The sequence below is a fragment of the Sphingobium cyanobacteriorum genome (assembly GCF_030580935.1).
GTDB classification, from domain to species: Bacteria; Pseudomonadota; Alphaproteobacteria; order Sphingomonadales; family Sphingomonadaceae; genus Sphingobium; species Sphingobium cyanobacteriorum.
This window is the reverse complement of record NZ_JAUQOM010000001.1, coordinates 57,672-114,576: the sequence shown is the minus strand read 5'-3', so window position 1 is coordinate 114,576 and position 56,905 is coordinate 57,672. Positions and strand designations below refer to the sequence as shown.

Here is a 56,905-nt window from a genome sequence, read left to right as displayed (position 1 = left end):
GCATGGCGCTGGAGGAGGAGATGCTGGACGCGCGGCAGATATTCGAACGCGACCGGCTGCGATCGGCCTTGCTGTCATCGGTGGGGCATGACCTGCGCACGCCGCTGACCACCATCCTGTCAGCGACGCATGAACTGAAACGGCAATGTCCCTCCGACCTGCTCGACACGGTGGACGCCGAAGCGCGACGGCTCAACCGCTTCGTCGCCAACCTGCTCGACATGGCGCGGGTGGAGGCAGGCGCGCTGCCGCTCAAGGTCGAGCCGACCGACCTGTTCGACGCTGTCGCCGGCGCAGTGCAGGACACGCGCCAGTCGCTGCTGGGGCACAAGGTCGACGTGGATATCTCGCCCGACATTCCGCTGGTCCGGGTCGATCCGACGCTGCTGCACCATTGCCTCATCAACCTGCTCGACAATGCCGGGCGCTATGCCGATCCGGGGACGCCGGTGCTGATCCGCGGCCGCCGCCTGCCCGATGCGATCGCGCTGTCGGTGCTGGACGAAGGGCCGGGCATCCCGCCCGGCGCGGAAGCCCGGATTTTCGACACCTTCACCCGGCTGGAGGGGTCCGACCGGGTCAAGCATGGCACGGGCCTTGGCCTGGCTATCGTCAAGGGCTTTGCCGAAGCGATGGGGCTGCGCGTGGCCGCCGCCAGCAGGACCGATCCGGTCGGCGCCTGCTTCACCATCACCATCCCCCAATCGTGCATCCTGTCAGACCTGCCCCGTGAGGACTTGTTATGAAAACCCGCCACAAGGTGCTGATCGTCGATGACGAACCGCATATCCGCAAGCTGATCCACGCCGCCCTGACCCGCGCCGACTATGCCACGGTGGAAGCGGGCACCGCGCGTGAGGCGCTGGCGCTGCTGAAATCGGAACGGCCCGACATCAGCCTGCTCGACCTTGGCCTGCCGGACCGCGACGGGCTGGAACTGGTGCCCTTGTTCAAGCGGGATTCGGACACGACGCTCATCATCGTGTCGGCGCGCGACGCCACCGATCAGAAAGTGGCGGCGCTGGACCTGGGGGCCGACGATTATCTGACCAAGCCGTTCGACACCGACGAATTGCTGGCGCGGGTGCGCGTGGCGCTGCGCAACCGCATGGCCAAGGATGGCGGCGCGGCCACGGTGCGCGCGGGAGATGTGGAGATCGACCTGCTGGCCCGCACCGTGACGAAGGTCGGGCACGAAGTCCATCTGACGCCCAAGGAATATGCCGTGCTCGCCCAACTGGCGAAATTCCCCGGCCGGGTCATCACCCATGCCCAGATCATGGCCCATGTCTGGCCCAATGAGCATGAACATCATGTCGAATATCTGCGGGTATTGGTGCGGACCTTGCGCCAGAAGCTGGAGGATGATCCGCAGCGGCCGCAGATTATCGGCAATGAACTGGGCATCGGCTATCGATTGCGCTGCATCACCGACGCAGACGGGGAAGGGCGCGCCTGATATCGATTGCCTGGCATCGCCTCCCGGAAAAGGACTGCCGGGATTATACTGCCGGAAAGGGGTGGTGCGGGCGGGGGGACTCGAACCCCCACGGGCAGGGCCCGACGGATTTTCTTACCAGCTACGGCTTTCGCCGCCGCCCGCAAGGGCGTTTGTGGTCTGGACTATCCCTTCACCATGTCCCGGCTGGCCGGGGTTTAGGTGCTGCCCGTCTAGTCTCTACACCTTCCCGAAAGCATGCTTTCGGGCTTGGCTCGGGATTGCCAGATGAAGGTTTCCCCGAATTTGAGCAGTTCTACGTCACAGGTTTCCCCGCGCGCACTCAATGGCCTAAGTCCGTTGCGTCTACCGATTTCGCCACGCCCGCATTACCATGGGCCGCTATAGTCAGCCAAAGCGGAGGAGCCAAGCAGGATATGCGCATCCTCCCCAAAATCATGGCGTCCGTTCGTTTGGCGCACCTGTCCCGGCCGGGTGGGGATTGGGCGCAGGCTTCCCGTTCGCATCCATTGCTGGATAGCGATGGACAGGGTTCAGGCGCCACCCTTCATGTTCAGCCGCTCACGCATTTCCTTGCCCGGCTTGAAATAGGGCACGCGCTTGGCATCGACCGGCACCTGCTCCCCCGTGCGCGGATTGCGACCGGTGCGCGCGTCGCGCGCACGGGTGGTGAAGGCGCCGAATCCGCGCAGTTCGACTCGCCCCCCCGATGACAGTCGATCGACAATCTCCTTGAAGAAAAGATCGACGATCTTCTCCACTTCCTGGAGATTCAGGCCAGGATTTTCCTCGGCCAGTTTCTGGATTAGTTCCGAACGGATCATTGGTTCTCCAGCGCCCCTCTGCTGTGCCCCGCCGCCATGATAGAGAGTCGGCAAGCCGTTGACAATCGGGCAACAAGAAGATCGTTTCACTTTCAGAAGGATATATGTCCGAAAACAGGAAAAAGCCCGCCGGACACTGGTCCGGCGGGCTTTTCTGTCATCTGGAAAGCGGAAGGGTTTAGCCTTCGCTCTTGGCCTTGAGCGCTTCGCCCAGGATGTCGCCCAGCGACGCGCCGCTGTCGGACGATCCATATTGCGCCACGGCCTGCTTCTCTTCGGCGATCTGCATCGCCTTGACCGAGAAGGTCGGCTTCTTGGCGCGGTCGAAGCCCGTCACCATCGCGTCGAACTTCTGGCCGAGCTGGAAGCGTTCCGGGCGCTGTTCGTCGCGGTCGCGGCCCAGGTCGCTGCGCTTGATGAAGCCGGTGGCGCCATCTTCGCCAGCCTGGACTTCCAGGCCGCCGTCGCGGACTTCCAGAACGGTCACGGTGACGATCGCGTTCTTGTTGAGGCCAGCGGCTGCGGCGGTGGTGCCGCCAGCGGCGGGGCCGCCACGCTCAAGCTGCTTCATGCCCAGGCTGATGCGTTCCTTCTCGACATCGATGTCGAGCACGACGGCCTGAACCGTCTCGCCCTTGCGATGCAGCGCCAGCGCGTCCTCGCCCGAAATGCCCCAGGCAATGTCGGACATGTGGACCATGCCGTCCACATCGCCGTCCAGGCCGATGAACAGGCCGAATTCGGTCGCATTCTTGACTTCGCCCTCGACGGTCGAACCGATCGGGTGACGTTCGGCGAAGCTGTCCCACGGGTTCGACTGGGCCTGCTTGAGGCCGAGCGAGATGCGGCGCTTTTCGGGATCGACTTCCAGAACCAGGACTTCGACTTCCTGGCTGGTCGACACGATCTTGCCGGGGTGGACGTTCTTCTTGGTCCAGGACATTTCCGACACATGGACCAGACCTTCGATGCCCGCTTCCAGCTCGACGAACGCACCATATTCGGTGATGTTCGTGACGCGGCCGGACAGCTTGGCGCCGATCGGGTACTTGGCGGATGCGCCTTCCCACGGATCGCTTTCCAACTGCTTCATGCCAAGCGAAATGCGCTGGGTGTCGCGGTTGATGCGGATGATCTGCACGCGCACGGTGTCGCCGATGTTGATCATCTCATTGGGGTGGTTGATGCGCTTGTAGCTCAGGTCGGTGACGTGCAGCAGGCCATCGATACCGCCCAGGTCAACGAACGCACCATAATCGGTGATGTTCTTGACCACGCCTTCGATGATCTGGCCTTCGGCCAGCGTCTGGATGAGGCCGCTGCGCTGTTCGGCGCGGGTTTCTTCCAGAATGGCGCGACGCGACACAACGATGTTGCCGCGGCGGCGATCCATCTTCAGGATCTGGAAGGGCTGCGGAATGTCCATCAGCGGGGTGACATCGCGCACGGGGCGGATATCGACCTGGCTGCCGGGCAGGAAGGCCACGGCGCCGTCCAGGTCGACGGTGAAGCCGCCCTTGACGCGACCGAAGATGACGCCTTCGACGCGCGCGCTCTCGGTGAATTCGGCTTCCAGCTTGTCCCAGGCGGCTTCGCGGCGGGCGCGGTCGCGCGACAGCATGGCTTCGCCATGGGCGTTTTCGACGCGGTCGACATAGACTTCGACTTCGTCGCCGACCTTCAGGTCAGCCTTCTGGCCTGGCGCTGCGAATTCGCGCAGCGGCACGCGGCCTTCGGACTTCAGGCCTACGTCGATGACGGCCAGGTCGTTTTCGATGGCGGTAACGGTGCCCTTGACGACGCGGCCTTCGAAACCGCCGTCCTCACCACCGAGAGAATCATTGAGAAGCGCGGCGAAATCGTCGCGCGAGGGGAATGCCGTAGAGGCCATGGTTGGTCCTTCACTCATCATTGCTGGCCAATCGGTTGTATCCGATGGTCTTTGGCCAAAGCACGCACAGGGCCGAATACCCTGAACGTATCCAAGGGGTTACGGACTGGAACGCGCAGGCTGGATAAGCGAAAAGGGCGCCCGGAATATCCGCGCGCCTTGACGGGTCACGTTTTGCGGCGACCTTCAAGCTGGGCGTCCACAAGCGCGATCGCCCGCTGGACGGCCGCGTCTATAGTCAAATCGCTGGTATCTAGCAAGTCCGCACCTTCGGCGACTTTGAGCGGCGCATGATCGCGGCTCATGTCGCGCGTGTCGCGCGCCTGGATGTCGGCGATCAGGCTGTCCATGTCGGGGTGCAGGCCGTGGCCCAGCGCGTCCTTGTACCGCCGCTCGGCGCGGATATGGACGCTGGCGGTGACGAATATCTTGGCGTCGGCGTCGGGCGCGATCACCGTGCCGATGTCGCGCCCGTCCAGGATCGCGCCGCCCGGTTGCGTCGCGAATGCCCGCTGCCGCTGGACCAGCGCGTCGCGCACGCTCTGATGCACCGACACGCGCGACGCCAGGCTGCCCACCGCTTCGCTGCGCAGCGCCGGATCGGCGAGGATCGCGTCGTCAAAACCGGATGCCGCCAGCGCATCGGCTTCCAGGTCGGGGTCGCCACCGGCCTTCAGCACCGACAGGCCGACCGCGCGATAGAGCAGGCCGGTGTCCAGCACCGGCAGGCCATAATGGCGGCCCAGCGCCTTGGCGATGGTGCCCTTGCCCGATGCAGCGGGGCCGTCGACGGCGATGATCATGGCTTTTTCCTTCTCAGCCCGTTGCCCAGCCCCAGCAGGGCGATCGCGGCCCAGACCACTTCCAGCGCCATCGACGCCAGGTTGAAATGCACCGTCAGCGACCAGATCAGCAGCAGCGATCCCACCAGGTTCAGCAGGTTGAAAATGGTGAAGTTCATCACCTTGGCCATATTGCTGTAGGCATAGGCGACGACCATGATCGCGCTGCCCAGCAGGCCGACGATATTGGCCCAGTCCCAATCGAAGCTCATGCCCATGCCCCCAGCGACTGGAGCAGCGGCAGGAAGGTGGGGAAGCTGGTCGCCACCGGCCGCATGTCGTCGATCGTCACGCCGCCTTGCGACACCAGGCCCGCGACCGCGAAGCTCATGGCGATGCGATGGTCCAGCTTCGTCGCGATCGGCCCGCCACCGGGTAACGGCGCGCCGCCGCTGCCCTCGATGATGATGCCGTCCTCCAGTTCCTCCACCGGCACGCCGATCGCGCGCAGCCCTTCCGCCATGGTGGCGATGCGGTCCGATTCCTTGACGCGCAGTTCCTCCAGCCCGCGAAACACGCTGCGCCCTTGCGCCAGCGCGGCGGCGATGAAGGCGACCGGATATTCGTCGATCATGCTGGGCGCGCGGGCGGGATCAGGCTCGACGCCGCGGAGCGCCGACGCGGTGACGATCAGGTCGCCGACCGGCTCGCCGCCAACTTCACGCGCATTCACGATTTCGATTGATCCGCCCATTTCGCGCAGCAGGTCGATCAGGCCCGCGCGCGTGCCATTCAGGCCGACATTGGCGATCGTCACCTGCGATCCGGGCACCAGCAGGGCTGCGATCATCGGGAAGGCGGCGGACGAAGGATCGCCCGGCACGACGATCTGCTGTGGCCGCAATTCCGCCTCGCCGGCCAGCGTGATGATCCGGGTGCCGTCCGCCTCCACCTCGACATTCAGGTCGGCGCCGAACCCCTTGAGCATCCGCTCGCTATGGTCGCGGGTCGGGATCGGCTCGACGATGCGGGTGATGCCCGGCGCGTTGAGGCCGGCCAGCAGGATCGCGGACTTCACCTGCGCCGACGCGACCGGCAGCCGATAGTCGAGCGGCACGGCCGGGCAGGCGCCCTTCATCGTCAGCGGCAGGCGATTGCCGGGGCTGGCGGTAAAGCTCGCCCCCATGCGCGACAGCGGTTCGGTCACGCGCGCCATCGGCCGCTTGCTCAGGGATGCGTCGCCCACAAAGGTTGCGGTCAGGTCATGGCTGGCGAGCAGGCCCATCAAAAGGCGCGTCGACGTGCCGCTATTGCCCATGTCCAGCGCCGTCTCCGGTTGCAACAGCCCGCCGACGCCCACGCCATGGATATGCCAGACCCCGTCCGCGTCCCGCTCAATCCGCGCGCCCATGGCGCGAAGGGCGGCGGCGGTGGCCAGCACATCCTCGCCCTCCAGCAGTCCTTCGACCCGGCTATGCCCGACCGCGAGCGCCGACAGCATCAGCGCCCTGTGGGAAATGCTCTTGTCGCCCGGCACGGTGACGCTCCCGCTGAGCGCGGGCGCGGCCGAGAAGGTGCGGGGGGCAGGCTGATCGGAATGCTGGGTCACGGGATGTCCGTTGTCATGAAAGCGAAAAAATGCGAGCGGCTTTTGACAGCGCGGTCCCGCTATGGCAAGGCGCGCGTCGCTTCGCGGGCGACCTGGTCGCGCCGCGTGATTTTACGTTCATGGTATCGAAGAAGGAACAGGCCGGACATGGTGAAGGCTGAATGGGGCACGAAGCGGACTTGCCCGAAATGCGCGACTCGCTTCTACGACCTGGGCAAGGATGATCCCGTAACCTGCATCAATTGTGGTGCGGCCTGGGAACCGGAGCCGGTGCTGAAGTCGAAGCAGCCGCTGCCATATGAGGAAGCCGCGCCCAAGAAGGTGATCGAAACCGCCGATGGCGAACTGGAGACGGCCGACGACGATCTGGACATTGATCTGGACGTGGATGACGATGGCGATTCGCCCGACAATGACGTGGATCTGGGCGGTGACGACGACCTGGGTGTCGATGCCGGCAGCAATGACGACAGCGACGATATTTAAGTGAAATTTCCGCTTGCCAACGGGGTCGCCTGACCCTAGAGGCAGCGACCTCCGAAGCGCCGGACCCAAACGGCGCTTCACTGGTTACGGGGCCTTAGCTCAGCTGGGAGAGCGCCTGCATGGCATGCAGGAGGTCAGCGGTTCGATCCCGCTAGGCTCCACCAGTTTTTCTGCCGACGGCGATTTGCCGGACATGGCATGACCTTTTGGTCGCGGTTTTCACCGCGCCGGATGGGGCCTTAGCTCAGCTGGGAGAGCGCCTGCATGGCATGCAGGAGGTCAGCGGTTCGATCCCGCTAGGCTCCACCAGTTTTTCGACAAAAAGAAAATGTCGGGGGCATTTCCCTGAAAAACTCGCCGAGCAAAGCGAGGGTGACACGACCTCGCTTGTTTCCCCTAACCATCGCTCTTTCGCCGTACGTCCGCATCGTCGATAGATGCAAGCGCCTCCTGCTTCAGAATGAGGCTCAATGCGGCCTTCAGTTCGTCAGTCGTCATGGGGCATCACCCCACGCTCACGAAACTATCCATCACCCGCTTGCGCCCGGCCGTCTCGAAATCGATCTCCAGCTTGTTGCCCTCGATCTCCGCGACCGTGCCATAGCCGAATTTCTGATGGAACACGCGCAGGCCCACGCTCATGTCGCTGCGCCCTTTGTTGCCGATCGACACTGCCGACGCGCGCGCCTCCACGATCCGCACCGGCTCGCGGCTGAACTGCCCCTCGGCCTGCGCCCGCTGCCATCCCGGCCCGCGCCCGGTGCCGCGCCCGACATGGGCGAAGGGGTCGTCACGTTCCGACCAGTTGGCCCGCCACAGCGACGCGCCGCCGGTCATGCTGCTTTCCTCCTCGACATGTTCGGGCGGCAATTCACCCACGAAGCGTGACGGGATGCTGCTGGTCCACTGGCCATAGATGCGCCGGTTGGCCGCATGCAGGATGGTGCAGCGCTGCCGCGCTCGCGTGATCGCGACATAGGCCAGCCGCCGTTCCTCCTCCAGGCTGTTCTGCCCGCCTTCGTCCAGCGCGCGCTGCGACGGGAAAATCCCTTCCTCCCACCCGACCAGAAATGTCGTGTCGAATTCCAGCCCCTTGGCCGCATGGATGGTCATGATCGTGACCTTGGCCGTCTCCGCCTGCGCCTCATTGTCCATGACCAGGGAGACATGCTCCAGAAACGCGCCCAGCGTCTCATATTCCTCCATCGCCCGCGCCAGTTCGGATAGGTTTTCCAGCCGCCCCGCACTCTCGGTGCTGCGTTCGGCCTGCAACATCGCGGTATAGCCGCTTTCGTCCAGTATCTGCCGCGCCAGTTCGGCATGGGGCAGGGTGGCCGCTCGGTCGCGCCAGCGCGCCACATCGCCCACGAACGCGCCCAGCGCCCGCCGCGCCTGCGGTGTCAGTTCGTCGGTGTCGATGATCCGCGCCGCCGCCATCGCCAGCGGTATCCCCTCCGCCCGCGCCAGCCGGTGCAGCTTCTCCACCGCCTTGTCGCCAAGGCCGCGCTTGGGCATGTTGACGATCCGCTCGAACGCCAGATCGTCGGCAGGCTGGTTCACCAGCCGCAGATAGGCCAGCGCGTCGCGGATTTCCGCCCGCTCGTAAAATCGAAATCCGCCCACGATGCGGTAGGCCAGGCCGATCTGGATGAAGCGATCCTCGAACTCGCGCGTCTGGTGCTGCGCCCGCACCAGTATCGCGACCTGATCCAGCGATCCGCCGGCCCGCTCGATCCGCTCGATTTCCTCGCCCACGCGCCGCGCTTCCTCCGGCCCGTCCCACACGCCGATGACGCGCACCTTCTCGCCCACGTCGATGTCGGTCCACAATGTCTTGCCCAGCCGGTTGCCATTTTCGGCGATCACCCCTGACGCCGCGCCCAATATATGGGGTGTCGACCGATAATTCTGTTCCAGCCGGATGATCGCCGCGCCCGGAAAATCCTTTTCGAACCGCAGGATATTGGCAACCTCTGCGCCGCGCCATGAATAGATGGACTGGTCATCATCGCCCACGCAGCAGATATTCTTGCGCACCTGCGCCAGCAGCCGCAGCCACAGATACTGGCTGCTATTGGTGTCCTGATATTCGTCCACCATGATGTAGCGGAATTTCCGCTGATATTGTTCCAGCACATCGCGATGCTTTTTCAATATTGTCAGAACATGTAGCAACAAGTCCCCGAAATCGCAGGCATTTACCGCGCGAAGCCGTGCCTGATATGCGGCATAGAGCGTCTGCCCCCTGCCATTGGCATAGCCCTCGCTTTCCCCCGCGCTCACATCGTCGGGGGTCCAGCCCTTGTTCTTCCACTGGTCGATCAACCCGCCCAGTTGCCGTGCCGGCCAGCGTTTTTCGTCAATCCCCTCCGCCTGGATCAACTGCTTCATCAGCCGCAACTGATCGTCGGTATCCAGGATCGTGAAATTGGATTGCAGCCCGACCAGTTCGGCATGGCGACGCAGCATCCTGGCCGCGATCGCATGAAATGTGCCGAGCCAGGGCATTCCCTCCACCGCCGGGCCGATCATCCTGCCCACCCGCTCGCGCATTTCCCGCGCCGCCTTGTTGGTGAAGGTGACGGCCAGGATTTCCGATGGCCAGGCACGCCGCGTCCCGATCAGATGGGCGAGCCGTGCGGTCAGCGCCGCCGTCTTGCCCGTTCCTGCGCCGGCCAGCACCAATACTGGTCCCTCGGTCGTCAGCACGGCCTCCCGCTGGGGGGCGTTCAGCCCTTTCAGATAGGGCGGGTCGTTGGGAGAGGGGGCTGGGGGGGAAGGGGCTGGCAGCGTCATCTACGATCAACTAGGGGCAGGGGGCAGGATGGGCAAGGGCGCGCCCTTGCGGCGAAGGTCTTTCTATGAGAACAAAAGGCGAATCATGCAAGGGAGTTGAAAGATGGTGACAGGGAAATGCCAGTGCGGCGCGATCCGTTATGAAGTGGACGGCCAGCCGGCGCACAGCGCCATCTGCCACTGTGCCGATTGCCGGGCCAGTTCCGGCGCGCCGATGGTCGGATGGGCACTTTTTGAAGAAGGCCAGGTACGGATCGAAGGGGAAGCCGTGCGTTACCAGTCCTCCGAACTGGCGACCCGTCATTTCTGTGGCACCTGCGGCACCGGACTCTTCTACACCAACCCCACCATCTTTCCGGGCGGGATCGATATCCAGACGAGCACGCTCGATGACCCTGACAGCTTTCCTCCGCAGGCGCACATCCAACTGGCCGAGGCGCAGGGCTGGGTTCGGCATATGCACGACCTGCCGAAGTTTGATCGTTTCCCTGGCGAGGAATGATCGGCTTCGGCTGGTCGCATGACGGGAACCTTTGGTCGCCGGTGACAGGAACGGCAGGCGCTGTCCTTCCGTTCTGTCTGCTGCCCGATCTGCTGGCCCAATCTGCTGACTGAATGGGCATGACGGGGGGCTAAGACAGAAAGGATCATCCCGATGAAAATGATCATGCTGGCCGGTGCGGCCTTGCTGGGCGTCACGTCCATGGGCGCGCTCGCCATCGCGCAGGATATGCCGGCGCCCGCCAGCCAGCCTGCGGCCGATGCACCGCCGCCGCCGCCGCCGGCTGATCCCAATGCGGGCGTGCCAACCGGCGCGGTTCCGGCCGGTGATGCCGGCATGGTCCCCGCCCCGGCCGGCGTGCCCCACGATCCTGCCGCTCCGGTCGGATCGTCGGCCAATCCGGTCGCGGTCGGCGGCAACATGACCCCGCCACCCACCGGGGCTAAGGATTATCCGCTCTGTTCGCGCACGGTGCAGGACAGTTGCGTCAATCCCGGTGAAGCGGCCCGTCCGCGCAAGCGTCGCTGACCCTGTTTCCCGGCGCGGGCAGGGCGGCGATCAACGCCGCCAGTCCGCGCCGGTCGCGCGCGGCATCCGCCAGGCTGTAGCGGTCGAGCACGTCCAGAAAGGCGTTTGCAGCCTCCGCCAATATCCCGGACAGGCCGCAGGCAGGCCGGATGGCACAGGCCGCGCAGTCCGCCATGCGCATGTCCGGCTCACTGTGCCGGACCACGGCGCCGATGCCGATCTGTGCCGCCGGGCGCGCCAGCACGAATCCGCCGCCGCGCCCCCGCCGGGTGGCGATGAAGCCGCCCTGTCCCAGATGATGCACCACCTTCATCAGATGATTGCGTGACAGGCCATAGCTGTCCGCAATCTCCGTGATCGTCGCGCGCCCGTCCGGTGCGGCGGCCAGATGGATCAGCACGCGCAGCGCATAGTCGGTATGGCGGGTCAATTGCATGGATGTGTCCGCATGGTTCGTTCGATAGAGCGATGGCGTCGCGCTTGAAACATATATCCTGTTTACATCTTAAAAGATGCAAATTAAATGCATCTTACAGACTCAGGAAATAAGGTGATTCAGGTGTCCCACTCGCTGTCACAACAAACCGTCGCCATCGTGAAATCCACCGGCCCCGCACTGCGCCAGCATGGGGTGGCGATCACCACCGCCATGTACGCCCGGCTGTTCCAGGATGAGGATGTGAAGGCGATGTTCGATCACGCGGCGCAGGATAGTGGCGAACAACCCCGGCGGCTGGCCGCGGCCATCCTTGGCTATGCCGAACATATCGACAGGCTGGAATTGCTGGATGGCGCGGTCGCCCGCATGGTCGCGCGCCATGTCGAAACCGGGGTGAAGGCGGAACATTATCCCAAGGTCGCGGCCGCCCTGCTGCCCGCGATCCGCGATGTGCTGGGGCCGGATGTCGCGACCGACGCGGTGCTGGCCGCCTGGGCGGAAGCCTATCGGTTCCTCGCCGACATGCTGATCGCCAGGGAAGCGCAGGCCTATGCGGCGGCGGCCTGAGGGTCGTCCCGCGCTTCCTTCCCGTCAGTCCTCTGTCCGCAGCAGCGTGATCCGCGCCTTGCCGACATCGCGCACGGTATCGATGGCAAAGCCCTTGACCGCCACATCCTCGCGCCGGTCGGTTTCGATGCTGACCCAGGTTGCGCCGTTGGTCCAGCCCAGCCGGGCCAGCTTGTCGAGCGCCACCTGGCCCGCCCCGCTCTCATAAGGCGGGTCCATGAAGATCAGGTCGAGCGGCCTGGTCGCCGGACCAAGCGCCAGCACGCTGCCGGTGCGTATGTCCGGGCGGATGCCCAGCCGGTCGCCATTGGCGCGGATGGCGTCGATCGCCGCCTTGTCCTGCTCGACAAACAGGCAGGAGGCCGCACCGCGCGACAGCGCCTCAAAGCCCAGCGCGCCCGATCCCGCAAAGAAATCGCCCACCGCCAGCCCTTCAAAGGATCCGATGCGGCTGGTCAACATGGAAAACAGCGTTTCGCGGGTACGGTCGGCGGTCGGCCGGGTCGCGTCCCCCTTGGGCGCTGTCAGCGGCCGTCCGCGCCATTGGCCGGAAATGATCCTCATTTCGGGGTCGCTTTCAGGGTAGCGCGGAATTGGGCCAGGTCATGCTGGCGCACCTCCTCGACCGCGCCGACCGCCAGGTCGGCCAGGTGGAACGGGCCATAGCTGGTGCGGATCAGGCGATTGACCTTGAGGTCGAGATGTTCGAGCACGCGGCGCACTTCGCGGTTCTTGCCCTCCGTCAGGGTCATTTCGATCCACTGGTTGCGGCCGGTGCGCCGTTCCAGATTGGCTTCGATCTGGCCATAGCGGATGCCGTCAATCTCCAGCCCGTCGAACAGGTCCTCCAGTTGCTGCTGGCTCACTTCGCCGAATGCGCGGGCGCGATAGGTGCGCGGCACCCCGGTCGATGGCAACTCCATCTGTCGCTTGAACCCGCCATCGGTGGTCAGCAGCAACAGCCCTTCGGTATTCATGTCCAGCCGCCCGATCGGCATCAGGCGCGGCAGGTCCGCGGGCAGGCGATCATAGATGGTCGGTCGCCCCGCCGGATCGCGTTCGGTGGTCAGATAGCCGGTCGGCTTGTGGAACAGGAACAGGCGCGCAGGTTCGGGCGCGGCGATGGCGACACCGTCGACGGTGACGCCATGCAGCGATGTCAGCAGCGTGGCGGGCGTATCCAGTAGCACGCCGTCCTTCGCGACCCGCCCTTCCTCGATCATCCTCTCGATTTCGCGGCGGGATGCGACCCCGGCGCGGGCCAGCAGCTTGGCGATGCGCTGCGGTTCGCCTGAACCGACCGATGCGGCGGCGGCGTGGGCGGGATGCGGGTTGGCCGGACCGGCGGGCACGGGCTTCTTGCCGCCCGGCCTGCGGGGCGGGTAGCTTTTGGGGGCATCGGCGCGGGGGCGATCGAAACGCGGGCGTTCCGCGCGCGCGCCTTCGCGTGCCTTGGGCGCCGCGTCCCTCGGCGCGGCGGCGCGGGGCGCATCGCCACGCACCCGGTCGGCGCGCGGCCGTTCCGTCCGTTCGCTGTTTCCGCGATGGCCGCGTACATCCTTCGACGCGCCAGGGCGCGCTCCATCTGCCCGCGTCCTGTCAGTGCGCGTCCTGTCGGTGCGGGCGCGATCGGTGCGGGGGCGCTCTGCCCATTCACTGTCTCCGCGCGCGCCACGTCCATCCTTCGATGCGGTCAGGCGCGCGCCTTCGGCCTTCTCCCGGTTCGGGCGGCCACGCTCTGCGCGTTCGCCTTCGCTGCGCCCGCCACGCGGCTTAACGTCGCCGTCCCGTGGCGCGCCGGGGCGCTTGCCACCGGGGCCGGTCGGACGTTTCGGGCCGCCGGGGCCGGCCCTGCGGGGCGGTCCGGACTTTTTCGGCGGTTGCACGGGCGGTTCCTTTTCTTGACGACTGGCCATTCCCATATCGGGGAAAAGCCAGCAACAGGCTGAAATGTGCCGCTTGGGCGCCTGGGCGATGGGGATCGGCATGATCCTCTGGCAACCCGGTGCGGGGGCGCGGCGTTTCTTGTGTGCATGGCGGACTCAGGGCGGACTTGGCAAATGTTTTTCGGTTTGGTGAAAGAGGGAGGCGTCAGCAAATCCCGCCGAAAGGCTGTCCATAGCGTGCTGGTGGTGGAGGATGAGCCGCTCGTCGCCTTCGACAATGAACATGCGCTCGAACATGCGGGCTATCGCGTCGCCGCCACGGTCGACGACCATGATCATGCCGTGCGGGTGATCGATGAAGGCGGGATCGATCTGGTGATCGCCGATGTCGCGCTGCATGGCGACAAGAGCGGCATCGATGTCGCCCGCCATGCCGCCGCGCTGGGGCTGCCCGTCCTCTTCGTCACCGGCCGCTGCCCGATCGACGCACGCGCGCTGGCGATCGGCTGCCTTGCCAAGCCTTATGACCCGCGCGATCTGGTCGCGGCGATCGGCGTGGTGGACGCCGTGCTGCGCGGTGTGCGCCGGCCGAAACTGCCGCCGGGCCTCAGCCTGTTCGCACCGGCCGACTGATCGCCGCAAAGGGCGCTTGCTTGGCGGCGATCAAACCATATGGTGGCGCATGATTGGACGCCACCGGGGGAAACACGCAAACATGACCGATGCCATGCAGGGCAGCCGCAACTGGCTCGACGCCGTGAAGCCCTATGTGGAAAAAGCGCCGCTGGCGGCCTTCTTCCTCGGCGTTTCGTCCGGTTTCCCTTATGCGATGATCGGCGCGACGCTGACCACGCGCCTGGCGCAGGATGGTATCGACAAGAAAGCGGTGACGGCCTTCACGCTGGCGTTCCTCGTCTATAATCTCAAATGGCTCTGGGCCTGGGTGGTCGATGGCGTGCACCTGCCGGTCATCGGCCGATTGGGGCAGCGCGTGTCCTGGCTGCTGGTCGCAGGCGTGCTCGTCATGGCGGCGGTCGCCAATCTGGCGCTGGTCGACCCGACCACCAGCCTGCTCCAGACCGCCTATGCGGCCATATTGGTCGGCGCGGCGGGCGCGACCTTCGACATCGTGATCGACGCCTACCGCATCGAGATGCTGAAGCCCGAACAATTGGGCGTAGGCTCTGGCATGTCGCAATATGGCTGGCGGATCGGATCGGTCGCGGCCGGCGCGCTGGCGCTGGTGCTGGCGTCGCGGATCGGCTGGCACGGCGCTTACCTGGCCTGCGCGGCCTTTGCTTTGCCGGCGATGCTGACTGGCCTGCTGCTGGGTGAGCCGGAACGGCACCGTGATCCGCTTGCCCGGCGGGGCATGGGGGAAGTGTGGCAATCGATCGCCGGCCCGCTGGTCGAATTTTTCCGGCGCAGGGGCGCCCTGCTGGTGCTGCTGTTCATCCTGCTGCACAAGATCGGCGACACGCTGGCGAACCTCACCTTCCGCCTGTTGTTCGACGATATGGGCTACACCAATGACGAGATTGCTATTTACGACATCGGCATCGGTTTCTGGGCCTATCTGGTCGGCATTTTCATCGGCGGCATCCTTTATGCCCGCATGGGCATGAAGCGATCGGTGCTGTTCAGCCTGATCCTGATGGGTGTCTCCAATTTTAGCTTCGCCGCGCTCGCCGCGCTGGGCAAGAGCAATTGGGGCATGGCCGGCGCGATCGGGTTCGAGAATTTTGCCAGTGGCATCGGCGGCGTCACCGTGGTCGCCTATTTCTCCGCCCTGTGCGACCTGCGCTTCACCGCCGCCCAATATGCGCTGATTTCGGCGGCTGCCAGCATCGTCGGCCGCTTCCTGACCGGCACCACTGCCGGGGCGCTGATCGAACGGTTCGGCTATGTCGATTTCTACCTGCTCACCACCGCGCTGGCCGTGCCGGGCATCCTGCTCTTCTGGCTGATGATGCGTGCCGGCCTGATCGACGCGAGCGTCGGCAGCGCGGCGACGGACAAGGGCGATCTGCCATGATATTCATCGTTGCATCGCTGTGCCTCCAGATCGTCTGCGCTGTTCATGTCATCCGGTCGGGCCGCAATCAGATATGGCTGCTGTTCATCTTCCTCTTCTCGCTGCTCGGCTGCTTCGCCTATCTGGTGCTGGAAGTGTTGCCGCAGCATTGGAACAACCGTCATCTTCGCACCGCACGGGCGCAAGTGGCGGTGAAGGTCGATCCGGAGCGCGCGGTGCGCGACGCCGAACGCAGTCTCGATCTCGCCGAAACCGCCGCCAACTATATCGCGCTGGGCGACGCGCAGGCGGGGCGCCATCGTTATGCGGAAGCCGAGGCTGCCTATCGCAAGGCGCTCTCGCTGGGGCCTGGGAATGACTGGGGCACGCAGGTCAAGCTGGCGGCGGTTTTGTTCGAGCGCGGCGAAAGCGCTGAAGCGCTGCGGCTGCTCGACGCAGCTCCCGAACTGCCGCGTGGCAGCGAATGGGACCGACGCGCCTTGCTGCGCGCGCGCATTCTGGCCGACCTGGGGCGCAGCGCAGAGGCACGCGCCTTATTCGAAGACCTGGTCGAGCGCATCGCCGGCGAGGAAGCCCGGTGCCATTATGCCGCCTTCCTGCTCCAGCAGAGCGACACGTACCGGGCGCAGGCGGTGCTGGAAGAGGTAGAGCGGCGCGCCCGTCGCATGGACCGCACCCAGCGCGCCGCGCAGGCAGAGATGTATCGCTGGGCCGACGAGCGACTGGCCGAGTTGCGAAAGGCCTAACCGTCCCCATAAAGGTCCAGCGGCCGCCCCAGATCGCTATGCGCCTGCGCCACCGCCTGTAAACAGGTGAGCGCGCCCAATGCATGGTCATTGCCCAGCAGCGCGCTCACCTGGCCATAGGAAATATCGGGATCGCGCAGCGCCTCGCCGGCCGCCGCCATCATCCTCGCCTCGTCGGCGGTCATGCGCGCGCAGCAGCAGGGCGCGACCAGAATCTTGCGGCTCGACACCCGCGCCAGTTCCAGCATCATCGCCCGCATCAGCACCAGCGGCCGGCGATAGCTGCGTCCGAACGCACCCAGCATCGCATTGGCGGCATGGGCGTCATTGACCCCTGCGGCCGCCATGCGGCGCATCACGAACAGGAACAGGCGATTGCCATAGCCGCCCGGAATGGGACGGGGCAGGTCAAGGGGGGAAGTCTCTCCATAAGCCATAGAATCGCGCCTTCTGCTGCATCCGAATGAAGGCAGATTACGCTATTGCGAGTCATTCGCAAGTTATTTCAGTCCGGCAATTGTCCGTTCAATCGCAAAACCTCGCCCGCCAGATAGAGCGATCCGCCGATCAGCAGCTTGGGCGGGGCATCACCGGCGGCCACCGCCACGGCGCGGATCGCCTCTTCCGGTCCGGCATGGGCGGTGCAGCCTGTGCCCCACTGCGCGGCGATGGCGGCGAAGCGTTCGGGCGGGTGGTGGTCATGGCCCGGCACTGGCAGCGCATGGATATGCGCGATCTTGCCCGCGAACGGCGCCAGGAAGGCATCCACTTCCTTGTTCGCCAGCATGCCGATGACAAGATGCAGTTTCTGCCCTTCCAGCCGGTCGACGGTGAAATAGGCGCCGATCGCCTCACCGGCCCCGGCATTATGCCCGCCATCGAGCCAGGCGGTCGCGCCATCGGGCAGGGAGGCCAGCAGCGGCCCCTGCTCCAGCCGCTGGAGCCGGGCGGGCCAATGCGCCCAGAGCGGCGCGGCCTTGAGCGCCGCCTCTGACAGCGGCACCGCGCCTTGATGGCGCAGCATGGCGAAGGCGAGCGCGGCATTCTGCACCTGATGCGCCCCGGCCAGCCGCGGCAGCGGCGTGTCGAGCCGGCCGTGAGCGTCGCGATAATGGAGCCGGTCGCGATAGGCGGCCGCGTCCCATCCCTCGCCCTGGCCGATCCATATGGTGCCCGCCCGGTCGGCGGCTTCCTGCATGATCGGGTGCAGCGCATCGGGATAGCGCTGCGTCACCAGGGCCGCGCCGGGCTTGGCGATGCCGGCCTTTTCGGCGGCGATCCTGTCCAGCGTGTCGCCCAGGAACGCCTGATGATCGATGCCGAGCTGGGCGATGCCGCACACCGCCGGGTCGACCAGCACATTGGTCGCGTCGAGCCGCCCGCCAAGCCCGACTTCGATGATGCAGGCATCCGCCTGATGCTCCGCAAAGGCCAGGAAGGCCGCGGCGGTCGTGACCTCGAAGAAACTGGCGTTCACGCCTTCGGCAATATCGAGCACGCGCTCCAGATAGCGCGCCAACGGCGCGTCCTCGATCAACTGGCCCGACACGCGGATACGCTCGTTGAAACGGACCAGATGGGGGGAGGTAAAGACATGCACGGTCTTGCCGTCCGCCTCCAGTCCGGCGCGCAGGAAGGCGCAGGTCGATCCCTTGCCATTGGTGCCGGCGACATGGAATATCGGCGGAAGGGCACGGTGCGGATCGCCCAGCCGTTCCAGCAGCCGGCTGATCCGCTCCAGCCCCAGCACGTCCGCGCCCGGCGACAGCGACCAGAGCCGGTCCAGTTGCGCCTGCACCTGGCGGTCGTCCGAAACGGCGTGGTCGGCCATGCGCGCTTATTCCCCCTGCCGCGCTGCTATATTGCGATCAGGCCGCAGCGCGCGGTGTCAGATAGCCGATCACCCGCGCCAGCGTGTCGCGCAATGCACTGCGATGCACCACCATGTCGAGCATGCCGTGATCCAGCAGATATTCGGCCCGCTGGAATCCTTCGGGCAGCTTTTCGCGGATCGTGCTTTCGATCACCCGCTGGCCGGCAAAGCCGATCAGCGCATTGGGTTCCGCAATCTGGATGTCGCCCAGCATCGCATAGCTGGCGGTGACGCCGCCGGTGGTCGGATCGGTCAGCACGACGATATAGGGCAGGCCCGCCGCGTGCAGCTTCTGGATCGCCACGGTGGAGCGCGGCATCTGCATCAGCGACAATATGCCTTCCTGCATCCGCGCGCCGCCCGCCGCCGTGAAGATGACATAGGGGCATTTATGCGCGATCGCGTCATTGACGCCCTGGATGAAGGCCGCGCCCACGCCCATGCCCATCGATCCGCCCATGAAGGCGAAATTCTGCACGCCCATCACCAGCGGCACATCGTCGATCGCGCCGCGCGCGTTGATCAGCGCGTCCTGATCGCCGGTCGCGGCGCGGGCGGCCTTGATCCGGTCGGGATAGCGTTTGGAGTCGCGGAATTTCAGCGGATCTTCGGCCACATGCGGCGTCGGCAGCAGGATGAAGCCAGCGTCCAGTATCTGCTCGAACCGATCCATCGGTCCGATCCGGCCATGATGGTCGCAGCGCGGGCAGACGGACAGATTCTCTTCCCATTCCTTGATAAAGACCATTTCCTTGCAGGACGGGCATTTATGCCAGAGCGTCTCTGCTGTGGTTTCCTTCTTGGTGAAGGGCAGGGCGTTGCGAACGCGGTTGATCCAGCTCATGCGGCCGTCTCCTGGGTCCGGGGAAGAAGGGCGCCGCTGAGCGACGCGACGAAGTGCTGGACGAAGGGCGCGGCGGCGTCTCCATGCGATCCAACGATATCGACGATGGCCGAACCCACGACCACGCCGTCCGCGATGCGACCGATGGCGGCGGCCTGTTCGGGGGTGCGGACGCCGAATCCAACCGCGATCGGCAGGTCGGTGGCGGCCTTGAGTTTTTCGACCGCCAGTTCGATCGACGCCTGCGCCGCCTGCTGCTTGCCGGTGATGCCCGCGACCGAGACATGATAGAGAAAGCCGCTCGCGCCATTCAGCACGGCGGGCAGGCGCGCCGCATCGGTGGTCGGTGTGGCGAGGCGGACGAGGTGGACGCCGGCCGCGCGCAGCGTGGGGCCGAGTTCGCCATCTTCCTCCGGCGGAATGTCGACGCAGATCACGCCATCGACGCCCGCCGCCTTGCACTGGTCCGCGAACCAGCCGGACCCGCGCACCAGCATGGGATTGGCATAGCCCATCAGGATCAGCGGCGTGTCGGGATGGCGCGCGCGGAAATCGGTGGCGATGGCAAAGATATGCGTCGTCTTGGTGCCGGACCCCAGGCTGCGCAGGTTCGCCAGTTCGATCGCCGGGCCATCGGCCATCGGATCGGTGAAGGGCATCCCCAGTTCGATAATGTCCGCTCCGCCCGCCACCAGCGCGTCGAGGATGGCGGGCGTCGCGGCCACGTCGGGATCGCCGCCGGTCACGAAGGTGATGAGCGCGGCACGCCCCTGCGCCTTGCAGGCGGCGAAGCGGGAGGCCAGACGATCCATGCTCACATCTCCGCTCCCAGCGCGTCGGCGACCGTGAAGATGTCCTTGTCCCCCCGGCCCGACAGATTGATGACGATGATCTTGTCCGCGTCCAGCGTCGGCGCGATCTGTTCGGCCGCCGCCACCGCATGGGCGGATTCCAGCGCGGGGATGATGCCTTCCAGCTTGCTGAGTGTCTGGAAACTCTCCAGCGCCTCTTCATCCTTGATCGGCATATATTTCACGCGGCCGATCTCATGCAGCCAGCTATGCTCCGGGCCGATGCCGGGATAATCGAGGCCCGCCGAAATGCTGTGCGCCTCGGTGATCTGGCCGTCCTCGTCCTGGAGCAGGTAGGTGCGGTTGCCGTGCAATATGCCCGATGCGCCACCGGCCAGCGACGCGGCATGTTTCTTGTCCAGCCCTTCGCCCGCCGCTTCCACGCCGATCATCGCGACTTCCGGGTCGTCCAGGAAGGGATGGAACAGGCCGATGGCATTGGAGCCGCCACCCACCGGCGCGATCAGCATGTCGGGCAGGCGGCCTTCGGCCTCCAGCATCTGGGCGCGGGTTTCCTTGCCGATGATCGACTGGAAATCGCGCACCAGTTCGGGATAGGGGTGCGGGCCGGCCGCCGTGCCGATGATGTAGAATGTGTCATGCACGTTCGACACCCAGTAGCGCAGCGCGTCGTTCATCGAATCCTTGAGCGTCGCGGACCCGGAATGGACGGGGATCACTTCCGCCCCCAACAGCTTCATGCGGAATACGTTGGGCTTCTGCCGCTCCACATCCTTGGCGCCCATGAAGATCTTGCATTCCATGCCGAACAGGGCGGCGACGGTCGCGGTGGCGACGCCATGCTGGCCCGCGCCGGTTTCGGCGATGACCTTCTTCTTGCCCATGCGCCGGGCGAGCAGCGCCTGGCCGATGCAATTGTTGATCTTGTGCGCGCCGGTATGGTTCAGCTCTTCGCGCTTCAGGTAAATCTTGGCTCCCTTGCCCGGCGCGGCCTTGGCGCGCAGCGCTTCGGTCAGCCGTCCGGCATAATAAAGCGGGTTGGGCCGGCCCACATAGCTGCGCAGCAGTTCGGCAAATTCCGCGTCGAATGCGGGATCGGCCTTGGCTTCCTTATAGACCCGCTCCAGTTCGATGATGAGCGGCATCAGCGTTTCGGCGACATAACGGCCGCCGAACGCGCCGAAATGGCCGTTGGCGTCGGGCTGCGATCGCAGGCTGTTGGGCAAGGATATGGTGTCGGTCATGATGTCGGTCTTTCCGGGACAGATAGGGCGTTCGCTTGGCGTAGGGAAGCGATCAGCGCCATCGTCCTTCGATGCGCACGGCGGGGGCGTTCAGCGTCAACATGGCTGCACCGCTTTGCAGAAGGCCATGATCTTGTCCACACTCTTGATGCCCGGCGCGCTTTCGACACCGGAAGAAATGTCGATCAGGCGCGCGCCGCTGATGCGGATCGCCTCCGCCACATTGTCGATCGAAAGGCCGCCGGACAGGCCCCATGGCGTCGCGATGGCCAGGCCGCGCAGCAGCGTCCAGTCGAAGCGCAGGCCCATGCCACCCGGCAGCGCCGCACCGTCGGGCGTCTTGGCGTCGAACAGCAGCCGGTCGACCGCGCCGGCATAGGCGTCAGCGGCGTCGATGTCGGCGCGGGTCTTGACCGCAATCGCCTTCCACACCGGCAGGCCGAAACGCTGGCGAATGGCGGCGGCGCGGGCCGGGCTTTCCTTGCCATGCAATTGTATCGCGGTCAGTGCGCCGGTCTCGACGAGCCGCGCCAGTTGCGCATCATCGGCATCGACCACCACGGCGACCCGCTTGACATGGGCAGGGATTGCGGCGGCGAGCGCCCTGATCTGGTCCGGCTCGACATGGCGCGGGCTTTTGGGGAAATGGACGAAGCCGACATGGCTGACGCCCGCGCGCACGGCGGCCCCCAGCGTTTCGGGCGTCGACAGGCCGCAAATCTTGATCGCGAGTCGGGACATGGGCGGGCTTTAGCCGGGATGATCCTTCAAGTCACATGGCTGAGGGGGCAGTCAGGTCCATGTCGTGCAGCCCCAGCCACTGGTCGGCATGGGCGATGCAGGCGTCGCCCAGAAAATGGTCGAGCGCGGCGACGATTTCGGCATCGCTCATCGTCCTGGGATCGAGCGGCGCGTGCCAGTGCAATTCGAAACAGGGGCCGCTGGTGCGGACGAGGTAGAAGGGCAGGAATTTCGCGCCCACCTTGCGCGCCAGCCGCAGCGCGATGGACAGGTTGCCGGACGGTTCGATCGGCCGCCCGAAAGTCGGGAACCAGACCTGCCGGTCACGCCGTTCGTCCGCCAGGATATACAGGGTGGCGCGATCCTTCTGGGTCAGATGCTTGAGCACGCCCCGCGCCGCGCCCTCGCCGCCGATCGCCTCGCCCATATAGCTGGAGCGCGCTTTCTTGAGCTGGGCGGCGATCCTGGGATCATGCGGGTCCTCATAGACGCCCAGGCCCGGCCGGTCGGTCGACCATTTGATATGGGCCGCCAGCAAGTCCCAGTTGCCCAGATGGCATGTGAAGGCGATCATCGGTCCGGGGCCGTCCAGCACCGCCTGATATCCGGCCCGGTCGATCACGCGCACATGGGCGTCGTTCACCAGCCGGTCGATATTGGCGAGTTCGCCCATGGTCCGGCCGATATTGACCCATCGCCGGGTCAGCATCGCCTCGCGCTCCGCCTCCGCCATGTCGGGACGGAGCAGGGCGAGGTTGGCGCGGGCGCGGGCATCGCGCAGCTTCATGCGCGGCCGGGCGACATGCGCCGACAGCCAGCCACCCAGCCAGGAGGCGATTCGTGCGGGGAGCAGGCGCATGAGGAAGAAGAGAAAGGGGTTGGAGAGCATCGCCCAAGCGTCATACAGCAGCAATCGGGACGGTAAAGGGGCGCGGTGACACGATGATATGGCTTTGGGTCGTTCTTCAGGCGCTGACGCTGATTGGCGTCACGAACTATTGGCACCATTTGCCACGCGACCGAAAGACAGAGATGCCGGACGGCGTGGTCGTGATCCTGAGCGTGCGCGACGATTGGGACGGCGGATCGGACTTGATCGCCCGGTTGAAGGCGCAAGGCGCGCCCTTCCGCCTGTTGATCGCGACATCGGGCCAGTGTCCGGCGGCCGATGCGCTGGCGGCGCAGGATCGCGACTGGGTGCAGGTCGTCGCGGCTGGCATATCGGTGAATGAAGGGCAGAAAGTCCACAAGCTGCGCGCGGCGCTGCGCACCTTGCGGCCGGAGGATCGCTTCCTGATCTTCATCGACGCCGATATCGAACCGCCCGTGCGGCTCGTCGGACGGCTGCTCTTTCCGCTGGTGCGGGGCAAGGCTGACATTGTTACCGGCTATCGGCTGCTCTTGCCGGAACGTGGCGTCATGGCTGCGCTGGTCGGGGCGGTCGAGATGCAACTGGCGACCCTGCCGCGCTTCGCCAGCGCGACCATGCCCTGGGGCGGCGCCATGGCGCTGACCCGCGACGTGGCGGACCGGCTCGATCTGGACGCGGTGCTGGCGGGCCGCCTGTCCGACGACATGGCGATCGGGCTGGCGGGATGGCGCGCAAAGCTGCGGCTGCGGCCGGTCCGCGACCTGCTGGTGGCCAGTCCGCTGAAGGGCAAGGCAACCGGCCTGCTCGGCTTTGGCGTGCGCCAATATCGCCATATCGTCACCAACAGCGCCGGCATGTGGGCGCTCGCGACCGGCGTGGTCGCGATCCAGTCGCTTGCCTGGGGGTGGGCGTTGTTCTGCGGCGGCTGGCTGGCGGTCGCGATCGGCTATGGCGCGGCCTGGGGAAGGGGGCTGGTCCGGCGGGCGATCATCGGCGCGGTGCTGGAACCGGATCAGGCGAGGAAGGCGCGGCGATCACTGGTCTGCGACATGGTGGCGCCCTTCGCCGTGACATGGGCGCATCTGGTGGTGCAGGTCGCGGCCGCCATGTCCAGCCGTATCAACTGGGGCGGCTGGGTCTATCATGTCCGGCGCGGCCGGGTCGTGGGGATGCGGCGCACAGACGGATGATGTGACATCAGAAGCCGGCAGGGAAGAGATGTTGCCCGTCATCGCCGATGCGCAGCACCACCTTGCCCGCCACCGCGCTGATCGGCAGGTCGCCATAGAGATGCGGGAAGAGTGCCCCGCCGCGCGACTCCTCCCATTTGATCGCGTCCCCGAACGGCGCGAGGTCGATCATCAGCATCACCAGCCGATCCTGTCCCGCGAAATGCTTCGCCACCGTCTCGGCCGCCTGCTGCCGGGTGGACATGTGGATATAGCCGTCGGTCAGGTCGACAGGCGCGCCCTTGAACACCCCATCGGCCCTGAACTGGTCATATTGCGCCGCCGTCAGCACCTTGTAGGCGAACAGGTCGCTCACGCTTCGTTGGTGTCCGTGTCGTTGTCCGCATCGCTTTCCTCGATCTTCGCGGCGCTGACCACATGCTCGTCATCCGCGACGTTGAACAGGCGCACGCCCGCCGAATTGCGGCCGATGACGCGCAGGCTGTCGAGGCCCATGCGGATCAGTTTCGCCTGATCGGTGACAAGCATCAACTGATCGGCCTGCGTGGCGGAAAAGCTGGCCACGACCTCTCCGTTGCGGGCGATATTGTCGATATTGGTGATGCCCTGGCCACCGCGCCCCGTCCGGCGATAATCATAGGCCGACGACAGCTTGCCATAGCCATTGGCGCAGACGGTCAGGATGAACTGCTCATGATTCTTCATGTGGGTGAACATCGCCTGGTCGCCCATCTCGCCATCCTTTTCCGGCTTCCACGGGGCAAAGCGCAGATATTCCTCGCGCTGCTCCTGATTGGCGCCGGACCTGTGCAGGATGGAGAGAGAGATGACCTCGTCATCCTCTTTCAGCGTCATCCCGCGCACGCCGGTCGCGGTGCGGCTCTGGAATTCGCGCACATCGGTCGCGGCAAAGCGGATCGCCTTGCCCTGCCGGGTGGCGAGCAGCACGTCGTCATCCTCGGTCAGCAACGCCACGCCGATCAGCCGGTCCTCGCTGCCTTCATCGAACCGCATCGCCAGCTTGCCGTTGCTCGGCACATTGGCGAAGGCGTCCATGCTGTTGCGCCGCACCGTGCCGGTCGCGGTCGCGAACATGACGTGCAGGTCTTTCCAGCTTTCCTCATCCTCCGGCAGCGGCAGCACGGTCTGGATCGTTTCGCCCGGCCCCAGCGGCAGCAGGTTGACCATCGGCCGCCCGCGCGTCGCCGGCCCGCCTTCGGGCAGGCGCCAGACTTTCATGCGATAGACCTTGCCAGCGGTCGAGAAGAACAGCACCGGCGTATGGGTCGACGTCACGAACAATTCGGTGACGGCATCCTCATCCTTGGTCGCCATGCCCGACCGGCCCTTGCCCCCGCGCGCCTGCGCCCGGAAACTTTCGAGCGGGGTGCGCTTGATATAGCCCTGCACCGTGACGGTGACGACCATCTCCTCGCGCTCGATCAGATCCTCGTCCTCGATCCCGTCTGCGGCGGCGGTGATTTCGGACAGGCGCGGGGTCGCAAATTCCTTTTCGATCGCCTCGAACTCTTCGCGCATCACCGCATAGAGCTTCACCCGGTCGCCCAATATGGCCAGATATTCGGCGATCGCTTCGGCCAGTTCGGCCAGTTCCTTGCCGATCTCGTCCCGGCCCAGCGCCGTCAGGCGATGCAGCCGCAGGTCCAGGATCGCGCGGACCTGAATATCGCTCAGCTTGTAAACGTCGCCATGAATGTCGGTTTCGATCGCCTCGACCAGGCGCAGATAGGGCGCGATCTCGCCGATCGGCCATTCGCGGGTCAGCAGCTTTTCGCGCGCCTCGGCCGGGCTGGACGATCCGCGAATGATCCTGACCATCTCATCCAGATTGCTGACCGCGACGACCAGACCCAGCAAGATATGCGCCCGGTCGCGCGCCTTGTTCAGCTCGAACTTCGTGCGGCGGGTGATCACTTCTTCGCGGAACTTGACGAACGCCTCGATAATGTCGCGCAGGCCCAGCAATTCCGGGCGGCCGCCACGGATCGCCAGCATATTGGCCGGGAAGCTCGATTGCGCCGGGGTATTGCGCCACAACTGGTTCAGCACGACTTCGGGTGTCGCATCGCGCTTCAGGTCCATGACGATCCGCACGCCTTCGCGGCTCGATTCGTCGCGAATGTCGCTGATGCCTTCGATCCGCTTGTCCTTGGCGGCTTCGGCGATCTTTTCCACCAGGCCGTTCTTGCCGACCTGATAGGGGATGGCGGTCAGGACAATCGACTGGCGATCCCCGCGCCCTTCCTCGACCACATGGCGCGAGCGCATCATGATGGAACCGCGCCCGGTATGATAGGCGCTGCGCGCGCCCGACTGGCCCAGGATCAGTGGCGCAGTCGGGAAATCTGGACCGGGGACGATCTGGATCAGCTCGTCGGTCGTGATGCCGGGATTGTCGATATAGGCAAGGCAGGCGCGCAGCACTTCGCCCAGATTGTGCGGCGGGATGTTGGTCGCCATGCCGACCGCGATGCCGCCCGCGCCATTGACCAGCAGGTTCGGGAAGCGGGCGGGCAAGACCTGCGGCTCGCTTTCCGACGCATCATAGTTGGGCGTGAAATCGACCGTATCCTTGTCGAGATCGTCCAGCAGCGCGGTCGCCACCTTCGCCAGACGCGCTTCGGTATAGCGCATCGCGGCTGGCGGATCGGGGTCCATCGACCCGAAATTGCCCTGCCCGTCGATCAGCGGCACGCGCATCGACCAGTCCTGCGTCATCCGCGCCAAGGCGTCGTAGATCGAACTGTCGCCATGGGGGTGATATTTACCCATCACCTCACCGACGAGGCGTGCCGACTTGCGATAGGGGCGGTTATAGACGAAGCCCGATTCCTGGGCGGAAAAGAGAATGCGGCGATGCACCGGCTTCAAACCGTCACGCACGTCCGGCAGGGCGCGGGCGACGATAACCGACATGGCATAATCGAGATAGCTGGTCTTCATCTCCTCGACGATGGAGATGGGGCTGATATCCGAAGGGTCGGCGAGGGCAGTCTCGTCGGTCAAAGCGATTCTCTTATTGGAATGGGTGTCACTGTCGCTGTTGCACTAGCCTAGCGAAACAAATCTGTCACCCCTCGCGCGCTCGCGCGCGCCTGACGGCGACGGCTGGACGGCGGGCCGGGGCAGGCGGAACCAGGGTGACGCTTAACTGTTGCAAAAGCAGCCGGAATAGGCTTGTTCAATGGCCGTTCACGCGCCGCCCCCTATTCGGCGTGCAAACCCTGAAAGGTCGCCTGATCGCAGGCGTAGAGGAGATGAGGATCATGCGTTTTGTTACCCCGGTGGCGCTTGCGCTGGCTTTGGCGATGACTGGCGGCGCGATCTCCGCGCCGGCATTTGCCGCGAAGAAGGAAGAGAAGAAGGCCGGTCCCAAGCTCAATGTCTCGCCCGACGTGATCAAGGCGCTGCAAGCAGCGCAGGCCGCCTCCGACAAGCAGGATTTTGCCGCAGCCAAGGCCGCGCTCGCCGATGCCGACAGCAAGGCCAAGTCGAATGACGACAAATATCAGATCGGCGCGATCAAGCTGAACGCTTCCATCGCCAGCAAGGACAGCGCGCTTCAGACCGAAGCGTTGAACCAGATGCTCGACAGCGGCCTGACGCCGCCCGAACAGGCCGGCCAGTTCAACGCCGTCGCCGCCGAACAGGCGGTGCAGGCGAAGAATTACGACCTGGCGATCCAGCGGGGCGAAGCCGCGCTGGCGGCTGGTTACAAGTCCGAAGCGGTGAACCCCACGATCGCCCAGGCCTATTTCGGCAAGGCCGGAACCACCAACACTTCGGCCGAGCCTGCGCGTGGCTATACCCAGAAAGGTCTGGCCGCGCTCAAGGCGGGGATGGACGGCATGAAAGCGGCCGGACAGCAGGTGCCGGCCCAATGGTATCAGATCGGCGTCAGTCGCGCCGAACAGGCCAAGCTGCCCGACGTGACCGAATGGTCGAAATGGGCCTATCAGGCCGATCCCAGCGGCCAGAATCTGCGCACGCTCGTCCGCCTGTTCCAGCGCTCGAACCCCAATATCTCTAACCGGGAAAATCTTGACGTACTGCGCCTTCTCTCGGTTTCGGGCGGTCTGGTCATTGCGGCCGACTATACCGAATATGCCGAAATGGCGTCCAAGACCGGCATCTATGGCGAAGTCAAATCGGCCATCGACGCCGGCCGGGCCAAGGGCGTGCTGAACGCGACCCAGGGCGCTGAGCTGTATCAGACCGCCGTGCCCAAGATCGCGGGGGACAAGAGCACGCTCGGCGCGGCGGAAGCCGATGCGCGCAAGGGCGCCAATGGCAAGATCGCGGCGGCAACCGCCGACGCCTATCTGGGCTATGGTGACTATGCCAAGGCTGCGGCGATGTTCGATCTCGCCAAGCAGAAGGGCGGCGTTGACGCGGACGAAATCAACACCCGCCTCGGCATCGCCAAGCTGCTCGGCGGTGACATGGCGGGAGCCAAGTCCGCGTTCCAGTCGGTGCAGGCAGGGTCGCGCAAGCAGATCGCCGACCTCTGGCTGGCCTATCTGGGCACCAAGGCCGCCTGACGCCATTGCAGCGCGCCGTCGCGATGATCGTGACGGCGCGCTTTCGACATATGATAAGTGATTGTCCGGGGGAGACTAGCGTGGCCAAGGTCCAGCGCGTCGATTATATCTGGGTCCGCGGATTGTCGCTGGCCGCATGGATGGCGCTGATGACGGCGTCGCCCGTCGCGGCGAAAAAAAAGCCGGTCGTCGCCGGCCCGCCCATCGTCATGGCGGATGCTTTCCGCGCCAATGCGCAGGCGGCGGAAGCGGCACTCAGGATGCGGGACAGCGCGGGCGCCAGCGCGCGGATCGGCGCGCTCAGCCCGACGAACGATTTTGAAGCCTATGTCACGGCCGGCCTGCGGTTCCAGTTGGCGGTCCAGCGCCGCGACGTGCAGGCGCAGCGGGTCGCGTTGACCGACCTGTTCAAGACCAGTGCGATTCCCCGCGCCGATGCCCCGCGACTGCGCTACGTCGCGGCCTATCTCTCCTACATGGTCGGCAATTATGACGACGCCATCGCCCAGCTCGATTATGCGAGGACGCTGGGCTATGACGGTGTCGATGCGACCATGTTGCGCGCCGACATAGCCTTGCGCCGCAACAAGCCCAAGGAGGCGCGTCCATTCGTCCAGGCCGCGATCGCCGCGCAGAAGGCCGCTGGCAAGGTGGTGCCGCTGCCCTGGATCGACCGCGCCATTGCCATGGCCTATCAGGCGGGGGACTGGACCGAGGTGGGACAGCTCTACCGCGAACGGCTGGACCGGCAAGAAAGCAGGGAGGACTGGCGTTCGGCGCTGGTCAATTATCAGGCCGCCGCCGATGTCGAACCGCAATTGCAGCTCGATCTGTATCGCCTTCAGGCCGCCAATGGCGCGATGGCGAGCGAGCGCGACTATCAGGCTTATGCCCAGGCCGCCGAAAAGTCGGGCTATTATGCCGAGACCAAGGCCATCATCGAAGCGGGGCGCGCTGCTGGCAAGCTGACGCCGACCCAGAGCGTGACCAGCCAATTGCTCAAGTCGGTGACGCCCAAGGCGACCAGGGAAATCGCGTCGCTGCCAGCGCAGGTCAAGAAGGCGGCGGCAGCCAGCAGCGGAAAGGACGCACTGGCTTTGGCCGACAGCTATTTTTCGCTGGGGCAGTTCCCGCAGGCGGCCGATCAATATCGGGCAGCGCTGACCAAGGGCGGGATCGATGCCAATCGCGCCAATGCCCGTCTGGGCGTGGCGCTGGCGCGATCTGGCGATCTGGCCAATGCGCAGGCGGCACTGGCCCAGGCTGACGGTCGTTGGGCGGCGATTGCCGGTTTCTGGTCGGTGTGGGTCGAACATAAGAGCCGAAAGGCGGCCTGAACCACCCCGGCACGGCGTCGGCGCGGATCAGACCGGCAGTGGAACGCCTGGCAAATTCTTCGATGTGCGAATGGTGAGCGACGTCTTGACGCTCACCACATTGGGCGCTGGCGTCAGTTTTGACGTAAGGAATTGCTGAAAACTTTGCAGGTCCTTGGCCACGACCTTCAGGATGAAGTCGATTTCGCCATTCAGCATGTGGCATTCACGCACTTCGGGCAGCCCGGCAACATGGTCCTGAAACGCCTTGAGATCGGCTTCGGCCTGGCTTTTGAGGCTGACCATGGCGAATACCGTGATGGTATAGCCCAGCATTCCCGGATCGACGACCGCATGATAAGAGGTAATCGCGCCGGCTTCCTCCAGCGCACGGACGCGGCGCAGGCATGGCGGCGCTGTCAGACCCACTTTGCGCGCCAGTTCCACATTGGTCATCCTGCCGTCCTGCTGCAATTCACCCAGAATTTGCAGGTCGATGTCATCGATATTGGGGCCGGCCATTATTCCGATTATTTCCTGTCCTGTTTGCAGGTCGCATCATAATAATATTTCAGGGCATTGCAATTGTCCCACTATGCGACGATCGCTTTAGTTCGCCCGAACGGGGTCTTTCCCTTTTTTCGCCAAACGCCTATCGATGCAACAAGCAGCGTTCATGGGCGGTGGCACAGCCATGGGCCGAAGCGCGATATGGGGATTTTTCGTGCGTTTTGACGATCTCTTGCAAACGGTGCTGGCGGCGGACGACCGCGTTGGCCTGGGCGCGGTGACGTTGTGGCGGCAGTGCGTCGATCTTCTGGCGCAGCGTGATCGACCGGACCGGGCGGTGATGGACCAAAGCGAGCGACAGGCCCTGCTGGGCAAGCTGGCGACGCTTGCCCCCCGACTGACGGAAACCCAGCGAATCGCTACGGTGGTTGAACTGGGCAATCGCCTGCGCTCGCCCAGCCTGGTGCGCTTTTTCGCCAATGATCGTCCGTCAATCGCGGCGGCGGCCATTGCCCGCGCGCAGTTGCCTGACGCGACATGGAAGGATTTGCTCCCGCATCTGAACCCCACGGCGCGCGGCGTGTTGCGGGGGCGACGGGATATAGGCCCCGCGACCCGGAAAGGGCTGGAGGCGTTCGGCGCGCATGATCTGGTGCTCACCACGGTCAGGCAAGACAGGGTCGGTGATAGCGACATGCTGCTGACCGCGGACATGGAAGTCCTGCCAGAGGAAGTCCTGCCAGGGCAGGCGGACGAGGCGACGGCATCGCAGCCGGTGACGCCGCTGCGCGCCTCGGTCGGGGACGAAGGCCAGATTCGCAATCTTGTCGACCGGATTGCGCGTTTCACCAGCACCCGCAAGCCGATCGACCCGGAACGCCCCGCGCCGCTGTCCGACGACGACGGCATCGCCGCGCCGCGCGAATTCGCATTTGAAACCGACGCGGCGGGCGTGATCCTGTGGATCGATCAAGGCCCGCGTGCGGCGCTGATCGGCCTGACGCTGGCCGATGTCGCGTTGCCGGGGGGCAGCGGGCCGGACGGTCATGTCGCCGGCGCCTTCGCACGCCGCAGCGCCTTCCAGAACGGGCGTTTCACTATCGTCGGCGGGGCCATGACGGGGGAATGGCGCTTGTCGGCGACTCCCTTTTTCGATCCGCGTTCCGGGCGTTTCCAGGGCTATCGTGGCCAGGCGCGCCGGCCCTATCTGCATGAAGTCGCCAGCCAGCCGCAGCCTGCGGCGCTGGCGATCGCCGGCCTGTCAGCCGATTCCCTGCGGCAACTGGTGCATGAACTGCGCACGCCGTTGAACGCCATTTTGGGCTTTGCCGAGATTATCGAGCAGGAATTGTTCGGCCCTGCGAGCATGGCCTATCGTGATATGGCGGGCAAGATCGCGATCGACGCGCGCCATTTGCTGGCCGCTTTCGATGATCTGGACCTGGCCGCGCGGGTGTCGCGCGGCGACGGGGCGAGCGCACCGCAACTGATCGATCCGGCATTGCTGGTAACGCAGGTCGCCACCCGCTTTCGTGATCAGGGCCAGGCCGATATCAACATCGTCATCGCGCCCGGATTGCCACAGGTCAGGGTCGACCCGGTACAGGGCGAACGCATGGTCCAGCATCTGTTGCGCACCGTGATTTCGGTTGCCCCGGCGGGCGAAGCGATCACTGGCGCCTGCTGGTTACAGCCTGATAGCGGCGCGGGCCGGGTCGTTCTGGCGGTGGATCGCCCTTCCAGCCTGACCGGCATGGAGGAAAATCAATTGCTCGATCCAGGCTATAACGGAGATAGCGACTGGACGGACGGGCCGTTGCTGGGCCTGGGCTTTTCGCTGCGTCTGATCCGCGGCCTTGCCGCCACCTGCGGCGGTGGGCTCGACATTGAACCGGGCCGATTGCTGCTGGCGGTGCCGGCGGTCAATGTCCTGGCGGATGTCGCGGGGCAGGCTTGATGGGGCGGGCCTGACGTTTCGGGAAACCCTATCGCAACTATTGCGAGATAGGGATGCGGCATGACCGCGCCCTACCATGATGGCAATTTGCTAAGTCCACCGCTGACCGAGGACAGGATCACGCTCGACCCTGCCTTTGGCGCACGTTTCATGCTGTTCGTCGATACCGAGGAAGAGTTTGACTGGGATGCGCCATTCAGCCGCACCGGCCATGGCGTGACCGCGCTGGCGGGCATGGCGCGGGGGCATGGCTATTTTGCTGCGGCCGGCATGAAGCCGGTCTATGTGACCGATTATCCGGTGATCGATGATGAGCATGCGGCTGCGATGATGCGTCAATGGGTCGAAGACGGGACGGCGGACATCGGCGCGCATCTTCATCCCTGGGTCAATCCGCCCCATGTCGAAACGGTGAGCGCCGCCAACAGCTATGTCGGATTTTTGCCGGAGGAAGTGGAGCGCGCCAAGCTGGAGGCGCTATGCCAGCGGATCGACACGCGATTCGGCCGGCGCCCGATCGCCTATCGCGCCGGCCGTTACGGTGTCGGCCCCAACAGCGCGCGTTTGCTGGAGATGACGGGCTTCAGGCTCGACAGTTCGGTGCGCAGCCGCTTCGATTATAGTCATCAGCATGGACCGGACTTTCAGGGCATGCCTCTCAATCCCTATTGGGCTGGACCGGGCCGGTCTTTGATCGAACTCCCTTTGTCCACCGCCTTTGCCGGCTTGTTGCGGGGAGCGGGCGAACGCCTGTATCGCGCGGCCCAGGCCATGGGGCCGCTGGCCGGAGCGCTCGCGCGCGCGCGTATGTTGAGCCGCGTGCCGCTGACCCCCGAAGGCGTGCCGGCGCATGAAGCGGTCGCCGCGATCGACGCCTTGCTGGAGGAAGGGGTGCGGGTACTGAATTTCAGCTTCCATTCGCCGACCCTGGAGCCGGGGCACACACCCTATGTGCGCGATGAACGCGACAGGACGGCCTTTTACGGATGGTGGGACAAGGTGCTGGACCATTTGGCGCGACGCGGCGTGCAGGCCGCTACGCTCGATCAGTTCCTGGCCGCCGTGCCAGTGCGAAGTCAGGCTTGCAAAGCGGCGTGACGCCGCCTAATCGAAGCCCATCTTCGGGGTGGGGCCTGTAGCTCAATGGTTAGAGCTGGCCGCTCATAACGGCTAGGTTGCGGGTTCGAGTCCTGCCGGGCCCACCAACGTTCCTAATCGCCCCGGATCGCCCCCCGTGCCACCCTTGCCTTGAAATCCGCGCTGTAGCGCTGCTTTCTGCTGTTCGTTCCCGTACCAGTCCATCAGGCCGGGACCAGCCTCAATATCCCATCCGTAAAATCGTCACCAGATCAAGGCGTCCGGCACGAAACCACTGCACGTCGTTATCGCTATGCAGTAGTCACTTTCCATGGGCTGTGTTTCAGCGCAGCGAACGGCTGGTCCAGATCCCGGATTGGTGCATGCCATCATCAGGTGATCAGTGCCGGAAAAGAGGCGGAGATGGCGCAGTTGACGATTGTAAATCATGCTGACGCGGAAGGATTGATCGCGGCCGGCCCCGGCTTGGGCTGCCGCACTGGCCGGTTTCGCCGTTCATGTTGGATATTGTGCAATGAGGCACCTGCCGGGTTGAGAGGCGTGATCGCAGCAAAAATCTGAAATGTCTTGTCATCCCCTGCCTCCATGCATGGGATGGTGTCGACCGCTACGGTCAGCGATAGGGCGCGCTGCCAGCTATTCGAACATGGCGATGCGATGATTGTCCCCAACAGAGGGGGCGCCCTTGCAATTTGTAACAGCACATATTCGCAATTCAGGAGAAGGAGTTGATTATGGGTAGTCTGGCAGGAAAAATCGCGATCGTCATGGGGGCGACGCGCGAAGCCAATATGGGGCAGGCGATCGCAAACCGCTTCATCAAGGAAGGCGCCACTGTTGTCGTGTCCGGCCGGTCGGCGGCTGGACTGGATGCATTTGCGGCACAATCGGGCGCTACGTCCATTCCCGCCGACGTTTCCAGCCGGGATGCGGTATTCTCTCTGTTCCAGCAGACACAGGAAAAGTTCGGTCGCGTGGATATTGCGGTCAATGCCGCCGCGACACCGCAATATGGTCCGTTCGAGGACATGACCGAAACGGAAATTGACGAGATGCTCGCCATCATCTTCAAAGGCGGCATCTGGTTCATGCAGGCGGCGATCGGAGCGCTCAAAGCCGCGGGTGGCGGTGCAATCGTCAATATATCGTCCACGGTCGCCGACATCATGTTCGAAAATCACGCCGCCTATATGGGTGCCAAGGCGGGACTGAACCACATGACCCGCGCCGTGGCGAACGAGTTCGGCCAATATGGCATTCGCGCCAATATCATTGCGCCCGGCTTGACGGACACGCCGATTTTGAACGGCACCTTCCCGCAGGCCGTGATCGATGCGTTCGCGCGCGAATATCCGCTGGGGCGTATCACTAGCGTCGAGGATGTGGCCAACGCCACCCTGTTCGCGGCCGGTGACGAATGCTTCATGACGGGGCAAACCTTCCATGTCAGCGGTGGGCTTACCCTGCGCCGCAATCCGACGACGGCGGAAATTCACCGCGCCGCCGCCGGGCAGGGCTGAACAGAAACGGCTGGCAAAAGTGGTCGGTTGCTGGATTCCGGCACCGGCCAGCTTTTCTGACACGTATCGCGACCGGCGCAACGCAAATCACAGCGCTGATTTCGGCGGTGCCGGCGCCGATCCGCATGGGCCGCCTGTGCTAATGGCTTTAGGGTCTGCAAGTCTCAAGAAACATCGACAAGTCCTGTCGCACATCCGGTGCGGATGGTCGGAAGAGAGGGGTGGACGTGAATTTACATAGCAATATCGCTACACAACCGGACCATGTTTCCGACGCGCTTGTCAGGGATTTCAATCCCTATAATCTTCCCGGCCTGGTCAATGGTTTTTCCGACGACATCCACGCCCTGTGGAAAACGATCCAGGACGACTATCCTGATATTTTCTGGACCCCGCAGAACGGGGGGCACTGGGTCGTCACGCGCTATCAGGAAATGGCGCAACTGACCACGGATCCGGCACGCTTTTCCAATCTTGAACCCTTCGTGCCGAAAGGGGTTATTCCACATACCGGCCCCAGCCAAATGGACGCGCCCGAACATGGTCCCTTTCGCAAGCTCGTCTCGCAGGCATTCACGCCGGCCTTGTTGAGCAAGGCCGGTGTTCGCGCCCGCGCGGCGGCGGTCGATATCATCGACACTTTGCGTCCGCAGGGGCGGTGCGATTTCGTGCAGGATTTTGCCGGGATCATGCCGGTCGTGACATTCCTCAACCTGCTGGGCATGTCGGAAGAGGATGCCCCATATCTGCTCGACCTGGCCAAGAGGAACGTGCCCGGCCAGGATACGATGGAGGCCGCGGCAGCGGAAACCCATGCCTATATCGCCGATCTGATCCGTGACCGGCAAGCGCGTCCCGGAGACGATTTCGTCAGCATGCTGGTGAGCGCGCAGGTGATGGGGCGCGATCTCACCCCGACCGAGCGGCACAATGTGGTGCAACTCGTCGTGACCGGCGGGCTTGAAACAGTGATGAACACGACCAGCTTCGCCATGGTGCATTTCGCCCGCAATCCCAAAATCCAGCGGGAATTGCGCGAAAATCCTGACCTACATGAAGGTGCGGTCGATGAGATTACGCGGCGGTTCGGCACCAGCAACATCGCCCGTCTGGCAAAATGCGATACACAATTGTGCGGCGCGACCATTCGTGAAGGCGATCAGGTGCTGGGGATATATCCCCTCAGCGGCCTTGATGAGAGGGTCAATCCCGATCCGATGCGCTTCGATCCCCGCCGCAGCCACCGGCGACACCTCAATTTCGGCAGCGGTCCCCACACCTGCCTTGGTGCGCGGCTTGCCCGGCGCGAGATTCGCATTTTTCTGGAGGAATGGATCGGCAAGATGCCCGATTGCCGCATTGCAGAGGGCACCTCGCCGAAAATGGCGGCTGGCCTCATCAATACGGTTCGTGGCTTCTACCTGGAATGGGACCCCGCCTGAAACGGGATAAAAGGAGATGTGCAATGAAAAGCTGGGCTGAATATCTGGAGTTGCTGAAGCCGGCCGGCGATATACTGGGCGAAGCGACGGCGCCGGTGGACGAGCAACTGCGCGCCGATCTTTATCGCCAGCTTGCGATGAACCTGTCGCAGGCCTATTTCCTGCTGATGATGACCGACCCCCGCTACCCGGAGTTCATCCCCTATCTCAATTCAGGCTTCCAACTCCAGCCCAACCCGGACTCGATCTACTATGTTACCGCCGTCGACGGGACGGCAACCTATCGCGTAACTGGCGAGCGCGGCAATGCGCCGGTCGTCGGCTTTGCCACCGGATGCAAGATGTTCGGCACCGACGGACTGAAATTGGGCAAGGGCTTCGGCAACTATGATGCCAATGATCTGACGATCGATGATGAAGGCCGGTTTTCGGTCATTTTCAGTGCAGAACGGCCTGACGGATATGAGGGGGACTGGCTGCACCTCGATCCCCAGTCAGACTTCATCATGTTGCGTCAATTCTCCTATGACTGGGGGAATGAACAGGATGTGCGCGTCGCGATCGAGCGGCTCGACAGGATGACGGAGCCCAAGGCCCGCCTGACCCCGGAAGAAGTCGACGTGAAACTGCGTCGTGTATTCGCCTATGCCTGTGATGTCAGCCGCGTGGCGCTGGCGCAGATCAAGCGTACGCATGATGGCGGTTTCATCAACAGGATGCACATCCATACATTCCAGGATATGGGCAATGGCCAGGATTGGCCGCAGGCCTATTTTGAGATGGTGTTCGATATCGGCCCGGACGAAGCGCTTGTCATCGAAAGCGAATTGCCGGAAACGCGCACATATTGGAATGTTCAGGCAATCGACGGCCTTTGGAACCAGGTGGATATTCCCTATCGCCACAGCAGCCTGAATGGCCACACGGCCAAAGTGGATTCGGACGGGAAGTTCCGCGCCATATTGGCGCACAAGGATCCCGGCTTCCACAACTGGCTCGATACTGGAGGCAGTGGCTATGGGATGCTGATCGGTCGGTGGTATCGTTGTTCGTCCACGCCCACGCCGCAGGTCACGAAAATGAAACTGGCCGATGTGGCCGCCCATCTTGATGCCATTTCGCCCCGGATCACCGCGGAAGCACGCGAAAGCCAGATGCGGGCGCGCTTGATCGGCAACCAGATGCGTCGCAAGTGGTAGAAAACAGGGCGAAGCCGTTCACGCTCGCAACAGCGTGAACGGCCTATGCGCCATGGTTGAGACATGCGGCCAGATGGTCGATGAAGGCCGATATTTTGGCGGGTGGATCGGATGCGTGGCCATGGACGGCGAATATGCCCACGGCCTGCGACCCCCGATATTGCGGCAGGACACGCGCCAGCGTTCCGCGCTCCAGCTCCTCGGCAACATCCCAGAGCGACCTCAAGGAAATGCCGCACCCGCCGATCGTGAGTTCGCGGACCACTTCGCTGGAATTGGTGCGGATATGGCTTGTGCCGGTATAGCTGACAGTGCCTTCGGGGCCATCCAGTTCCCACGGCAGTTGCCCTTCGGCGGCGAGCAGATGGTGTCCGGCCAGGTCGTGCAGCGAGGAGGGCGCCCCCGCCCGCGCCAGATACTGGGGGGCGGCGCACAGGACCCGGCTGCTGGTCGCCAGGCGATGGCCGACCAGCCCGTGGCCGATGCGTGCGCCGATCCGCACCGCAATGTCATATGTGCCGTCGAGCATGTCGACATATTGATCCGAAAGATCGACGGTCAGGTCCAGTTCCGGATAGTCCGCAAGAAAGCCCGGCAGGCAGGGAAGCACGCGGGTCCGGCCAAAGGATGTCGGTGCCGAAAGCCGCAATGGCCCCGAAATCCCCGATTTGCGGCCAGCCATACGATCTTCGACCGCGCTCAGGCTGGCGCGGATTGCCAGCAGCGTATCGGCCAGATCCTTGCCGGCATCCGTCAGCGACAGCCTGCGGGTGGTGCGATGTGCCAGCCTGACGCCGATCCGCTGTTCCAGCCGCGCCAGACGCTTGGATATGCCGGGCACCGATGCGCCCCGCTTGCGGGCTGCGGCCGAAATGCTGCCGCCGGACGCGATATCGAGGAAGATGTCATAATCGGGATCGAACATGATCGTTATTCCTATCCGGCCCGCATGGCTTCTCCGCATGACGCAGGCCCGTTCAGCCGATCGCGTAGCATTCTTAATCTCCAGGATAAAGTGTGTTGCATTCTTTCCTGCTACCGCAGGTGACGTGAAGGCGATATGACCGCTGCAACGAAACAAGGAGCGCATGGAATGACGGGCTATACCGACAGGGCAGGATTGAAGGTTGCAACCGAACTCGCGACCTTTCTGGAGGATCGTGCGCTGCCTGGCACGGGCATTGCCGCCGATGCGTTCTGGAAGGGCGCAGCGGATATCTTCGCCCGTTTCGCCCCGCGCAATCGGGCATTGCTCGACCGGCGCGATGCGTTGCAGGCGCAGATCGATGACTGGCACAAGGAGCGGGCCGGGCAGCCGTTTGATATGGCGGCCTATCAGTCCTTCCTCACCGGCATAGGCTATCTGGTGCCGGAACCGGCGCCATTTCATGTCGCGCCCGATAATGTCGATCGTGAACTGGCGGTCACGGCGGGTCCGCAGCTTGTCGTGCCGGTGCTCAACGCGCGCTTCCTGCTCAATGCCGCCAATGCACGCTGGGGCAGCCTGTACGATGCGCTTTATGGCACGGACGCCATTCCCGGCGCACCGCTGGGCAAGGGGTATGACAGCGCACGCGGCGGCGAAGTGATCGCCTGGGCCAAGGGTTTTCTCGACGATGCCGTGCCGCTCGCCAATGGCAAATGGGCCGACTGGACCGGCGGTGAACTGGCGTTACGGAATCCGGCGCAACTGGTCGGTCGCGCGGGCGACAATCTGCTGTTCGCGCATAACGGCCTGCATGTCGAAGTCGTCATCGATCGCGCGCATCCGATCGGTCAGGGCGATCCGGCCGGCATCGCCGATGTGCTGATGGAAGCGGCGATCACCACGATATGCGATTTCGAGGATTCGGTCGCCGCCGTCGATGCAGAGGACAAGGTGACGGCCTATGCCAACTGGCTCGGCCTGATGCAGGGCAATCTGGAGGATAGTTTCGAGAAGGGCGGGGCGATGATGACCCGTCGCCTGAACCCCGATCGCCGCTATACCGCGCCCGATGGCGACACGTTCAGCCTGCCCGGTCGGTCGCTGCTGCTGGTGCGCAATGTCGGTCATCTGATGACCAGTCCGGCGGTGCTGCTGCCGGGTGGCGGCGAAGCGCCGGAAGGCATTCTGGACGGGATCGTCACCAGCCTGATCGCGCTGCACGACCTGAATGGCAAGGGCGCACTGCGCAACAGCCGTTCCGGCTCTGTCTATATCGTCAAGCCCAAGATGCACGGGCCGGAAGAATGCGCCTTTGCCAACGACTTGTTCGATGCGGTTGAAGATATGCTGGGCCTCGCGCGGCATACGCTCAAAATCGGGGTGATGGATGAGGAGCGCCGCACCAGCGCCAATCTCGCCGCCTGCATCCATGCGGTGAAGGACCGCATCATGTTCATCAACACCGGCTTCCTGGACCGCACGGGTGACGAGATGCATACATCGATGCAGGCGGGGCCGATGCTGCGCAAGGGCGACATGAAGGCGAGTGCCTGGATCGCGGCCTATGAGGATCGCAACGTCCAGATCGGGCTGGCCTGCGGCCTTTCGGGCAAGTCTCAGATCGGCAAGGGCATGTGGGCCATGCCTGATCGCATGGGCGACATGCTGGCGCAGAAGATCGGTCATCCCAGGACCGGCGCCAACACCGCCTGGGTGCCATCGCCCACGGCCGCCACGCTGCACGCGACGCATTACCACCGGGTCGATGTGTTCGCCCGACAGGAGGAACGCCGCGCCGAAGGCATCGCTTCGCTCGACGCATTGCTGACGATACCCGTCGCGACCGGCCACAACTGGTCTGAAGAGGACGTGCGCGAGGAGATCGACAATAATGCGCAGGGCATCCTGGGCTATGTCGTGCGCTGGGTCGATCAGGGCGTGGGCTGTTCCAAGGTGCCCGACATTAACGATGTCGGCCTGATGGAAGACCGGGCGACGCTGCGCATTTCCAGCCAGCACATCGCCAACTGGCTGTTGCACGGCATCGTCACCCCGCAGCAGGTGGACGCTGCACTGCTGCGCATGGCGGCCAAGGTCGACGCGCAAAATGCGGCCGATCCGCTCTATCGGCCGATGGCGCCCAACCCCGAGGCCAGCCTTGCGTTTCAGGCGGCGCGGGCGCTGATATTCGAAGGGGTACAGCAGCCCAACGGCTATACCGAACCGTTGCTGCACGCCTTCCGCCAGAAGGTGAAGGCCGCCGCCTGATCCTTTGTTGTCCCGACCCCAGGAGCCGATCCATGTCCATCGCCATGCCCGCGCCCGATGCGCAGACGCTTGCCAAGCGTGACCGCATCATCGCGGCCATGCGCGCCATCGTGCCGGGCGAAGGGGTCATTGATGATCCCGACGCGCTGCGGCCATGGGAGTCGGACGGCCTGACCGCCTACCGGCAGCCGCCGATGCTGGTTGTCCTGCCAGAAACGGTGGAGCAGGTCTGCGCCGTGCTCCGCTGGTGCCATGCCGAAGGGGTGAAGGTGGTGCCGCGCGGGTCCGGCACATCGCTGTCGGGCGGGGCGTTGCCGCTGGCCGACGCGGTGCTGCTGGGAATGGGCAAGTTCAAGCGGATAATCGATATCGATTATGAGGATCGTGTCGCGGTGGTGCAGCCGGGCGTCACCAATCTGGCGATCACGCAGGCGGTGGAGGGGCGTGGCTTCTACTACGCGCCCGACCCCTCCAGCCAGATCGCCTGTTCGATCGGCGGCAATGTGGCGGAAAATTCCGGTGGGGTGCATTGCCTGAAATATGGCCTGACCACCAACAATGTGCTGGGCGTCGAACTTGTGCTGATGGACGGCCAGGTGGTTCGCCTGGGCGGGCGGCATCTCGATCCGGGGGGCCTTGATCTGCTGGGCGTGATCGTCGGGTCCGAAGGGCTGCTGGGCGTCGTCACCGAAGTCACCGTGCGCATCCTGCCCAAGCCCGAAACGGCCCGCGCCGTCCTGGTCGGCTTCCCCGACCCGGAGAGCGCAGGCGCGTGCGTGGCGCAGGTGATCGCGGAAGGGATCATTCCGGCCGGCATGGAAATGATGGACCGCACGGCGATCCACGCTGCCGAAGCCTTCGTGAAGGTCGGCTATCCGCTCGATGTCGGCGCGCTGCTGATCGTGGAGGTCGATGGCCCTGCGGCGGAGTGCGATCATTTGATCGATGCGATTGCGCGCATCGCTGGTCAGAATGCTGCGGTCACGACCCGCGTGTCGCGCGATGAGGCTGAACGCATGGCGTTCTGGGCCGGTCGCAAGGCCGCGTTCCCGGCGGTGGGCCGCATTTCGCCCGATTATTATTGCATGGATGGCACCATTCCGCGCCGACGGCTGCCCGAAGTGCTGCGGCGGATGGAGGCGCTGTCACAGGAATATGGCCTTGGCGTCGCCAATGTATTCCACGCGGGCGACGGCAATCTGCACCCGCTGATCCTCTACGATGCCAATGTGCCGGGCGAACTCGACCGTGCCGAGGAATTTGGCAACGACATATTGCGTTTGTGCGTCGAGGTCGGCGGCGTGTTGACCGGCGAGCATGGCGTGGGGATCGAGAAGCGCGACCTGATGCCTGTCATGTTCGCGGACGAGGATCTGAAACAACAGCAGCGGGTGAAATGCGCCTTTGATCCTGACCTGCTGCTCAATCCCGGCAAGGTTTTCCCGACGCTGCATCGCTGTGCGGAGCTTGGCCGGATGCATGTGCATCATGGCGCGCTGCCCTTCCCCGAACTGGAACGATTCTGATGCTGATGCCCAGGGATGCGCAGGACTTGCGCCAGATCGTGGCCGATGCGGCAGCGAACGGCACCCGACTGGAATTGCGGGGCGGCGGGACGAAAGCCGGCTTTGGCGCACCGCGGGACGCCGGGATCATGTCGCTTGGCGCCTTGTCCGGGGTGATCGACTATGACCCGGCCGAACTGGTGCTGACGGTCCGTGCGGGCACGCCTCTCGCCGATGTGCAGGCCCTGGTCGCGGCGGAAGGGCAGATGCTGGCCTTCGAACCATGGGGCGAACCGGGCGCCACGATCGGCGGCACGGTGGCTGCGGGTGTCGCCGGATCACGCCGTGTCACAGCGGGCAGCGCGCGCGATCACCTGCTCGGCCTCACGGCCATTTCCGGTCGCGGCGAAATGTTCGTGGCGGGGGCGAAGGTCGTCAAGAATGTCACCGGCTATGATCTGCCCAAGCTGATGGCAGGGTCCTGGGGGCGGCTTGGCGCGATGACCGAGTTGACACTGAAGGTTTTGCCGCGCCCCCGACAGACGGTGACGATGGTGGCGGAGGGCTTGTCACTCCCCGCTGCCTATGCGGCCATGGCCTGTGCGCTGGGCAGCAATGCGGATGTATCGGCTGCGGCCTATGTGCCGGGCGGAGAGATGCTGTTGCGGGTTGCAGGCTTCGCGCCGTCGGTCGAGGCGCGCTGCGCCGTCCTGCCGGGCTTGCTCGCCGGCCATTGCGCCTTGCGGCTGCTGCCCGATGCAGTCGCCGCACCGCTTTGGCGGCGGGCCATGACCGGGGCGGACCTGCGCGGATCTGTCCGTTGGGACGTGCATCTGCCGCCACGGCACGCGGCTGGTCTGATCGATGCGTTGCGACCGCTGGGGATCGACTGGGCCATGGACTGGGGCGGGGGGCGCATCTGGATCGCTCTTGATCGACTGGACGAAACGGTGCGGGACGAAGCTGCACGGCTTGGCGGGGACGCCAGGCTGGTAGAGGCGCCAGCGGACATGCGGGCCAGCGTTCCGGCATTCCACCCGCGTCAGCCCGGCGTCGCCGCCCTCGAACAACGGGTGCGCCGGGCGTTCGACCCGGCTGACATCTTCGTGACCGGCCGTTTCAGGGAGGATGCCGATGCAGACCAGCTTTTCGCCTGAGGCGCTCGCGGATCCGGCCATGCGTGCCTCCGAAGAGGTGATCCGGAAATGCGTGCATTGCGGTTTCTGCACTGCGACCTGCCCGACCTATGTGCTGCTGGGCGACGAACTCGACTCCCCGCGCGGTCGCATCTACCTGATGAAGGACATGCTCGAAAATCAGCGGGCACCCACGGCCGAAATGGTCAAGCATGTCGATCGGTGCCTGTCCTGCCTGTCCTGCATGACGACCTGCCCGTCCGGCGTGAACTACATGCATCTGGTCGATCACGCCCGCGCCTATATTCACGACCATTATGAGCGCCCGCGCAGCGAGCGGTTCTTCCGGCGCCTGCTGGCGGCGATCCTGCCTTATCCGCAACGCTTTCGCCGGGCGTTGATCCTGGCGCCGCTGGGCAAGCCTTTCCTGCCCCTGCTGCGGCGGATCAATGGTTTGCGGCCGCTGGCGGCCATGCTGGAACTGGCGCCGGACGATGTCCGCTCGCCAGCCGCAGCGCAATCCACGCGGATCGCCCAGGCCAGGGGCCGTGTGGCGCTGCTGCAAGGGTGCGCTGAGCCAGTGCTGCGCCCTGCGTTTCGCGAAGCGGCCGTGCGGCTGCTCAACCGCTGTGGGCATGATGTCATCTTCGCCCCGGATGAGGGCTGCTGTGGCGCGTTGGTCCATCATATGGGGCGCGAGAATGACGCGCATGACGCGGCGCGGCGTAATGTCGATGCCTGGACTGCGGAGATCGAAGGGCAGGGTCTGGACGGCATCATCGTGACGGCTTCCGGTTGCGGTACGACGATCAAGGACTATGGCTTCCTGCTCCGCAACGATCCTGCCTATGCGCAAAAGGCCGCACGGGTCAGTGCGCTGGCCATGGACATATCGGAATATCTTGCCCGCATCGACATGCCGCCCGTTCAATCCAGGGGGCTGACCGTCGCCTATCATCCGGCCTGCTCGCTTCAGCATGGGCAGAAGGTGGTCGACGCCCCCAAACGCCTCCTGACGCAGGCCGGCTATGTCGTGCGGACCCCTGCCGAAGCCCATTTATGCTGCGGATCGGCAGGCACATATAATATCTTGCAGGCACAGATCGCCGATACCCTTGGCCAGCGCAAGGCCGCCAATATCGACAGGCTGGACGCCGACGTGATCGCCACCGGCAACATTGGCTGCGCTACCCAGATCGCGCGATTTACCGGCACGCCGCTGGTGCACACCGTCGAATTGCTCGATTGGGCGACAGGTGGGCCAAAGCCTGCGGCGCTCAAGCATCTTCCACAGGAGTAAAAGACATGACCCGCATCTCTCTCGACCAGGCGCAGACGATCGTAGCTGCCGCGCTCAAGGAAGGCCGCGCCCTGGCCCTCAAGCCGCTCAGCGTGGTCGTGCTTGATGCCGGCGGCCATATGGTGGCTTTCGCGCGTGAGGATAATTCCTCGAACCTGCGCCCGCAGATCGCGACAGCCAAGGCGTCCGGTGCGCTGGCGCTGGGCATGTCGTCGCGCGCGATCGGAGAGATTGCGATCGAGCGCCCGACATTCATCACTGCGGCGGCCGGCCTTAACCCGGCCGGAATCGTGCCGGCGGCAGGCGCCGTGCTGATCCGCGATGCCAATGGCAACCTCATCGGCGCGGTCGGCGTCACGGGCGATACCAGCGACAATGACGAAAAGGCCGCATTGGCCGGCGTCGCTGCGGCTGGGCTGTCTGTCTGATCGCTTGCTTTCCGCCCCGCTGGCCCGGTTTCATTCTTCATTGGCTGGCGGTGGCGTGAAACGCGCGACCAGGCTCAAAATCGTGGCTATCAGCAAAAACAGCAGCAGAGCAACGAAGGTAGGACGCCAACTGCCCCATCTGTCGAACAGGAACCCGACGACCAGCGGCGCGCCGAGCATCATGGGGGCCATGGCCGTCCGCGACGCGCCGATCAACATCGCATAGTCGTTCAGCCCGAACCGCCGCGCCAGGATGACGCCAAACATGGGCAGCGTCCCGCCCAGGCAAAGGCCGAAAGTCACGGCTGCGGCGGCAAGGACAAAGATATTCCCGCCGACAAGCCACAGGACCATCGACAGCGCGCCGCATGCCCCCGCAGCGGCCAGACCATGGTTCAGCCTTGCCCGGTCTGCGATCATGCCGAATCCGATCTTGGCCAGCAGCGCCACGCCCCCCTGCAACGACAACAGCGAAGCCGCGGCATAAGGCGACAATCCCTGCGATCGTGCATAGGGGATGACCGCCGAAATGATCGCCAGATTGGCGCTGAACATTGCCCCCACCACAAAAGTGACGATCCAGAAATCAGCGGTGCGATAGACGGACGGTTGACGCGGCTGGGGGGCGTGATGCCCGGTCGCCGGCACGGTGCGGGGCAGCCGTTCGACCGGCGGTATCTGGGCCGGCAACCCCGCTTTCCAGGCGATGATGGGCATCAGCATGGCCAGCATGGCCGCCACGACCAGAAATGTCGCGCGCCATCCCAGGGCATCGATCAGCCCGGTCAGCAAGGGCGGATAGATGACGCTGGCAAAGGATGTGCTTGTAACCGCAATGCCCATGGCCAGCCCGCGTCGCTTTTCGAACCAGTGGACGACCAGCATGTTGGTGAGCTGCACGCTGAGCAGCGCGTCCGCCATGCCAGCCACGACGCCATAGCCGACCAGCACCTGGCTGAATGACGATGCCTGCGCCACCATCACCAGTCCGGTGATCTGGCCGGCGGCACCGACCAGAAGCACCGACCTTACGGAAAAGCGGCGTAGCAGCCATCCGATCGGGACACCCGCAAATCCACTGAACAGCGTAACAAGCGTCAATATCACGTTGATGGACGTGCGGGTCGCCTGGAACTCCTGTTCAAAGACCTGGCCAAACACGCCGAAGCCATAATAGATCGGCCCGCTCGCAATCAACTGGATCAGGAAAGCAAGCGCTACGGCATACCAGCCGGGATAGATAAGATATGTCGACGCCCCGCTTCTGTCCTGCATGTTCAACTCGTCACGCCTCTCTGCCCGCAAAGGATAAGCACGAGGGTCATGCCGGCAGGCCCGGCATGTCGTGATCGCTGTCGGCAGGGCGCGAGCGCACCGATCGAACCGGATGCATTGGCTGGATGAAGATGCCCTTTCTCACGGTCCAATGGCGTATCCAGATTAGGATTGCAGGTCCGGTGGCGCAACATCCCTGTGCATGTCCGCTTGCAGGCGGGCGGCGTGTCTGTACCCGCCGCCCGCCTGCCTGGCTCAGCCATTCAGAATGACACGCCCACGCGCACGCCATAGGTCCGCGGCGGTGCGAAGCGGGCGCCAGTCAATGTTCCCCGGTTGATCAGCGGGCTGGGCGGTGACGAATAGTTTGAAAGGACATCCATCCATGTCCGCACCAGCCGATCGGTCAGGTTCTGCCCGAACAGGGCGATCGACCATCCGCTATCGTCCTTGTAACGGATCTGGCCGTTCAGGTTGACATAGGCTGGTTGCGACAATTGCGCGCCATTGGGTAGTTCGGCCTGACCGAAATAGTTGAACAGCGCCCTGCTGCGATAGGATAGATCGCTGTGCAGATTGATCGTGCCGCTCGCCAGCGGAATGTCATAATCGACATTGCCGATCAGCGACCATTTGGGCGCATTGGGCAGGACATTGCCCTTGGGATTGAGAACCCCCGCATTATAGGGGGCCGTCGCGCCGGTGCATGGCAGGGTCGGCGCGCATAGCAGGGCGTCCCCGATCTTGGTTTTCAGATATTCGCCGCCGAAGGTGAGCGTCAATTGATCCACCGGCTTGATGCTGGCTTCGAAATCCACGCCATATATGGTCGCCTTGTCGGCATTGACGATGCGCCGGACGAAGCTGAGGCCGCCACCGACAAGTTGCTGGATTTGAAGATCCTTATAGTCGGCATAGAAGAAGGCGATGTTAAACCGCCCCCTTCTGTCGAGGAAGCTGCTCTTCAGGCCTGCTTCATAGGACCAGATTTTTTCGGGCTTGAACGTGTTGAGAGGGTTGTTTTCCGCGAAACCGCCGGACTTGAAGCCGCTGGTCGCGGACGCATAGATCATCAGATCGCCCGAAGGCCGATATTCGATACCCGCACGGGGGGACCAGCTCTTGTCGGTCCGCCGGCCAATCTGAAGGCCCAGGGGAATATTTGTCGTGAAATAGTTGAACTGGCTATAGTCCTTCTTTTCCTCCGAATAGCGGACGCCGGCCGTTATGGTGAGATCGGAGGACAGGTTGGCGCCAGCATCGACGAAGGCGCTATAGGCTTCATTGTCGAGCGCGCGGTCGAAGGTCTGATCCCCGGTTCCGGCTCCCACGACCGTCGCCGTGAAGGCCAGCGGCCGATACACAAATTGCTTGGCTTTTTCGCGATGATAATTGGCGCCGACAGTCATGAAGAAGGATTTGCTGCGGTCCGTCGCGACATAGGTTTCGTGATAGAATTGCCGTGACCGCAACAGATCGCCCAGTATAACCGAGCCCAGGTTGAGCGCGGGCCAATAGGGGCCGTCATTGCTGTCCAGATCGCTGATGGTCGGGCCGGAATTGAACTGACGATAGCTTGTCACCGATGTCAGGTCGCCGATACCCAGGTCGCTTTTCACCGTGAAGGATACGCCGCGGTCGCGGGCGGTGGCGCGGTTTACGACATTGTTTCGGATCTTCCATGGATCGGCGATGAAATCCGATCCGTCATTGAAGAAGGAGAAGATCGAGTCAGGATTCAATTCCTTGTAATAGTCGCTGAATTTGCGATAGGAATAATCCCCCCGCAATGTCAGCGAAATGTTGGGCGACGGCTTGAACTGAAGTGTCGCCCGAATACCTATAGTGTGATCGGCATTGGGCCGATTGCCGAGCGTGATATTCTTGGCATAGCCATCATGATCGTCATAAAGTACCGAAAAGAGCGCGCCCAGATTGTCCGTCACTGGTCCTGAAGCAGTCGCGCGCAGGGTTACAGCGTCGTAATTGCCATAGGATGCGTCGGCGTCCAGGCGCATCGTGTCGCCCGGTTCCCTGGTGATGATGTTGATGGCCCCGCCGGTGGCGTTGCGACCGAACAAGGTGGCTTGCGGTCCTTTGAGAACCTCTACGCGCTCGATATTGCCGAACTTCTGAAGCGCCTGCTGCTGATTGGAAAGATAGATGCCATCGACATAGGTGGCGACGCTCGCCCCGGCGCCCAGGCCCAGAATGCTCGTGCCGATGCCGCGCATGTAGATCAGCGTCTGGCCCACATTGCCGCTGGTGAACGTCAGTCCGGGCACGCTGTTCTGCAAGGCCGCGCTGTCACTCACGCCGGATTTGAGGAGGGATTCCGATGACAGGACCTGGATCGTCAGTGCTGTGCGCTGGACACTGGTGCTCGCGCGCGTGGCGGTGACGACGATGTCGCTCAGGCCCGCATCCTGCACTGTGTCCGCTTGTGTATCCACTTGAGCCGTTGCAGGCGATATCTGCGCAGTCGCAGGTGCAGCCATCAGTGAAAGGACTGCGGTTCCGCAGTAAATCCATGATTTCATGATCATCCCTCTTGATAAATATTTTTATTATCGAAAAAATATCATTAATTTCATAAATTTCTTTATGAAAATTCATTTCAATTATTAATGGATTTGGATTTTTATCATAATTTCCATGCCGACATGGCATTGCCGTAGGGCGGCGTCACATCACGCCGAATATTTATCGTATCTTCGAAGCGTTTGCGAGCAGGGCTTGGTCCCTCATCCATCGATCAGGTATATGCTATCGTTTTGATGTTTCGATGAAACAGCTTTGTGATATTCGCAACAATATCGAACAGGATACATGCCCGGTTTCGCTATGACGCACTGCCTGTCGGGCTGAAACAATGAATTCATGCAAAGCGGGTTTGCGTAAAAGGTCATGATCGATGACGGGTTGCGCAGTCGTCGATGCATGTGAAATCATGCGACAATTGAAAATTCGTCATCACTCACCTGATTGTGTCAGGGGTGGATTGAACATGGTTCATTTCCAACGCAGTCTCTGGCCTGCTTGCCAGGATTTGGCTTTGCGGGTCGCTTTAAAGGGGCATGTGCCCGGCAGGCCTGGCCCGGTCACGCGAATATATGGATATGTGGACATGAAATCTCTGGAAGGCATGGTGGCCGTGGTCGTGGGCGCGGCCAACGGGATTGGTCGCGTCACGGCGCTCATGCTGGCGGAACGCGGGGCAAAGCTGGTGCTGGGCGACCTGTCGGTCGACGGCGGACTCCAGGAGTGTGCCGCCGACATCGCGCAGGCCGGCGGGCAGGCGATCATGGTCGCGGTCGATCACACCATCGAGGCCCAGGTCGAGGCGCTGGCCGCGAAGGCGGTGGCCGAATTTGGCAAGATCAACATCCTCGTCAACAATGCAGCCGGGACCAGCCCTGCCTTTCAGGCGCATGACCGCGATGTCGTCACCATGTCGGTCGATCTGTGGGACAGGGCGATGGCCGTCAATCTGCGTGGACCGATGCTGACATGTAAACATGTCATCCCGCACATGATAGCGGCGGGTTATGGTTCGATCGTCAACACCAGTTCGGGCGTCACCTTCCGCGGGGATTCGGTGCGGACGGCTTATGCGGCGTCGAAGATCGGAATTCACAGCCTGACGATGGATATCGCAACCGCCTATGGAAAGCATAATGTGCGCTGCAACGCCGTATCGCCTGGGCTGATCCTGACCGACGGGCTGCGTCAGGTGCTGACCCCCGAACAGATTGACGGGTTCGCCGAACAGAATCTGACGCCTTTCGTGGGCGGGCCAGAGGATATAGCGGAAGTAACCTGCTTCCTTGCCTCTCCTGCCGCACGCTATGTCACGGGCCAGATCATTCCGGTCGATGGCGGAATGCATGTCCACCAGCATGTCATAGGGCAGGGATAGGCGGCTTAGTGTCCGATCACACAGGGTTGATTCGTCATTGCGCGCGCAGCGAGGCAATCCATGCGCGCTCCAGTGGATTGCCGCGCTGCGCTTGCAATGACGGCGTGGGTCAATCTGACATCATCCCGCTCTAAAGCGGTTTTGCCAACGCAGGGCGAGTTCCATGTCCCGGACGCTTTTGGCGCGGGATATGGAACCTGCTCAGGCTGCCTGGGCGTTGCCCGAACGGCGATCCTCGTGGATCAGTTGCGCGGCACGCATGGCCAGGCCCATCGTCGGCGCGTTGGTGTTGCCTGCAATCATTTCAGGGAAAACCGAGCAGTCGACCACGCGCAGGCCGTCAATGCCCCGCATCCTCAGGCGTCCGTCCAGCGGCGCGCTATTATCCTTGCCCATGCGCACGGTCGCCGTGGCATGATAGCCGGCCCCGCCATAGCGACGGAACAGGTCCAGGATTTCCTCGTCACTCTGCGCCTTGGCGGTGAAGTCCGTCTCCCCCACGATGAAGGGCTGTATCGGCGCCTGCGCCATGAGTTTGCGGACATAACGGAACTGGCCGATCGCCGCGCGCCGGTCATAGTCGTCGGTGAAGAAGTTGGGGTCGATATGCAGCATCGCTGCCGGGTCGCTGCTGGTGACAAGGACATGCCCTTCGCTGCGCGGGCGCAATGTCATGGAAAATATCTGCATCCCCGGCTCGGTTTCCATCGCCATGCCCCGGCCTGCATCGATGGAATAGGGGGCAAACATCACCTGGGTGTCGGGCCGCTCGCTTTCGGGCAGAACCCTGACGAAGGCGGCAGCTTCGGACGATCCGTAGCTCATGGTGTTGTTGCGACCGACCATGTGCCTGGCGACATTGGCGATCAGGCGCGCACCGGAAAACTGGTTATTGACGCTGTCGCGCATCCGTTTCAGCCGCCAGTTCATCATGATCAGCATATGTTCGCGCATGTGGTGGCCGACATCCGGGCTGTCGAGCGCCACGTCGATCCCCGCACGCCGCAGCGCATCCGCAGCGCCGATCCCCGACAGTTGAAGAATGCGCGGCGATCCGATTGCCCCGGCCGACAGGATGACTTCGCCACGACAGCGAAACGCGACCGCGGCACCGTCGCTGCGGACGCCGGCAATGCCAACCGCGCGGTGGTTTTCGATGACGACGCGGTCCGTGCGGACGCCGGTTTCCACCTTCAGATTGGGGCGCTGGCGCGCGCGCTTCAAAAAGCCCCTGGCGGCGGAAACGCGGCGACCCTTCGCGTCGATATTCCACTGCAATGGCCCGATGCCTTCCTGCTTCGGGTCCGCATGATCGGCCTTGATCGCAAGCCCCATGGCATGTCCGGCTTCCAGCCAGGCTTTCAGCAGCGGTGAAGGGGCCGGATGGGTCTTGACCTCGATCGGGCCGCCGGCGCCGCGATCCGGGCTGGCGCCGCTGGCATGATTTTCGATGGACAGGAACAGGGGCAGCATATGCTGCCATGACCATTGATCACCGGCAAGTTCGGCCAGCCGGTCGTAATCCGCCGCGACGCCGCGGTTCCAGACCATGCCGTTGACGGCGCTCGACCCGCCGAGCATCTTGCCGCGCAACCACACTTCCCGTCCCGCGCCGGTTTCGCGGGCATTGGCCGTGGGGTAGAAATGCGCCGTCGCAGGATCGGTCAGGGTCTTGCCAAAGCCTTTGGGCATGTTGACGACGAAGCTGTCGCCCGATCCTCCCTCCTCGACCAGAAGGATATTGCAGGCCGGATCGGCCGAAAGCTGATCGGCCAGGACGCACCCGGCAGACCCTGCGCCGACGATGATATAATCAAACTCTTCCATGCCCAAATTCTGAGAGGCGTTGAAGGGATTTGGCAAGAGCATTTGTCCGGCCCCGGACTGCCGATGGCTGTGATCTCCTACATAATATCTGCCCGGTCAGGCTTGATCTGTCCGCTGCTCCCGATATTTCTGGCTCTCAGGACGCCTGTCGTTCCATCCGTGCGGGCGGATGCATCATGGATGTAATCCTTTGCCGCTTCGCCTGTGCGGCCATGCAATGCCTGCTTACTCTCCCCGCTCGCAACAGCGCGGTCATGAAGGCGCGAACAATTTGGAGAGATGGAAAAATGCCAGGCGCGGCCACCCTCGATTCACCACCCATGCCGTCCGATGACTGGGCGAACCTTGCTATCCCGGCGAAGGGCGCATTGGCGCTGGCGGGCACGTTCATCGCGGTCGGCCTGTTCACGCTGGGCGCCGCGCTGCCGCCGCTACAGGCTGACTTTGCCACAGCGCCCAATGTCGGGCTGCTGATCCAGTTGATCGGGACGATCGCTGCGCCCGTCTTTGCCTTGTCCTCTCCGGTTGCCGGCCGGCTGGTCGCGCGCCATGGCGTCAGAAGCGCCTATCTTGCTTCACTGGCGCTTTTCCTGGCTGCGGGCCTTGCGCCGATCCTGTGCAATTCACTGGTCGCGATCCTGGCTTTGCGCGTGGTGCTGGGCTTCGCGGTCGCCGGAGCGTTCACCGCTGGCATGGTGGGCATCGCCCGCCTGCCTGAGCGGCAACGGCATATGATGTACGGGCTGTCGGCGTTTCTGGGGGGCGGGATCGCCATCTTCGCCTATCAGATTGTCGGCAGCTTCGCGGCGGAAAGCTGGCGTCTGGCATTTCTGGTGCATCTGCTGCTCCTGCCTGCGGCCGGCCTTGCCCTGTTCCTGCCGCGCAACCGGGTGAAGGCCGACGCGCCTGTCGCGCAGGCGCGCGGTGCGGGGCTGCTGGCCGGCGTGCCGCCGCAGCTTTTCCTCGCCGCGATTTTCGTCGGCTGGGCGATGGTGTCCAGCAGCATCTATTCGCCCTTCTACCTCGCCGCGATGGGCGTGGCCGATCCGGGCAAGATAGGCTTCGTCCTTGCCATCATGGCCATGGGTTCGCTGGTCGGGTCCGGTTCCTACGGCTTTGTCCAGAAATTCCTGGGGACATCCGCGATGATGCTGCTGGGCATGGCCGTCACCGCGACAGGGTGCGCCATTCTCGCGGTTGGCGGAACGTTGCCGGTCGCGATGATCGGCCTGGGCATGATGGGCGCCGGACTGGGCGCGTGTGGTACAGCCGTCTATGCGCTGGCCATGGAGGCGATCGGGGCCAGCGGCAACAGCGGCGCGGCGACTGGCGCGGTCAGTCTCGCACTCTACCTGCCGCAGGCGTTGTTCCCCATGGCATCGGGGCCTCTGGGCGCGGCTTTCGGTCCGCCTGCGGTGTACGCCATGGTGGGCGGGCTGCTGGCGACCGGCCTCTGCCTTCTGGTTCTGCGCCCGGTCAGGCGATGATGGCGCCATCTTCATCAACATGGCGATGCCCACCTGGTGGCGCATCGCACCTCCCCATGATCGGAGCAGCGGACTGACATGCAGAAAACCATCGTAATCACGGGCGCGGCATCCGGCATTGGCCGTGCCACGGCGGAAACCTTGAAAGCGGCCGGCCATCAGGTGATCGGCGTCGACCTTCGGGACGTGGATGTCATCGCCGACCTGTCAACGCCCGCCGGTCGTACCGCCATGGTCGACGCCGTTACCGCACTTGCACCGGGCGGGATTGACGGGGTCGTGGCGGTGGCGGGGATTCCCGCGCCGGCCCATCCGCCGTTGCTGCTGGCGGTCAATTTTTTCGGCGCCGTGGCGACGTTGGAAGGGCTGCGGCCACTGCTTCTCCGGTCGGTGGCGCCCAGGGCGGTCGTCATCACTTCCACGGCCTCCCTGACGGACTACGCCCCCGAACTGGTCGATGCCTGCCTGCTGGGGGACGAGGCGGCGGCGATGCGGCACGCCGAACATGTCAATCCCAACACAGCCACCGGCTATGCCACCAGCAAGCATGCCCTGGCGCGCTGGATGCGGCGCGCGGCGATATCGGATGACTGGGCCGGGTCGGGCATATTGCTCAACGGCGTTGCGCCCGGTCGCACCTTCACGCCCATGACCCAACCCTTCTTCGATACGGAGGAAGGCCGTGCGATGCTGGACAAGGCAACACCGATTGCCTTGTCGGACTGCCCCTATGGCAAGCCGGAGGAACTGGCGGAAGTGATCGCCTTCCTGGCAACGTTGCAGGGGCGCTATCTGCTGGGCCAGATCCTCTATGTGGATGGCGGAACGGAAGCGATTGTCCGGCCCACGATGATCTGAAGCGTGGATCATAGCTTGCGGATGCCGGAACCATCCCATCACGCAACGCTGCATCCCGGCCTTGTGCCGTCTGTTCAAGCGAAGGACTATCCATGAAACTCTATGCCGTAACGCATTCGCCTTTTGCCGCGCGGGTCCGGCTGGCGCTGCGCATCAAGGGGCTGGACTATGTGCAGGAAGCGCCGCCGGGCGGCGGCACCCGTTCACCTGAATATCTGGCGATCAACCCCATCGGCAAAATCCCCGCGCTGGTGACAGAGAGCGGGCTGGTCATCGCCGAGTCCGAGACGATCATCGATTATCTGGAAGATATCCGTCCCGAACCATCCTTGATCCCGGCGGACGAAGCCCAGCGCATACAGATGCGCAACGCCATCCGCACCACGGAACTCTATGTCGTGCCGGCCACGTTGCGCCTGTTCGGGCAGATGGACCCGGCCAAGCGGAACGCCGATATGGTCGAGGCGGAACTGGCGCAATTGCGCAAGGGTCTTGGGCTGGTGCAGGCCTTCGTCGATGACGCGCCCTTCGTCGCGGGCGGGGCCATCAGCAAGGCGGATTGCATAGTCCTGCCGACCCTGCTGCTCTGCGACCTGATCGAGCATATCTTCAAGGTGCCACAGATTGTCGCGGGCTTCCCCGTCCTCGACAGCTATGGTGCCAAGGCGCGACAGCAAGCGGATATGGGCGCGATCTGGGCTGAAACGGAGGCGGCGCTCAGCACAATGCTGGGTTGATCCGTCCGGCCGGCATATATGGAGCGCCGGCTTGATTGTGTTGGCAAGGCACGGCACAAGCCGGTGATCGCGGTTCCGGCGGGATTGTCGCGGCAAAGGGCCGGTCCCGGCCTGATGTCGGATATCGCGTCGTTGCAAAATGAAAGGGTGGATTTGAGCACGGCTACAACCGACGGCAGGGCGTCCGAAACAGGATCGGCCGATGGCGGTCGCCGCCGCCGCCGGACGCGCGAGGATGTCACCGGGCGCATATGCGACGCGGCCTGCCAACTTTTTGCGGAGCGTGGCTATCATGGCGCGACAACGCGTGAGATCGCGCGGGTGGCGGATGTGTCGGAAACGCTGCTGTTTCGGTATTATGGCAATAAATCCATCCTTTTCGATGAAGTCGTGGCCCAGCCTTTCAATCGGCTGATGCAGGGTTTCCTGAAACAATATCCCAATGGTCAGGACAGGAAGATCGGGGAGCATTATAACTTCCTGGCCGTATATGATCTGTTCGACAAGAACAGGTCACTTTTCCTGGCGCTGCTTTCAGCCAAGGGGACTTCATCGGAAGAGGATGGGGCGCCATCCCTCGACGGGCTGCTGGCCTTCTTTCGGGCTGCCACGGCCGAACAGGAACGGAAATATACTGACCGCGGCATCCAACCGCCCTTCGACATCGGCATGGGCCTGCGGCTGGCGTTCGGCATGCTGGCCTCGACGGTTCTGTTGCGCGACTGGCTGTTTCCCGAAGGCGCGCCGCCGCAGGAGGAACTTATCGCATTGCTTGAATGCCTGGTCCGGCGTGCGCTCGATCCGGCGCCAGACCGGGACGCTCTTGGTTGACCATGGGCGCTTCCTCTTCTATGTAGCAATTACTACATGGAAGAGGATCCCCGACTCATGGCAACGGCAATCAAGATTCAGGAATTTGACGACCTCAGTTACAACCCGTTCCTGTCTCATGAGGATAATTTCGGAAACGATCTCGATCCCTACCCCCAAATCCATGCATTGCGCGCCCAGGGCACCGTCCTGCCCGGCTCCTATCGCGAGCTTATGGGATATTATTGCTATTATGGCGATATGCCCAAATTCACGGTGCTGGGCAGCAAGGAGTCGGAAGAGGTTCTGATCGACACCAGCCGTTTTTCCAATTCGGGATATCATCCGACGCTCGGCGCCACCTTCGGCATGGGCAGCATCAGCACGATGGATAACCCGGAACATGGTCGCTGGCGCAAGATCTTCCAGAAGATTTTCCTGCCGCAATATGTCAGGACATGGGGCGACACGATTGTCGATCCGGTCGTCAACGGGCTGATGGCGAACTTCCTGCCGCGTGGCGAAGCCGACCTGGTGGACGAATTCACCCATCGTTATCCGTTCGAGGTGATCTATCACCAGCTCAACCTGCCGGAATCGGACGTCAACACTTTCCAGCGCCTCGCCATCGGTCAGACGGACTTCAATCACATGCCGCAGGCGCTTGAAGCCGGCGTCAAGCTGGGCGAATATTTCCG

Annotated in this window: 52 protein-coding genes and 3 tRNA genes (2 of these 55 only partly in view); 32 read left to right on the top strand and 23 right to left on the bottom strand. The window is 63.8% G+C overall.

Annotation, left to right across the window (positions count from 1 at the left end; genetic code table 11):
* Together Q4610_RS00535 and Q4610_RS00530 are read left to right on the top strand one after the other, a co-directional pair.
* Window positions 1-746: the 3' end of a sensor histidine kinase gene (locus tag Q4610_RS00535; protein WP_304534075.1), read on the top strand. The gene continues 1,924 nt to the left of window position 1, outside the view; only the last 746 of its 2,670 coding nucleotides appear in the window; the start codon falls outside the window, past its left edge; the stop codon is at window positions 744-746.
* A complete protein-coding gene (locus Q4610_RS00530) occupies window positions 743-1,459 on the top strand; it encodes a response regulator transcription factor (protein ID WP_304534074.1) in 717 nt (238 codons plus the stop codon). Before Q4610_RS00535 ends, Q4610_RS00530 begins: the two co-directional genes overlap by 4 nt.
* 533 nt (window positions 1,460-1,992) lie before the next feature.
* Here Q4610_RS00530 and Q4610_RS00525 read toward each other — a convergent pair.
* From Q4610_RS00525 to aroA, 5 genes are all read right to left on the bottom strand, one after another.
* A complete protein-coding gene (locus tag Q4610_RS00525; protein WP_304534073.1) occupies window positions 1,993-2,283 on the bottom strand; it encodes an integration host factor subunit beta in 291 nt (96 codons plus the stop codon).
* A gap of 178 nt (window positions 2,284-2,461) precedes the next feature.
* On the bottom strand, window positions 2,462-4,174 hold the full coding sequence (gene rpsA / locus Q4610_RS00520) for a 30S ribosomal protein S1 (RefSeq protein WP_304534072.1): 1,713 nt from the start codon (window positions 4,172-4,174) through the stop codon (window positions 2,462-2,464).
* 167 nt (window positions 4,175-4,341) lie between these two features.
* The gene (gene cmk, locus Q4610_RS00515) at window positions 4,342-4,977 is read right to left on the bottom strand and encodes a (d)CMP kinase (RefSeq protein WP_304534071.1); all 636 of its coding nucleotides are present in this window, start codon (window positions 4,975-4,977) and stop codon (window positions 4,342-4,344) included.
* Window positions 4,974-5,228 carry a CBU_0592 family membrane protein gene (locus Q4610_RS00510; RefSeq protein WP_304534070.1) on the bottom strand — a complete coding sequence of 85 codons (255 nt, stop codon included), beginning with the start codon at window positions 5,226-5,228 and terminating at the stop codon, window positions 4,974-4,976. Before Q4610_RS00510 ends, cmk begins: the two co-directional genes overlap by 4 nt.
* Complete coding sequence (gene aroA / locus Q4610_RS00505; protein ID WP_304534069.1) at window positions 5,225-6,565, bottom strand: 3-phosphoshikimate 1-carboxyvinyltransferase; 1,341 nt, start codon at window positions 6,563-6,565, stop codon at window positions 5,225-5,227. The genes Q4610_RS00510 and aroA overlap by 4 nt, the downstream gene beginning before the upstream one ends.
* Before the next feature lie 29 nt (window positions 6,566-6,594).
* Here aroA and Q4610_RS00500 point away from each other — a divergent pair, with 29 nt between their 5' ends.
* The 4 genes from Q4610_RS00500 to Q4610_RS00485 all read left to right on the top strand — a co-directional run bounded on the left by Q4610_RS00500 (window position 6,595) and on the right by Q4610_RS00485 (window position 7,360).
* The gene (locus tag Q4610_RS00500; RefSeq protein ID WP_304534068.1) at window positions 6,595-6,726 is read left to right on the top strand and encodes a hypothetical protein; all 132 of its coding nucleotides are present in this window, start codon (window positions 6,595-6,597) and stop codon (window positions 6,724-6,726) included.
* Window positions 6,713-7,051, top strand: a complete 339-nt coding sequence (locus Q4610_RS00495; RefSeq protein WP_304534067.1) for a TIGR02300 family protein — start codon at window positions 6,713-6,715, stop codon at window positions 7,049-7,051. The genes Q4610_RS00500 and Q4610_RS00495 overlap by 14 nt, the downstream gene beginning before the upstream one ends.
* 88 nt (window positions 7,052-7,139) lie before the next feature.
* Window positions 7,140-7,215 (top strand) — tRNA-Ala (locus Q4610_RS00490).
* Between the two features lie 69 nt (window positions 7,216-7,284).
* Window positions 7,285-7,360: transfer RNA gene (locus tag Q4610_RS00485), tRNA-Ala, on the top strand.
* Between the two features lie 195 nt (window positions 7,361-7,555).
* Here the strand turns inward: Q4610_RS00485 and Q4610_RS00480 are convergent.
* Entirely contained in the window at window positions 7,556-9,847 is a 2,292-nt protein-coding gene (locus Q4610_RS00480; RefSeq protein WP_304534066.1) for an ATP-dependent helicase, read from the bottom strand.
* Window positions 9,848-9,950: 103 nt separating this feature from the next.
* Here Q4610_RS00480 and Q4610_RS00475 point away from each other — a divergent pair, with 103 nt between their 5' ends.
* Window positions 9,951-10,349 (top strand): GFA family protein, encoded by a 399-nt coding sequence (locus Q4610_RS00475; RefSeq protein WP_304534065.1) that lies wholly within the window; start codon window positions 9,951-9,953, stop codon window positions 10,347-10,349.
* Window positions 10,350-10,502: 153 nt separating this feature from the next.
* A complete protein-coding gene (locus Q4610_RS00470; protein ID WP_304534064.1) occupies window positions 10,503-10,877 on the top strand; it encodes a Fe-S oxidoreductase in 375 nt (124 codons plus the stop codon).
* Here the strand turns inward: Q4610_RS00470 and Q4610_RS00465 are convergent.
* Window positions 10,837-11,313: an Rrf2 family transcriptional regulator gene (locus Q4610_RS00465; RefSeq protein WP_304534063.1), complete on the bottom strand. Its 477-nt coding sequence runs from the start codon at window positions 11,311-11,313 to the stop codon at window positions 10,837-10,839. The genes Q4610_RS00470 and Q4610_RS00465 overlap by 41 nt on opposite strands.
* Window positions 11,314-11,436: 123 nt before the next feature.
* On the opposite strand from Q4610_RS00465, the gene Q4610_RS00460 reads away from it, so the two are divergent.
* A complete protein-coding gene (locus Q4610_RS00460) occupies window positions 11,437-11,883 on the top strand; it encodes a globin domain-containing protein (protein WP_304534828.1) in 447 nt (148 codons plus the stop codon).
* Between the two features lie 24 nt (window positions 11,884-11,907).
* Here the strand turns inward: Q4610_RS00460 and rsmD are convergent, their stop codons facing one another.
* The gene (rsmD, locus tag Q4610_RS00455; protein ID WP_304534062.1) at window positions 11,908-12,447 is read right to left on the bottom strand and encodes a 16S rRNA (guanine(966)-N(2))-methyltransferase RsmD; all 540 of its coding nucleotides are present in this window, start codon (window positions 12,445-12,447) and stop codon (window positions 11,908-11,910) included.
* Entirely contained in the window at window positions 12,444-13,385 is a 942-nt protein-coding gene (locus tag Q4610_RS00450) for a pseudouridine synthase (RefSeq protein WP_336622854.1), read from the bottom strand. Before Q4610_RS00450 ends, rsmD begins: the two co-directional genes overlap by 4 nt.
* A gap of 558 nt (window positions 13,386-13,943) precedes the next feature.
* Here Q4610_RS00450 and Q4610_RS00445 point away from each other — a divergent pair.
* From Q4610_RS00445 to Q4610_RS00435, 3 genes are all read left to right on the top strand, one after another.
* A complete protein-coding gene (locus Q4610_RS00445) occupies window positions 13,944-14,402 on the top strand; it encodes a response regulator (RefSeq protein WP_304534060.1) in 459 nt (152 codons plus the stop codon).
* Between the two features lie 82 nt (window positions 14,403-14,484).
* A complete protein-coding gene (locus Q4610_RS00440; protein ID WP_304534059.1) occupies window positions 14,485-15,804 on the top strand; it encodes an AmpG family muropeptide MFS transporter in 1,320 nt (439 codons plus the stop codon).
* Window positions 15,801-16,550, top strand: coding sequence for a tetratricopeptide repeat protein (locus Q4610_RS00435; protein WP_304534058.1), 750 nt, complete (start codon window positions 15,801-15,803; stop codon window positions 16,548-16,550). The genes Q4610_RS00440 and Q4610_RS00435 overlap by 4 nt, the downstream gene beginning before the upstream one ends.
* Here the strand turns inward: Q4610_RS00435 and Q4610_RS00430 are convergent.
* The 7 genes from Q4610_RS00430 to Q4610_RS00400 all read right to left on the bottom strand — a co-directional run bounded on the left by Q4610_RS00430 (window position 16,547) and on the right by Q4610_RS00400 (window position 22,953).
* Window positions 16,547-16,987, bottom strand: coding sequence for a DUF6628 family protein (locus Q4610_RS00430; RefSeq protein ID WP_304534057.1), 441 nt, complete (start codon window positions 16,985-16,987; stop codon window positions 16,547-16,549). The two genes, Q4610_RS00435 and Q4610_RS00430, sit on opposite strands and share 4 nt — an antisense overlap.
* Window positions 16,988-17,055: 68 nt before the next feature.
* Window positions 17,056-18,381: a bifunctional folylpolyglutamate synthase/dihydrofolate synthase gene (locus tag Q4610_RS00425; RefSeq protein ID WP_304534056.1), complete on the bottom strand. Its 1,326-nt coding sequence runs from the start codon at window positions 18,379-18,381 to the stop codon at window positions 17,056-17,058.
* Between the two features lie 37 nt (window positions 18,382-18,418).
* Window positions 18,419-19,267 (bottom strand): acetyl-CoA carboxylase, carboxyltransferase subunit beta, encoded by an 849-nt coding sequence (gene accD / locus Q4610_RS00420; RefSeq protein WP_304534055.1) that lies wholly within the window; start codon window positions 19,265-19,267, stop codon window positions 18,419-18,421.
* Window positions 19,264-20,079: a tryptophan synthase subunit alpha gene (gene trpA / locus Q4610_RS00415; RefSeq protein ID WP_304534827.1), complete on the bottom strand. Its 816-nt coding sequence runs from the start codon at window positions 20,077-20,079 to the stop codon at window positions 19,264-19,266. The genes accD and trpA overlap by 4 nt, the downstream gene beginning before the upstream one ends.
* 2 nt (window positions 20,080-20,081) lie before the next feature.
* Window positions 20,082-21,323, bottom strand: coding sequence for a tryptophan synthase subunit beta (gene trpB / locus Q4610_RS00410; RefSeq protein ID WP_304534054.1), 1,242 nt, complete (start codon window positions 21,321-21,323; stop codon window positions 20,082-20,084).
* 96 nt (window positions 21,324-21,419) lie between these two features.
* Window positions 21,420-22,064, bottom strand: a complete 645-nt coding sequence (locus tag Q4610_RS00405) for a phosphoribosylanthranilate isomerase (RefSeq protein ID WP_304534053.1) — start codon at window positions 22,062-22,064, stop codon at window positions 21,420-21,422.
* A gap of 31 nt (window positions 22,065-22,095) precedes the next feature.
* On the bottom strand, window positions 22,096-22,953 hold the full coding sequence (locus Q4610_RS00400) for a lysophospholipid acyltransferase family protein (protein WP_304534052.1): 858 nt from the start codon (window positions 22,951-22,953) through the stop codon (window positions 22,096-22,098).
* Window positions 22,954-23,006: 53 nt separating this feature from the next.
* Here Q4610_RS00400 and Q4610_RS00395 point away from each other — a divergent pair, with 53 nt between their 5' ends.
* Window positions 23,007-24,125 carry a glycosyltransferase gene (locus Q4610_RS00395; protein ID WP_304534051.1) on the top strand — a complete coding sequence of 373 codons (1,119 nt, stop codon included), beginning with the start codon at window positions 23,007-23,009 and terminating at the stop codon, window positions 24,123-24,125.
* A 7-nt stretch (window positions 24,126-24,132) separates the two neighbouring features.
* Here the strand turns inward: Q4610_RS00395 and Q4610_RS00390 are convergent, their stop codons facing one another.
* Both Q4610_RS00390 and gyrA read right to left on the bottom strand, forming a co-directional pair.
* Window positions 24,133-24,480 carry a DUF952 domain-containing protein gene (locus tag Q4610_RS00390; protein ID WP_304534050.1) on the bottom strand — a complete coding sequence of 116 codons (348 nt, stop codon included), beginning with the start codon at window positions 24,478-24,480 and terminating at the stop codon, window positions 24,133-24,135.
* The gene (gene gyrA, locus Q4610_RS00385; protein WP_304534049.1) at window positions 24,477-27,152 is read right to left on the bottom strand and encodes a DNA gyrase subunit A; all 2,676 of its coding nucleotides are present in this window, start codon (window positions 27,150-27,152) and stop codon (window positions 24,477-24,479) included. Before gyrA ends, Q4610_RS00390 begins: the two co-directional genes overlap by 4 nt.
* Window positions 27,153-27,412: 260 nt before the next feature.
* Here gyrA and Q4610_RS00380 point away from each other — a divergent pair, with 260 nt between their 5' ends.
* Window positions 27,413-28,687 carry a hypothetical protein gene (locus Q4610_RS00380; protein WP_304534048.1) on the top strand — a complete coding sequence of 425 codons (1,275 nt, stop codon included), beginning with the start codon at window positions 27,413-27,415 and terminating at the stop codon, window positions 28,685-28,687.
* A 140-nt stretch (window positions 28,688-28,827) separates the two neighbouring features.
* The gene (locus tag Q4610_RS00375; RefSeq protein ID WP_304534826.1) at window positions 28,828-30,024 is read left to right on the top strand and encodes a tetratricopeptide repeat protein; all 1,197 of its coding nucleotides are present in this window, start codon (window positions 28,828-28,830) and stop codon (window positions 30,022-30,024) included.
* Window positions 30,025-30,051: 27 nt separating this feature from the next.
* Here the strand turns inward: Q4610_RS00375 and Q4610_RS00370 are convergent, their stop codons facing one another.
* A complete protein-coding gene (locus tag Q4610_RS00370) occupies window positions 30,052-30,525 on the bottom strand; it encodes an Lrp/AsnC family transcriptional regulator (RefSeq protein WP_304534047.1) in 474 nt (157 codons plus the stop codon).
* Between the two features lie 202 nt (window positions 30,526-30,727).
* Here Q4610_RS00370 and Q4610_RS00365 point away from each other — a divergent pair, with 202 nt between their 5' ends.
* The 6 genes from Q4610_RS00365 (at window position 30,728) to Q4610_RS00340 (ending at window position 37,729) form a co-directional block, all read left to right on the top strand.
* Window positions 30,728-32,470, top strand: coding sequence for a sensor histidine kinase (locus Q4610_RS00365; protein WP_304534046.1), 1,743 nt, complete (start codon window positions 30,728-30,730; stop codon window positions 32,468-32,470).
* 60 nt (window positions 32,471-32,530) lie between these two features.
* Window positions 32,531-33,568 carry a polysaccharide deacetylase family protein gene (locus tag Q4610_RS00360; protein WP_304534045.1) on the top strand — a complete coding sequence of 346 codons (1,038 nt, stop codon included), beginning with the start codon at window positions 32,531-32,533 and terminating at the stop codon, window positions 33,566-33,568.
* 31 nt (window positions 33,569-33,599) lie between these two features.
* Window positions 33,600-33,675: transfer RNA gene (locus Q4610_RS00355), tRNA-Ile, on the top strand.
* 627 nt (window positions 33,676-34,302) lie between these two features.
* On the top strand, window positions 34,303-35,088 hold the full coding sequence (locus tag Q4610_RS00350) for an SDR family NAD(P)-dependent oxidoreductase (RefSeq protein ID WP_304534044.1): 786 nt from the start codon (window positions 34,303-34,305) through the stop codon (window positions 35,086-35,088).
* A 227-nt stretch (window positions 35,089-35,315) separates the two neighbouring features.
* A complete protein-coding gene (locus Q4610_RS00345) occupies window positions 35,316-36,530 on the top strand; it encodes a cytochrome P450 (RefSeq protein WP_304534043.1) in 1,215 nt (404 codons plus the stop codon).
* Between the two features lie 23 nt (window positions 36,531-36,553).
* Window positions 36,554-37,729, top strand: coding sequence for a DUF1214 domain-containing protein (locus Q4610_RS00340; protein WP_304534042.1), 1,176 nt, complete (start codon window positions 36,554-36,556; stop codon window positions 37,727-37,729).
* Window positions 37,730-37,772: 43 nt separating this feature from the next.
* Here the strand turns inward: Q4610_RS00340 and Q4610_RS00335 are convergent, their stop codons facing one another.
* Window positions 37,773-38,654 (bottom strand): LysR family transcriptional regulator, encoded by an 882-nt coding sequence (locus Q4610_RS00335; protein WP_304534041.1) that lies wholly within the window; start codon window positions 38,652-38,654, stop codon window positions 37,773-37,775.
* A gap of 168 nt (window positions 38,655-38,822) precedes the next feature.
* On the opposite strand from Q4610_RS00335, the gene Q4610_RS00330 reads away from it, so the two are divergent.
* The 5 genes from Q4610_RS00330 to Q4610_RS00310 are packed head-to-tail and all read left to right on the top strand — an operon-like array spanning window position 38,823 to window position 45,294.
* On the top strand, window positions 38,823-40,925 hold the full coding sequence (locus tag Q4610_RS00330) for a malate synthase G (protein ID WP_304534040.1): 2,103 nt from the start codon (window positions 38,823-38,825) through the stop codon (window positions 40,923-40,925).
* Window positions 40,926-40,957: 32 nt separating this feature from the next.
* Window positions 40,958-42,451: an FAD-linked oxidase C-terminal domain-containing protein gene (locus tag Q4610_RS00325; protein WP_304534039.1), complete on the top strand. Its 1,494-nt coding sequence runs from the start codon at window positions 40,958-40,960 to the stop codon at window positions 42,449-42,451.
* A complete protein-coding gene (locus tag Q4610_RS00320) occupies window positions 42,451-43,587 on the top strand; it encodes an FAD-binding protein (protein WP_304534038.1) in 1,137 nt (378 codons plus the stop codon). The genes Q4610_RS00325 and Q4610_RS00320 overlap by 1 nt, the downstream gene beginning before the upstream one ends.
* Window positions 43,565-44,866 (top strand): glycolate oxidase subunit GlcF, encoded by a 1,302-nt coding sequence (gene glcF, locus Q4610_RS00315; RefSeq protein ID WP_304534037.1) that lies wholly within the window; start codon window positions 43,565-43,567, stop codon window positions 44,864-44,866. The genes Q4610_RS00320 and glcF overlap by 23 nt, the downstream gene beginning before the upstream one ends.
* Window positions 44,867-44,871: 5 nt before the next feature.
* The gene (locus tag Q4610_RS00310; protein WP_304534036.1) at window positions 44,872-45,294 is read left to right on the top strand and encodes a GlcG/HbpS family heme-binding protein; all 423 of its coding nucleotides are present in this window, start codon (window positions 44,872-44,874) and stop codon (window positions 45,292-45,294) included.
* 30 nt (window positions 45,295-45,324) lie between these two features.
* On the opposite strand, the gene Q4610_RS00305 is transcribed toward Q4610_RS00310, so the two are convergent.
* Both Q4610_RS00305 and Q4610_RS00300 read right to left on the bottom strand, forming a co-directional pair.
* Entirely contained in the window at window positions 45,325-46,569 is a 1,245-nt protein-coding gene (locus tag Q4610_RS00305; protein ID WP_304534035.1) for an MFS transporter, read from the bottom strand.
* Window positions 46,570-46,832: 263 nt separating this feature from the next.
* On the bottom strand, window positions 46,833-49,022 hold the full coding sequence (locus Q4610_RS00300; protein WP_304534034.1) for a TonB-dependent receptor: 2,190 nt from the start codon (window positions 49,020-49,022) through the stop codon (window positions 46,833-46,835).
* Between the two features lie 674 nt (window positions 49,023-49,696).
* Between Q4610_RS00300 and Q4610_RS00295 the strand changes: the two genes are divergently transcribed.
* Window positions 49,697-50,488: an SDR family NAD(P)-dependent oxidoreductase gene (locus tag Q4610_RS00295; protein ID WP_304534033.1), complete on the top strand. Its 792-nt coding sequence runs from the start codon at window positions 49,697-49,699 to the stop codon at window positions 50,486-50,488.
* Window positions 50,489-50,689: 201 nt separating this feature from the next.
* Here the strand turns inward: Q4610_RS00295 and Q4610_RS00290 are convergent, their stop codons facing one another.
* Entirely contained in the window at window positions 50,690-52,315 is a 1,626-nt protein-coding gene (locus tag Q4610_RS00290) for a GMC family oxidoreductase (RefSeq protein ID WP_304534032.1), read from the bottom strand.
* A gap of 287 nt (window positions 52,316-52,602) precedes the next feature.
* Between Q4610_RS00290 and Q4610_RS00285 the strand changes: the two genes are divergently transcribed.
* The 5 genes from Q4610_RS00285 to Q4610_RS00265 all read left to right on the top strand — a co-directional run.
* Window positions 52,603-53,802, top strand: a complete 1,200-nt coding sequence (locus tag Q4610_RS00285; protein ID WP_304534031.1) for an MFS transporter — start codon at window positions 52,603-52,605, stop codon at window positions 53,800-53,802.
* 78 nt (window positions 53,803-53,880) lie between these two features.
* Window positions 53,881-54,660, top strand: coding sequence for an SDR family oxidoreductase (locus tag Q4610_RS00280; RefSeq protein ID WP_304534030.1), 780 nt, complete (start codon window positions 53,881-53,883; stop codon window positions 54,658-54,660).
* Window positions 54,661-54,752: 92 nt separating this feature from the next.
* Entirely contained in the window at window positions 54,753-55,397 is a 645-nt protein-coding gene (locus Q4610_RS00275; RefSeq protein ID WP_304534029.1) for a glutathione S-transferase family protein, read from the top strand.
* A 153-nt stretch (window positions 55,398-55,550) separates the two neighbouring features.
* A complete protein-coding gene (locus Q4610_RS00270) occupies window positions 55,551-56,228 on the top strand; it encodes a TetR/AcrR family transcriptional regulator (protein ID WP_304534028.1) in 678 nt (225 codons plus the stop codon).
* Window positions 56,229-56,285: 57 nt separating this feature from the next.
* Window positions 56,286-56,905, top strand: the 5' portion of a protein-coding gene (locus Q4610_RS00265) for a cytochrome P450 (RefSeq protein ID WP_304534027.1). Its footprint extends 619 nt past the window's final position; only the first 620 of its 1,239 coding nucleotides appear in the window; its start codon is at window positions 56,286-56,288; its stop codon lies beyond the right edge, outside the window.

Bases quoted from the DNA above. Each gene is read 5' to 3' on its own strand.
- Q4610_RS00530 (WP_304534074.1), top strand. From the start codon at position 743: ATGAAAACCCGCCACAAGGTGCTGATCGTCGATGACGAACCGCATATC.
- Q4610_RS00525 (WP_304534073.1), bottom strand. From the start codon at position 2,283: ATGATCCGTTCGGAACTAATCCAGAAACTGGCCGAGGAAAATCCTGGC.
- rpsA (WP_304534072.1), bottom strand. From the start codon at position 4,174: ATGGCCTCTACGGCATTCCCCTCGCGCGACGATTTCGCCGCGCTTCTC.
- cmk (WP_304534071.1), bottom strand. From the start codon at position 4,977: ATGATCATCGCCGTCGACGGCCCCGCTGCATCGGGCAAGGGCACCATC.
- Q4610_RS00510 (WP_304534070.1), bottom strand. From the start codon at position 5,228: ATGAGCTTCGATTGGGACTGGGCCAATATCGTCGGCCTGCTGGGCAGC.
- Q4610_RS00500 (WP_304534068.1), top strand. From the start codon at position 6,595: ATGCGAGCGGCTTTTGACAGCGCGGTCCCGCTATGGCAAGGCGCGCGT.
- Q4610_RS00495 (WP_304534067.1), top strand. From the start codon at position 6,713: ATGGTGAAGGCTGAATGGGGCACGAAGCGGACTTGCCCGAAATGCGCG.
- Q4610_RS00480 (WP_304534066.1), bottom strand. From the start codon at position 9,847: ATGACGCTGCCAGCCCCTTCCCCCCCAGCCCCCTCTCCCAACGACCCG.
- Q4610_RS00475 (WP_304534065.1), top strand. From the start codon at position 9,951: ATGGTGACAGGGAAATGCCAGTGCGGCGCGATCCGTTATGAAGTGGAC.
- Q4610_RS00470 (WP_304534064.1), top strand. From the start codon at position 10,503: ATGAAAATGATCATGCTGGCCGGTGCGGCCTTGCTGGGCGTCACGTCC.
- Q4610_RS00465 (WP_304534063.1), bottom strand. From the start codon at position 11,313: ATGCAATTGACCCGCCATACCGACTATGCGCTGCGCGTGCTGATCCAT.
- rsmD (WP_304534062.1), bottom strand. From the start codon at position 12,447: ATGAGGATCATTTCCGGCCAATGGCGCGGACGGCCGCTGACAGCGCCC.
- Q4610_RS00445 (WP_304534060.1), top strand. From the start codon at position 13,944: ATGTTTTTCGGTTTGGTGAAAGAGGGAGGCGTCAGCAAATCCCGCCGA.
- Q4610_RS00440 (WP_304534059.1), top strand. From the start codon at position 14,485: ATGACCGATGCCATGCAGGGCAGCCGCAACTGGCTCGACGCCGTGAAG.
- Q4610_RS00435 (WP_304534058.1), top strand. From the start codon at position 15,801: ATGATATTCATCGTTGCATCGCTGTGCCTCCAGATCGTCTGCGCTGTT.
- Q4610_RS00430 (WP_304534057.1), bottom strand. From the start codon at position 16,987: ATGGCTTATGGAGAGACTTCCCCCCTTGACCTGCCCCGTCCCATTCCG.
- Q4610_RS00425 (WP_304534056.1), bottom strand. From the start codon at position 18,381: ATGGCCGACCACGCCGTTTCGGACGACCGCCAGGTGCAGGCGCAACTG.
- accD (WP_304534055.1), bottom strand. From the start codon at position 19,267: ATGAGCTGGATCAACCGCGTTCGCAACGCCCTGCCCTTCACCAAGAAG.
- trpA (WP_304534827.1), bottom strand. From the start codon at position 20,079: ATGGATCGTCTGGCCTCCCGCTTCGCCGCCTGCAAGGCGCAGGGGCGT.
- trpB (WP_304534054.1), bottom strand. From the start codon at position 21,323: ATGACCGACACCATATCCTTGCCCAACAGCCTGCGATCGCAGCCCGAC.
- Q4610_RS00405 (WP_304534053.1), bottom strand. From the start codon at position 22,064: ATGTCCCGACTCGCGATCAAGATTTGCGGCCTGTCGACGCCCGAAACG.
- Q4610_RS00400 (WP_304534052.1), bottom strand. From the start codon at position 22,953: ATGCTCTCCAACCCCTTTCTCTTCTTCCTCATGCGCCTGCTCCCCGCA.
- Q4610_RS00395 (WP_304534051.1), top strand. From the start codon at position 23,007: ATGATATGGCTTTGGGTCGTTCTTCAGGCGCTGACGCTGATTGGCGTC.
- Q4610_RS00380 (WP_304534048.1), top strand. From the start codon at position 27,413: ATGCGTTTTGTTACCCCGGTGGCGCTTGCGCTGGCTTTGGCGATGACT.
- Q4610_RS00375 (WP_304534826.1), top strand. From the start codon at position 28,828: ATGGCGCTGATGACGGCGTCGCCCGTCGCGGCGAAAAAAAAGCCGGTC.
- Q4610_RS00370 (WP_304534047.1), bottom strand. From the start codon at position 30,525: ATGGCCGGCCCCAATATCGATGACATCGACCTGCAAATTCTGGGTGAA.
- Q4610_RS00360 (WP_304534045.1), top strand. From the start codon at position 32,531: ATGACCGCGCCCTACCATGATGGCAATTTGCTAAGTCCACCGCTGACC.
- Q4610_RS00350 (WP_304534044.1), top strand. From the start codon at position 34,303: ATGGGTAGTCTGGCAGGAAAAATCGCGATCGTCATGGGGGCGACGCGC.
- Q4610_RS00340 (WP_304534042.1), top strand. From the start codon at position 36,554: ATGAAAAGCTGGGCTGAATATCTGGAGTTGCTGAAGCCGGCCGGCGAT.
- Q4610_RS00335 (WP_304534041.1), bottom strand. From the start codon at position 38,654: ATGTTCGATCCCGATTATGACATCTTCCTCGATATCGCGTCCGGCGGC.
- Q4610_RS00330 (WP_304534040.1), top strand. From the start codon at position 38,823: ATGACGGGCTATACCGACAGGGCAGGATTGAAGGTTGCAACCGAACTC.
- Q4610_RS00325 (WP_304534039.1), top strand. From the start codon at position 40,958: ATGTCCATCGCCATGCCCGCGCCCGATGCGCAGACGCTTGCCAAGCGT.
- Q4610_RS00320 (WP_304534038.1), top strand. From the start codon at position 42,451: ATGCTGATGCCCAGGGATGCGCAGGACTTGCGCCAGATCGTGGCCGAT.
- glcF (WP_304534037.1), top strand. From the start codon at position 43,565: ATGCAGACCAGCTTTTCGCCTGAGGCGCTCGCGGATCCGGCCATGCGT.
- Q4610_RS00310 (WP_304534036.1), top strand. From the start codon at position 44,872: ATGACCCGCATCTCTCTCGACCAGGCGCAGACGATCGTAGCTGCCGCG.
- Q4610_RS00305 (WP_304534035.1), bottom strand. From the start codon at position 46,569: ATGCAGGACAGAAGCGGGGCGTCGACATATCTTATCTATCCCGGCTGG.
- Q4610_RS00295 (WP_304534033.1), top strand. From the start codon at position 49,697: ATGAAATCTCTGGAAGGCATGGTGGCCGTGGTCGTGGGCGCGGCCAAC.
- Q4610_RS00290 (WP_304534032.1), bottom strand. From the start codon at position 52,315: ATGGAAGAGTTTGATTATATCATCGTCGGCGCAGGGTCTGCCGGGTGC.
- Q4610_RS00285 (WP_304534031.1), top strand. From the start codon at position 52,603: ATGCCAGGCGCGGCCACCCTCGATTCACCACCCATGCCGTCCGATGAC.
- Q4610_RS00280 (WP_304534030.1), top strand. From the start codon at position 53,881: ATGCAGAAAACCATCGTAATCACGGGCGCGGCATCCGGCATTGGCCGT.
- Q4610_RS00275 (WP_304534029.1), top strand. From the start codon at position 54,753: ATGAAACTCTATGCCGTAACGCATTCGCCTTTTGCCGCGCGGGTCCGG.